The sequence below is a fragment of the Microbacterium sp. BH-3-3-3 genome, from assembly GCF_007679045.1.
GTDB lineage: Bacteria > Actinomycetota > Actinomycetes > Actinomycetales > Microbacteriaceae > Microbacterium > Microbacterium algihabitans.
Window position 1 is genome coordinate 283,395 of record NZ_VEFS01000002.1, and the last position, 57,671, is coordinate 341,065.

The 57,671-nt window shown below is 70.4% G+C and carries 48 protein-coding genes and 1 tRNA gene (2 of these 49 cut by a window edge); 36 read left to right on the forward strand and 13 right to left on the reverse strand.

Annotation, left to right across the window (positions count from 1 at the left end; genetic code table 11):
- The 3 genes in view from FS769_RS09160 to FS769_RS09170 are tightly spaced (each overlapping or abutting the next) and all read left to right on the forward strand, a layout consistent with a single transcriptional unit that may run on beyond the window.
- Positions 1-1,487: the 3' portion of a VWA domain-containing protein gene (locus tag FS769_RS09160; protein WP_144832713.1), read on the forward strand. It extends 331 nt beyond the left edge of the window; only the last 1,487 of its 1,818 coding nucleotides appear in the window; the start codon falls outside the window, past its left edge; its stop codon occupies positions 1,485-1,487.
- The gene (locus FS769_RS09165; RefSeq protein ID WP_144832715.1) at positions 1,480-2,088 is read left to right on the forward strand and encodes a phosphohydrolase; all 609 of its coding nucleotides are present in this window, start codon (positions 1,480-1,482) and stop codon (positions 2,086-2,088) included. Before FS769_RS09160 ends, FS769_RS09165 begins: the two co-directional genes overlap by 8 nt.
- A complete protein-coding gene (locus tag FS769_RS09170; RefSeq protein WP_144832717.1) occupies positions 2,081-3,430 on the forward strand; it encodes an AMP-binding protein in 1,350 nt (449 codons plus the stop codon). The genes FS769_RS09165 and FS769_RS09170 overlap by 8 nt, the downstream gene beginning before the upstream one ends.
- A 56-nt stretch (positions 3,431-3,486) precedes the next feature.
- Here the strand turns inward: FS769_RS09170 and aceB are convergent, their stop codons facing one another.
- On the reverse strand, positions 3,487-5,208 hold the full coding sequence (gene aceB, locus FS769_RS09175; protein ID WP_144832719.1) for a malate synthase A: 1,722 nt from the start codon (positions 5,206-5,208) through the stop codon (positions 3,487-3,489).
- 136 nt (positions 5,209-5,344) lie between these two features.
- Entirely contained in the window at positions 5,345-6,661 is a 1,317-nt protein-coding gene (aceA, locus tag FS769_RS09180) for an isocitrate lyase (RefSeq protein WP_144832720.1), read from the reverse strand.
- A gap of 129 nt (positions 6,662-6,790) precedes the next feature.
- On the opposite strand from aceA, the gene FS769_RS09185 reads away from it, so the two are divergent.
- From FS769_RS09185 to FS769_RS09195, 3 genes are all read left to right on the forward strand, one after another.
- Positions 6,791-8,269 (forward strand): XRE family transcriptional regulator, encoded by a 1,479-nt coding sequence (locus FS769_RS09185; RefSeq protein WP_230705084.1) that lies wholly within the window; start codon positions 6,791-6,793, stop codon positions 8,267-8,269.
- A 252-nt stretch (positions 8,270-8,521) separates the two neighbouring features.
- Complete coding sequence (locus FS769_RS09190; RefSeq protein WP_144832722.1) at positions 8,522-10,189, forward strand: glucoamylase family protein; 1,668 nt, start codon at positions 8,522-8,524, stop codon at positions 10,187-10,189.
- 70 nt (positions 10,190-10,259) lie between these two features.
- Complete coding sequence (locus tag FS769_RS09195; RefSeq protein WP_144832724.1) at positions 10,260-10,865, forward strand: TetR/AcrR family transcriptional regulator; 606 nt, start codon at positions 10,260-10,262, stop codon at positions 10,863-10,865.
- 275 nt (positions 10,866-11,140) lie between these two features.
- Here the strand turns inward: FS769_RS09195 and FS769_RS09200 are convergent, their stop codons facing one another.
- Positions 11,141-11,962, reverse strand: a complete 822-nt coding sequence (locus tag FS769_RS09200; protein WP_144832726.1) for a type IV toxin-antitoxin system AbiEi family antitoxin domain-containing protein — start codon at positions 11,960-11,962, stop codon at positions 11,141-11,143.
- A 626-nt stretch (positions 11,963-12,588) separates the two neighbouring features.
- Here FS769_RS09200 and FS769_RS09205 point away from each other — a divergent pair.
- Genes FS769_RS09205 through FS769_RS09225 form a run of 5 tightly spaced genes read left to right on the forward strand, consistent with a single transcriptional unit; the run spans position 12,589 to position 18,780 of the window.
- Positions 12,589-13,851, forward strand: coding sequence for an extracellular solute-binding protein (locus tag FS769_RS09205; RefSeq protein ID WP_144832728.1), 1,263 nt, complete (start codon positions 12,589-12,591; stop codon positions 13,849-13,851).
- Positions 13,852-13,855: 4 nt separating this feature from the next.
- Positions 13,856-14,803: a carbohydrate ABC transporter permease gene (locus tag FS769_RS09210; RefSeq protein WP_144832730.1), complete on the forward strand. Its 948-nt coding sequence runs from the start codon at positions 13,856-13,858 to the stop codon at positions 14,801-14,803.
- A 14-nt stretch (positions 14,804-14,817) separates the two neighbouring features.
- Positions 14,818-15,717: a carbohydrate ABC transporter permease gene (locus FS769_RS09215; RefSeq protein ID WP_186325492.1), complete on the forward strand. Its 900-nt coding sequence runs from the start codon at positions 14,818-14,820 to the stop codon at positions 15,715-15,717.
- A 49-nt stretch (positions 15,718-15,766) separates the two neighbouring features.
- Positions 15,767-17,644, forward strand: coding sequence for a glycoside hydrolase family 3 protein (locus tag FS769_RS09220; RefSeq protein ID WP_144832732.1), 1,878 nt, complete (start codon positions 15,767-15,769; stop codon positions 17,642-17,644).
- 8 nt (positions 17,645-17,652) lie between these two features.
- The gene (locus FS769_RS09225; RefSeq protein ID WP_144832734.1) at positions 17,653-18,780 is read left to right on the forward strand and encodes a LacI family DNA-binding transcriptional regulator; all 1,128 of its coding nucleotides are present in this window, start codon (positions 17,653-17,655) and stop codon (positions 18,778-18,780) included.
- A gap of 198 nt (positions 18,781-18,978) precedes the next feature.
- On the opposite strand, the gene FS769_RS09230 is transcribed toward FS769_RS09225, so the two are convergent.
- On the reverse strand, positions 18,979-20,514 hold the full coding sequence (locus FS769_RS09230; RefSeq protein WP_144832736.1) for a PucR family transcriptional regulator: 1,536 nt from the start codon (positions 20,512-20,514) through the stop codon (positions 18,979-18,981).
- A gap of 92 nt (positions 20,515-20,606) precedes the next feature.
- Between FS769_RS09230 and gabT the strand changes: the two genes are divergently transcribed.
- The 14 genes from gabT (at position 20,607) to FS769_RS09300 (ending at position 34,090) form a co-directional block, all read left to right on the forward strand.
- The gene (gabT, locus tag FS769_RS09235; protein WP_186325493.1) at positions 20,607-21,956 is read left to right on the forward strand and encodes a 4-aminobutyrate--2-oxoglutarate transaminase; all 1,350 of its coding nucleotides are present in this window, start codon (positions 20,607-20,609) and stop codon (positions 21,954-21,956) included.
- A 91-nt stretch (positions 21,957-22,047) separates the two neighbouring features.
- Positions 22,048-23,508 (forward strand): NAD(P)/FAD-dependent oxidoreductase, encoded by a 1,461-nt coding sequence (locus FS769_RS09240; RefSeq protein ID WP_144832740.1) that lies wholly within the window; start codon positions 22,048-22,050, stop codon positions 23,506-23,508.
- Positions 23,505-24,377, forward strand: a complete 873-nt coding sequence (locus FS769_RS09245) for a universal stress protein (protein ID WP_144832742.1) — start codon at positions 23,505-23,507, stop codon at positions 24,375-24,377. The genes FS769_RS09240 and FS769_RS09245 overlap by 4 nt, the downstream gene beginning before the upstream one ends.
- Positions 24,374-25,933, forward strand: a complete 1,560-nt coding sequence (locus FS769_RS09250) for an APC family permease (RefSeq protein WP_144832743.1) — start codon at positions 24,374-24,376, stop codon at positions 25,931-25,933. The genes FS769_RS09245 and FS769_RS09250 overlap by 4 nt, the downstream gene beginning before the upstream one ends.
- A 22-nt stretch (positions 25,934-25,955) precedes the next feature.
- On the forward strand, positions 25,956-27,317 hold the full coding sequence (locus FS769_RS09255) for an NAD-dependent succinate-semialdehyde dehydrogenase (RefSeq protein WP_144832745.1): 1,362 nt from the start codon (positions 25,956-25,958) through the stop codon (positions 27,315-27,317).
- A gap of 241 nt (positions 27,318-27,558) precedes the next feature.
- Positions 27,559-27,631 (forward strand) — tRNA-Trp (locus FS769_RS09260).
- A 42-nt stretch (positions 27,632-27,673) separates the two neighbouring features.
- The gene (secE, locus tag FS769_RS09265) at positions 27,674-27,949 is read left to right on the forward strand and encodes a preprotein translocase subunit SecE (protein WP_144832746.1); all 276 of its coding nucleotides are present in this window, start codon (positions 27,674-27,676) and stop codon (positions 27,947-27,949) included.
- A gap of 59 nt (positions 27,950-28,008) precedes the next feature.
- The gene (nusG, locus tag FS769_RS09270) at positions 28,009-29,133 is read left to right on the forward strand and encodes a transcription termination/antitermination protein NusG (RefSeq protein ID WP_144832748.1); all 1,125 of its coding nucleotides are present in this window, start codon (positions 28,009-28,011) and stop codon (positions 29,131-29,133) included.
- Positions 29,134-29,362: 229 nt separating this feature from the next.
- On the forward strand, positions 29,363-29,794 hold the full coding sequence (gene rplK / locus FS769_RS09275; RefSeq protein WP_013585556.1) for a 50S ribosomal protein L11: 432 nt from the start codon (positions 29,363-29,365) through the stop codon (positions 29,792-29,794).
- 11 nt (positions 29,795-29,805) lie between these two features.
- Complete coding sequence (gene rplA, locus FS769_RS09280) at positions 29,806-30,498, forward strand: 50S ribosomal protein L1 (protein ID WP_144832750.1); 693 nt, start codon at positions 29,806-29,808, stop codon at positions 30,496-30,498.
- 201 nt (positions 30,499-30,699) lie between these two features.
- On the forward strand, positions 30,700-31,503 hold the full coding sequence (locus FS769_RS09285; RefSeq protein WP_144833120.1) for an amino acid ABC transporter substrate-binding protein: 804 nt from the start codon (positions 30,700-30,702) through the stop codon (positions 31,501-31,503).
- Between the two features lie 112 nt (positions 31,504-31,615).
- On the forward strand, positions 31,616-32,281 hold the full coding sequence (locus FS769_RS09290) for an amino acid ABC transporter permease (RefSeq protein WP_144832752.1): 666 nt from the start codon (positions 31,616-31,618) through the stop codon (positions 32,279-32,281).
- Complete coding sequence (locus FS769_RS09295; RefSeq protein WP_144832754.1) at positions 32,268-33,044, forward strand: amino acid ABC transporter ATP-binding protein; 777 nt, start codon at positions 32,268-32,270, stop codon at positions 33,042-33,044. Before FS769_RS09290 ends, FS769_RS09295 begins: the two co-directional genes overlap by 14 nt.
- Before the next feature lie 2 nt (positions 33,045-33,046).
- A complete protein-coding gene (locus tag FS769_RS09300) occupies positions 33,047-34,090 on the forward strand; it encodes a nitronate monooxygenase family protein (protein ID WP_144832756.1) in 1,044 nt (347 codons plus the stop codon).
- Here the strand turns inward: FS769_RS09300 and FS769_RS09305 are convergent.
- Both FS769_RS09305 and lysE read right to left on the reverse strand, forming a co-directional pair.
- Positions 34,087-34,362, reverse strand: coding sequence for an acylphosphatase (locus FS769_RS09305; RefSeq protein ID WP_144832758.1), 276 nt, complete (start codon positions 34,360-34,362; stop codon positions 34,087-34,089). The two genes, FS769_RS09300 and FS769_RS09305, sit on opposite strands and share 4 nt — an antisense overlap.
- A gap of 57 nt (positions 34,363-34,419) precedes the next feature.
- Positions 34,420-35,133, reverse strand: coding sequence for an L-lysine exporter (gene lysE / locus FS769_RS09310; RefSeq protein ID WP_144832760.1), 714 nt, complete (start codon positions 35,131-35,133; stop codon positions 34,420-34,422).
- Positions 35,134-35,161: 28 nt separating this feature from the next.
- On the opposite strand from lysE, the gene FS769_RS09315 reads away from it, so the two are divergent.
- Positions 35,162-36,049 (forward strand): LysR family transcriptional regulator ArgP, encoded by an 888-nt coding sequence (locus tag FS769_RS09315; protein ID WP_144832762.1) that lies wholly within the window; start codon positions 35,162-35,164, stop codon positions 36,047-36,049.
- Between the two features lie 25 nt (positions 36,050-36,074).
- On the opposite strand, the gene FS769_RS09320 is transcribed toward FS769_RS09315, so the two are convergent.
- From FS769_RS09320 to FS769_RS09335, 4 genes are all read right to left on the reverse strand, one after another.
- Complete coding sequence (locus FS769_RS09320) at positions 36,075-37,094, reverse strand: NADP-dependent oxidoreductase (protein ID WP_144832764.1); 1,020 nt, start codon at positions 37,092-37,094, stop codon at positions 36,075-36,077.
- Between the two features lie 178 nt (positions 37,095-37,272).
- Positions 37,273-37,737: a MarR family winged helix-turn-helix transcriptional regulator gene (locus tag FS769_RS09325; protein ID WP_396652416.1), complete on the reverse strand. Its 465-nt coding sequence runs from the start codon at positions 37,735-37,737 to the stop codon at positions 37,273-37,275.
- A gap of 1 nt (position 37,738) precedes the next feature.
- Entirely contained in the window at positions 37,739-39,433 is a 1,695-nt protein-coding gene (locus FS769_RS09330) for an MDR family MFS transporter (RefSeq protein WP_144832768.1), read from the reverse strand.
- A 100-nt stretch (positions 39,434-39,533) separates the two neighbouring features.
- The gene (locus FS769_RS09335; RefSeq protein ID WP_144832769.1) at positions 39,534-40,214 is read right to left on the reverse strand and encodes a YqaJ viral recombinase family protein; all 681 of its coding nucleotides are present in this window, start codon (positions 40,212-40,214) and stop codon (positions 39,534-39,536) included.
- Positions 40,215-40,316: 102 nt separating this feature from the next.
- Here FS769_RS09335 and FS769_RS09340 point away from each other — a divergent pair, with 102 nt between their 5' ends.
- From FS769_RS09340 to FS769_RS09355, 4 genes are all read left to right on the forward strand, one after another.
- A complete protein-coding gene (locus FS769_RS09340; RefSeq protein ID WP_144832771.1) occupies positions 40,317-40,718 on the forward strand; it encodes a hypothetical protein in 402 nt (133 codons plus the stop codon).
- A 251-nt stretch (positions 40,719-40,969) separates the two neighbouring features.
- Positions 40,970-41,485 carry a 50S ribosomal protein L10 gene (gene rplJ / locus FS769_RS09345; protein WP_094735742.1) on the forward strand — a complete coding sequence of 172 codons (516 nt, stop codon included), beginning with the start codon at positions 40,970-40,972 and terminating at the stop codon, positions 41,483-41,485.
- 39 nt (positions 41,486-41,524) lie between these two features.
- A complete protein-coding gene (rplL, locus tag FS769_RS09350) occupies positions 41,525-41,911 on the forward strand; it encodes a 50S ribosomal protein L7/L12 (protein ID WP_058232706.1) in 387 nt (128 codons plus the stop codon).
- Between the two features lie 216 nt (positions 41,912-42,127).
- Positions 42,128-46,753, forward strand: a complete 4,626-nt coding sequence (locus FS769_RS09355) for an ExeM/NucH family extracellular endonuclease (protein ID WP_144832773.1) — start codon at positions 42,128-42,130, stop codon at positions 46,751-46,753.
- Positions 46,754-46,833: 80 nt separating this feature from the next.
- Here the strand turns inward: FS769_RS09355 and FS769_RS09360 are convergent, their stop codons facing one another.
- Positions 46,834-47,844 (reverse strand): LacI family DNA-binding transcriptional regulator, encoded by a 1,011-nt coding sequence (locus FS769_RS09360; protein WP_144832775.1) that lies wholly within the window; start codon positions 47,842-47,844, stop codon positions 46,834-46,836.
- 237 nt (positions 47,845-48,081) lie between these two features.
- Here FS769_RS09360 and FS769_RS09365 point away from each other — a divergent pair, with 237 nt between their 5' ends.
- From FS769_RS09365 to FS769_RS09375, 3 genes are all read left to right on the forward strand, one after another.
- The gene (locus tag FS769_RS09365; RefSeq protein WP_144832777.1) at positions 48,082-49,416 is read left to right on the forward strand and encodes an ABC transporter substrate-binding protein; all 1,335 of its coding nucleotides are present in this window, start codon (positions 48,082-48,084) and stop codon (positions 49,414-49,416) included.
- A gap of 124 nt (positions 49,417-49,540) precedes the next feature.
- A complete protein-coding gene (locus tag FS769_RS09370) occupies positions 49,541-50,893 on the forward strand; it encodes a carbohydrate ABC transporter permease (RefSeq protein ID WP_373459193.1) in 1,353 nt (450 codons plus the stop codon).
- Entirely contained in the window at positions 50,890-51,867 is a 978-nt protein-coding gene (locus FS769_RS09375; RefSeq protein WP_144832779.1) for a carbohydrate ABC transporter permease, read from the forward strand. Before FS769_RS09370 ends, FS769_RS09375 begins: the two co-directional genes overlap by 4 nt.
- A 300-nt stretch (positions 51,868-52,167) precedes the next feature.
- Here FS769_RS09375 and FS769_RS09380 read toward each other — a convergent pair whose 3' ends face one another.
- On the reverse strand, positions 52,168-52,839 hold the full coding sequence (locus tag FS769_RS09380; protein ID WP_144832781.1) for a DUF305 domain-containing protein: 672 nt from the start codon (positions 52,837-52,839) through the stop codon (positions 52,168-52,170).
- Positions 52,839-53,546: a DUF3105 domain-containing protein gene (locus FS769_RS09385; RefSeq protein ID WP_144832782.1), complete on the reverse strand. Its 708-nt coding sequence runs from the start codon at positions 53,544-53,546 to the stop codon at positions 52,839-52,841. The genes FS769_RS09380 and FS769_RS09385 overlap by 1 nt, the downstream gene beginning before the upstream one ends.
- Before the next feature lie 231 nt (positions 53,547-53,777).
- On the opposite strand from FS769_RS09385, the gene FS769_RS09390 reads away from it, so the two are divergent.
- The 3 genes from FS769_RS09390 to FS769_RS09400 form a co-directional block, all read left to right on the forward strand.
- A complete protein-coding gene (locus FS769_RS09390; protein WP_186325494.1) occupies positions 53,778-55,115 on the forward strand; it encodes a multidrug effflux MFS transporter in 1,338 nt (445 codons plus the stop codon).
- A gap of 103 nt (positions 55,116-55,218) precedes the next feature.
- A complete protein-coding gene (locus FS769_RS09395; RefSeq protein WP_144832784.1) occupies positions 55,219-55,917 on the forward strand; it encodes a phosphatase PAP2 family protein in 699 nt (232 codons plus the stop codon).
- Positions 55,918-55,927: 10 nt separating this feature from the next.
- On the forward strand, positions 55,928-57,671 hold the 5' portion of the coding sequence (locus FS769_RS09400; protein ID WP_144832785.1) for a helicase HerA-like domain-containing protein. It continues 221 nt past the right edge of the window; 1,744 of the gene's 1,965 nt are visible here — the first part of the coding sequence; the start codon lies at positions 55,928-55,930; its stop codon lies off the right edge, out of view.

The window sequence follows — 57,671 nt, forward strand, 5'->3', positions numbered from 1 at the left end:
ATCTCGCGCTGATGTCGAACCTGTGGACCGACCTGCTCGTCAACGCGCGCGTCGCCATCCTGCAGCGACGGCGCGACGGCGCGGGCGAGCCCGGCATCGTGCGGTTGTCGCGGGAGCTGTACCGCGCGTCGCGCTCGTCGCCGAGCCCGCTGTGGTGGGTCTACCTGCGCACCTACGAGCTGCTGTGGAACCTGCCGGGCGGAACCCTCTGCGACCCCGAGCCGCCAGCGCCCGACCGACGCCCGCCGAAGCAGAAGCAGGAACTGCCGTGGACGCGCATCGCCGCGGAGCATCGCGCCGCCGAGAAGGCGCTGCGGCAGGCGCGGAAGGCCGCCGAGCGCGTGTCCGACGAACTGGCCGAGGCGACGGTCACGCGACCCGCGCTCGACGCCGACGTGCTCGCCTCGCTCGTGCGCACCTTCGCGGGCGACGCCGTGGCCGGAGCTCTGCGCTTCGGCGTCGTGGTGGCGCCGTACCTCATCGACCCGCGCACCGACGGCGCGGGCGCGCTCCCCGGCGGCACCTGCGCGGCCGACGCCGCCGCCCCGACCCCCTCGGAGCTCGGTCGGGTGCTGTCGGACCGGCGATTGAGCGGCGCCGTCCCCTCCTCCGCAGGGGCCGCGGCCGCGTCGGTGGCGAAAGGCTCGGCCACGGGGCAGGCCCTCGGGATCGCGCAAACTCTCGAGCTGTACGCCGACGCCGACCAGGCTGCCGTGATCGCGGCCTGGTACCGCGCCGAGGCGACGCGGTGGGTGCGTCCGTTCACCCAACGGTTGCCGCGCGCGGTCTCGGCCGATCTTCCGGGGCCGTTCGAGAGCTGGGAGACCGGTGACGACCTCGCCGACCTCGACTGGCCCGCGACGTTGCAGGCGGGCGGGGTCGTCGTCCCGGGGGTGACGACGCTGCGGCGCTCGTACCTGGTCGATGATCCGCCGCCGGTGTCGTCGAGCATCGATCTCGACCTCTACATCGACAGCTCGGGCTCGATGCCGCAGCCGCAGACGGGCTCGCCCGCCGTGCTCGCGGGCACGATCCTCGCCCTGTCGGTGCTGCGCGGAGGGGGGCGGGTCCGCGTGACCAGCTTCTCGGGGCCCGGCCAGGTCGCCGGCCACGAGGAGTACTCCCGCGACCCCGCCCGCACGATCGCCGACCTCGCCCACTTCTTCGCCGGCGGCACGACGTTCCCCCTCGACCTGCTCGACAAGAGGTACGCCGGACGGGGGACTCCGGATGCCGCGCACCGCCGTCACCTCGTCGTTCTCTCCGACGACGGGCTGACCTCGCTCTTCGGCGACGGCGACCCCGCTCGCGCCGATGTCGCGCCCCGGGTGCGCGAGACGCTCAGCACGGCGACCCTGGTCGTGCTCGATCGACAGCACCGGGTCGCGGAGCCGGCGCTGCGGGCGGGATACGACGTGATCTACATCGAACGGATGGAGGACGCACCCGCGGTGTGCGCCCAACTGGCGGAGGTGCTCGGTGGCTGAGGCGGACGATCTGCTGAGCGCGTGGTCGGCGATCGCGCCGCCCGAGAACACGGCGTGGGCGAGCGCCCGGCCCGGCCCCGGGGTCGACGAAATCGCCGCGCGCCTGTCGAGCGTGCCGCGGCCGTTCCTCGACGACGACGTCTCGCTGCGCGCGCTCGCCGGTGACGTGCTGGGCCGCCCCCTGGCATCCGTCGATCATGCCGACGACGCGCGGGTGCGCACGGGCGCGGCGATCGGTCTGTGGGTGGTGGCGAGCGAAGACCTCGTGCAGCCGTTCGTCCCGTCACCGGCGGGCGGCGATGTGACGCGCGCGATCGACGCCCTGGCGCTGCGCCTCGCGCCCGTGGTGGATCCGCGCGACTGGCTCGCCGACGCCGAGCGGCGGGAAGAGGCGGCGCGCATCTTCCTGCTGTGGGCGGGCTTCCTGCCGGCCGGCGAAGACCGCGAGACCGCACGCGCCCTCCTCGACGCGCGCGACTCGTTGCGCCGGAACGCCGCGCTCGCCGAGGCCTACGCCGCCTACCGACACCGCGAGGAGATCGCCCGCCGCCTGGCCGAGGCGCGGGCTCGGGAGGCCGCCGCGAGGTACTCGAGTGAGTGACCCCGACGACCCGCTCGCGCTCGGCGAGTACCGACCGGGGTCGGCGGCGGTGCTGACGGATGCCGAGCGCTGGCCGACCCTCGACGCCGACGGCGCCGCGCGGCTGCAGCGTTGGCGCACGCACCCCGCGGCCCCCGCGTGGGTGCACGCCACGGGGGATCGCCTCTCGGCCGAAGCCGTCGACCGCGCGCGCACGCCGCTGCCGCTCGACGGGTGGCTCGACGAGCACCTCGCCGGCGCCCGCGCGCTGCCGTTCTACCGTCGGATGACGGGGCTTCGGACCCTCGAGGATTTCCCTCTGATCGGGCGCGCCGATCTCGTCGCCGACATCTCGGCGTTCGTTCCCCTCGACGCCGACCTCGACCGCATGCTGCACGGCACGAGCTCGGGGTCGACGGGGGCGGCCCTCGTCATTCCCGACGACGTCGAGGAGGTGGCGCGCGGCTTCCACCTGCTCGTCCGCCTGGTGCGCGAGGCGGGAGTGGACTGGAAACCGGATGCCGAGCGGCTCGCGCTCATGTGGGTGCTGCAGCAGCGCCAGGCCTTCACGTACGTGTCGATCGTCAGCGGCTTCGCCCAGCGCGCCATGGCGCGGGTCAACCTCGATCGGGGCGCCTGGCGGGCGGCATCCGATCGCTCGACGTTCGTGCGTGACGCTGATCCGCAGGTGATCTCGGGAAACCCCACGAGCCTGTCCGAGTTGCTGACCCCCGAGCTGCGGGCCGTCGTGCGCCCGCTGGCCCTGTTCTCGGGGGCGATGGCGCTGTCGGCGCCGCTGCGCGCGGAGCTTGAGGCCGCGTTCTCGTGCCCCGTGTTCGACGTGTACGGCCTGCACGAGACCCGGCCGATCGCGGTGCGCACCGACGACGGACCGTTCCGCGTGCTCGACCGGCGCGTGCACGTCGAGGTGCTCGACGCAGCGGGCGAGCCGGTCGTCGACGGCGCGATGGGCGAGATCACGGTGACCGCGGGCGAGAACCCCCTGCTGCCTCTCGTGCGGTACCGCACCGGCGACTTCGGCCGGCTCGTCGACCTCCCCGGCGGAGGCGTCGGCATCGCCGACCTCGAGGGGCGCGAGCACACCGACTTCCTCAGCGCCGCGGGGGCGCGCGTGCCGTCGGTCGACCTCACGCAGCAGCTGCAGAGCCACGGCGCGCACGGCTGGACGGTGGAGCAGAGAGCGGACGGCGGGCTCGAGGTGCGGATCGCCGGAGGCGACGGCACGGCGATCGAGGCGGCACTGCGGGCCCTGCTCAATCAGCCCGTCCAGCTCGAGCGCGTCGAGCGTCTCGGCGACCTCGGCGAGGGCAAGCCCCGACGCTTCCGGTCCGCCGCGCGCTGACGTCCGGATGCCGAGGGGCCGGTGCTCGTGGCCCCGGCCCCTCGGCATCCGGTGAGTCAGTCCAGGTACTTCGCGTACGCCGGCAGGGTGAGGAACGCGGGGAACTCCTCGCGCAGCGCCACCTCGCGGAACACCGCGGCGGCGTCGTCGAAGCGGTCGCCCTCGAACCGGGGAGCGTCGGCGAGCACCTCGGTCATCAGCTCCTCGACGAAGCCACGGGTGATGGCGATGCCCTCGGCGGTGGAGTGATCCTGGTGGATCCACTGCCAGATCTGCGAGCGCGAGATCTCCGCGGTCGCGGCGTCTTCCATCAGGTCGTCGATCGCGACAGCGCCCAGGCCCCGCAGCCACGCCTCGATGTAGCGGATCGCCACCGAGACGTTGCCCCGCACCCCCGCCGTGGTCACCGGCAGGCCGATGCGCACGTCGAGCAGGTCGGCGGGGTCGACAGCCACCTCGTCGCGGGTGCGCCCGAGCTGGTTCGGCTCGTCGCCGAGCACCGCGTCGAACTCGGCGCGCGCCACCGGGATGAGGTCGGGGTGGGCCACCCACGTGCCGTCGAAGCCGTCGCCGGCCTCGCGCCGCTTGTCGGCGGCCACCTTCTCGAACGCCGCCTCGGTGACCTCGGGACGACGACGGTTGGGGATGAAGGCGCTCATGCCGCCGATCGCGTAGGCGCCGCGCTTGTGGCACGTCTGCACGAGCAGTTCGGTGTAGGCCCGCATGAACGGCACCGTCATCGTGACCTCGCTGCGGTCGGGGAGCACGAAGCGGGCGCCCCGGCCGCGGTAGGTCTTGATGATCGAGAAGATGTAGTCCCACCGTCCGGCGTTCAGGCCCGCGCAGTGGTCGCGCAGGGCGAAGAGGATCTCCTCCATCTCGAACGCCGCGGGCAGCGTCTCGATCAGCACGGTCGCGCGGATCGTGCCGTGGGCCAGGCCCAGGCGCTCCTCGGTGAACGAGAACACGTCGTCCCAGAGCCGTGCCTCTTCGGCCGACTCGATCTTCGGCAGGTAGAAGTACGGTCCCCGGCCCGCCGCGATCAGGGCGTGCGCGTTGTGGAAGACGTACAGCCCGTAGTCGATGAGCGATCCGGATGCCGGGAGCTCGCGCCCCGCGCGATCGATGAAGCTCACGTGCTTCTCGGGCAGGTGCCAGCCGCGCGGGCGCATCACGATCGTGGGGGTGCGCTCGGCGGTGACCTCGTAGCGCTTGCCCTCGGGGCTCGTGAACGACAGCTGCCCGCGGATGGCGTCGAACAGCGACAGCTGCCCGCCGATGACGTTGCTCCAGGTGGGGCTCGTCGCGTCTTCCTGGTCGGCGAGCCACACCCGCGCGCTGGAGTTGAGCGCGTTGATCGTCATCTTCGGATCGGTGGGACCGGTGATCTCGACGCGGCGGTCTTCGAGCCCCGGGCCGGCTCCGGCCACGCGCCACGACGGGTCGTCGCGGATGTGCGCGGTGTCGGCGCGGAAGTGCGGGTCGTCGCCCGTGCCGATCTCGAACCGGCGGCGCAGGCGAGCGGCGAGGCGGTCGTGCCGACGCCGGGCGAAGCGGTCGTGCAGCTCGGTGACGAAGGCGAGGGCCGCGGGCGTGAGGATCTCGCCGTCGCGCCCGTGCAGGGGCCGGTCGAGACGAAGGTGCGGGGCGGATGTCGAGGTGCTCGGCATCCGGTGCCCTTCGGCGTTCGTGCCGGTGGCGGTCGTCGAGGTCGGCGATGTCGCGGTGGTGGGCGGGGTTGAGGTCGTGGGCGGGGGAGAGGTGTCGATGAGGGTCATGGTCGTGGCTTTCTGTGGCGCGTCCGCTTCTCGGACCATGTCCCGAAAATGGCGGCCTGGGGGTGGCCCAGGCAGCCGAAAGTGGGACATGGTTTGCGAAAAGTGGGACGAGGGGTGGGTGGGAGCGGGCGAGGGCTCAGTGGAACTGCGCGGTCTCGGTGGAGCCGGCCAGGGCGAGCGTGGCGCTGTCGGGGTTGAGCGCTGTCGAGACGACGTCGAAGTAGCCGGTGCCCGCTTCGCGCTGGTGGCGCGTGGCGGTGTAGCCCTTCGCTTCGGCGGCGAACTCGGCTTCCTGCAGCTCGACGTACGCGCTCATGGCGCGCTCGGCGTACCCGCGAGCGAGGTCGAACATCGAGTGGTTCACGGCGTGGAAGCCGGCCAGCGTGATGAACTGGAAGGCGTAGCCGAGAGCGGCCAGGTCGGCCTGGAACGTGGCGATCTGCTCGTCGTCGAGGTGGCGCTTCCAGTTGAAGCTCGGCGAGCAGTTGTAGGCGAGCTTCTTGCCCGGGTAGCGGGCGTGGATCGCCTCGGCGAAGCGGCGTGCGAGCTCGATGTCGGGCTCGCCCGTCTCGACCCAGAGGAGGTCGGCGTAGGGAGCGAAGGCGAGGCCGCGGGCGATGACCGAGTCGAGGCCCGGGCGCACGCGGTAGAAGCCTTCGCTCGTGCGCTCGCCGGTGAGGAACTCCGCGTCGCGCGGGTCGACGTCGCTGGTCAGCAGGTCGGCGGCCAGGGCGTCGGTGCGGGCGATGATGACGGTCGGCACCCCCGCGACGTCGGCGGCCAGGCGCGCGGCGTTGAGGGTGCGGATGTGCTGCTGGATCGGCACGAGCACCTTGCCGCCGAGGTGGCCGCACTTCTTCTCGCTCGCGAGCTGGTCTTCCCAGTGGATGCCGGCGGCTCCGGCCGAAATCAGCGACTGGGCCAGTTCGTAGGCGTTGAGCGAACCGCCGAACCCGGCCTCGGCGTCGGCGACGATCGGGGCGAGCCAGTCCTGCGTGATCTCGCCCTCGGCGCGCTCGATCTGGTCCTGCCGCAGCAGCGCGTTGTTGATGCGACGCACCACCGCGGGCACGCTGTTGGCGGGGTAGAGGCTCTGGTCGGGGTAGGTCTGCCCCGCGAGGTTGCCGTCGGCGGCGACCTGCCACCCGCTCAGGTAGATGGCCTTCAGCCCCGCGCGCACCTGCTGCACGGCCTGCCCGCCGGTGTAGGCGCCGAGGGCGCGGACGTACTCCTCGGTGTGGATGAGGTTCCACAGGTTCTCGGCGCCGCGACGGGCGAGGGTGGACTCCTCGCGGACGCTGCCGCGAAGGCGCACGACGTCTTCCGCCGAGTACGTGCGCTCGATGCCGTCCCAGCGCGGGTCGTTCTCCCACGCGGCGCGGATCTCGTCGGCGGTCTCGGTCTGGTCGCCGGGGCGCAGGGGCTGCTGGGCGGGGGTGGCCTGGATCGTCATGAGCGTTCTCCTTCGGATGCCGGGGCTGCGGTGCCCCGTGGAGACCACTGTCGGCGAAGAACAACCCCCTCGGAGTGCATTTGTCGTGTGAAGATCGCGCGATCTTCTGTTCCGGTGAGAACATGACGTATGGACACCGGCGTCTCTGCTTCTTCGGCATCCCTCCCGTTCGACGATGACGAGGTGGACACCCTCACCATCGGCCGACGCATCCGTCAGCTGCGCACCGCGCGCGGCCTCACGCTCGACGAGCTGGCCGCGGCGGTCGGCCGTGCCCCGAGCCAGATGTCGATGATCGAGAACGGCCGGCGCGAGCCGAAGCTCACCCTGCTGCAGGCGATCGCGCGGGCGCTGGAGTGCAAGCTCGAGCAGATCCTCGACGCCGAGCCCCTCGACGCGCGCGCCGCGCTCGAGATCTCGGTCGAGCGCGCGATGCGCGGGCAGACCTTCCAGGCGCTCGGCATCGAGCCGTTCCGCGTCGGCCGGTCGGTGCCCGACGAGGTGCTCTCGGCGATGCTCGCGCTGCAGGGCGAGATCGAGCGCCTCCGCGAGGAGCGCTCCGCGACACCCGAAGAGGCGCGGCGGGCCAACGTGGCGCTGCGCCGGCTCATGCGCACGCAGGACAACCACTTCCCCGACCTCGAGCGCACGGCATCCGGGATCCTCACCGCGATCGAGCACCCCGGCGGTCCCCTCACCCAGCGCGGGGCGAGCGACATCGCCGCGCACCTCGGCTTCACGCTGCACTACGTGCCCGACCTGCCCTCGTCGACCCGGAGCATCGCCGACGTGAAGAACGGCCGGCTGTACCTGTCGACGAAGGTCGCGAAGGGCGACCCCCGCGCGGCGGTGCTGCAGGCGCTGTCGAGCCGCATGCTCGGCCACGGCGAGCCGACGAGCTACGACGAGTTCCTGCGCCAGCGCGTCGAGACGAACTACCTCACCGGGGCCCTGCTCATGCCCGAGGCGCACGTCGTGCCCGCCCTCCGTGAGGCGAAGGAGCGGCGCACGATCAGCATCGAAGACCTGCGCGACGCCTACTCGGTGTCGTACGAGACGGCCGCGCACCGCTTCACCAATCTGGCGACCGTGCACCTCGGCATCCCGGTGCACTTCTTGAAGGTGCACGAGTCGGGCACCATCACGAAGGCCTACGAGAACGACGACGTGAACTTCCCCACCGACCGCCTCGGGTCGATCGAGGGACAGATGTGCTGCCGGCGCTGGACGAGCCGCGTGGTCTTCGACGAGGACGACCGCTTCAACCCGTACTACCAGTACACCGACACCGGCAACGGAACCTACTGGTGCACCGCCCGCGTGGAGCAGTCCAGCGAGGGCGCGCACTCGGTGAGCGTGGGCGTGCGCTTCGACGACACGAAGTGGTTCCGGGGACGCGACACCCCCAACCGCGGGGTGTCGCGGCACGCCGTCGAGACGTGCTGCCGCCGTGCTCCGGCCTCGTTGGAGAACGCATGGCGCGGGCAGGCCTGGCCCAACGTGCGCACGCCCCGCACCCTGCTGGCGACCCTGCCGACCGGGGCGTTCCCCGGCGTGGACACGACCGAGATGTACGAGTTCCTCGAGGCGCACGCCCCGCGCGGGTGAGGGGACGGGGCCGTCGTGCGGAGGCCGGGTCCGGCGCCGGAGTGCGGACTCGGCGCCGTCGTGCGGGCGCCGACCAGCGCCGTCGTGCGGATGTCGGGTGTGACCTGCCGATTCCGGATGCCGCGAACTCGGCGTGTCGGCTCCCGCATCCGCGGGACGGCGGGCGGGGGTTGATCGAAAACCTGACACGTGTAAGGTATCTCCCACGTGAGCTCCGTCCCCCCGGAGCGCTTTCGATGAGGAGAGCCAGTCATGAAGCACACCCTCGCGGCATCCACCGCGATCGTCGGACTCGTCGTGGGCGGTCTCGCCGCGGCATCCCCCGCCTTCGCCGCCCCGCCCGGACAGCCCGGTCCGCCCCCGCACGCGGGGCCGCCTCCGCACGCGGGACCCCCGCCGCACGCGGGACCCCCGCCGCACGCGGGGCCGCCGGCGCACGCGGGGCCGCCTCCGCACGCCGGTCCCGAAGCCCGCGACCTCCAGCGCTACGCCGCGGACACCTGGGAGTCGATGGCGGCGATGGCCCACGCGAACACCGGCCTGCCCGACGACAACATCGGCGGAGCGCTCGAGGCCGCCACGGCATCCGGATACACCTCGCCGACCAACATCGGAGGCTACCTCTGGTCGACCGTCACCGCGCGCGACCTCGGGATCATCGACGCAGACGAGGCGCGCGAGCGACTGACCGCCACCGTGTCGACGCTCGAGACCATGGACCGCAACGACGGCAGTGGCATGTACTACAACTGGTACGCGCCCGACACCGGCGCGAAGCTCGAGATCTTCCCGACCTCGGGCGAGGTCATCCACCCGTTCCTCAGTACCGTCGACAACGGATGGTTGGCAGCGGCGCTGCGCATCGTGCGCGAGGCCGAGCCCACCCTCGCCGACCGCGCCGATGCGCTGTACCACTCGATGGACTTCTCGGCCTTCTTCGACTCCGCCGGGGCCGCAAACCTCCCCGCGGGCACCAACCGCGGCGGCTTCTGGGAGGCCCCTCCCGGAGACGGCTGCGCCGTCGAGGCCCTCATGTACAACGGCAGCGGCGAGCAGGCGTTCTACACCTGCCACCACTACGACACGACCGTCAGCGAGAGCCGCATCGCGACCTACCTCGGCATCTCCGAGGGCTCGATCCCGGCATCCGGTCTCTACGGCACGCACCGCACGATGCCCGCGGGCTGCGACTGGGCCTGGCAGGAGCAACTGCCCACCGGCGAGACGCGCACCTACGACGGCGTCGACGTCTACGAGGGCGTCTACTCGTACGACGGCATGTCGTTCGTGCCGAGCTGGGGCGGCAGCATGTTCGAGGCCCTCATGCCCGACCTGCTCATTCCCGAGACCGAATGGGGTCCGACGTCGTGGGCGGTGAACCACCCGATCACGGTCGAGATCCAGAAGCGTCACGGTCTCGATGAGGCCGGCTACGGCTCGTGGGGCTTCTCGCCGGCGAGCAACCCGTTCGGAGGGTACGCCGAGTACGGCGTCGACATCGCCGGCATGCGCTCCGACGGATACACCTCGGATGCCGAGACCGACGTCGACGTCGATCGCCCCGGCTGCAGCGAGGGCACCAACCCCGACCCGACGTTCGGCGACGGCGTCGTCACCCCGCACGCGTCGTTCCTGGCGCTGCCCTACGACCGCCAGGGCGTGCTGAAGAACCTGCGCGGCCTCGAGAAGATGGGCGCCTATGGGCCCGGTGGCTTCTACGACGCCGTCGCGGTCGGCAGTGGAACGATCGCCGAACGCTACCTGTCGCTCGACCAGTCGATGATCATGGCCGCGATCGGAAATGCCCTCACCGGCGACAGCCTGAAGGACTACATGGTCGATGACAGGATGGAGCAGAACCTCCGGCCCGCCATCGAACAGCAGGTCTTCGGATCGTCGTGGGGCACTTCGCGCCGCTGACGTCTCGATCGCTCGATGCCCGGTTCCCGTGGGGTGCCGGGCATCGTCGCGCCCGGGGGAGAGGATGCCGATGACCGACGCCACCGCACCGCGCGCTCGCCGCGGGAGCTACTCCAAGGGTCAGCAGACCCGGCAGCGGATCGTCGACGAGGCGGTCGTCGTCTTCGGGCGGTCGGGTGTGACGGCGGGGTCGCTGCGCGAGGTCGCGACGCGGGTCGGGCTGACCCCGGCCGGCGTGATGCACCACTTCTCGTCGAAGGAGGAACTGTTCGCCGAGGTGTTGCGGCAGCGCGACGAGCGCGTGCGAGCAGCGGCGGGAGACCCCCGCGAGCACACGCTCGTCGAGCAGATGCGCAAGGTCGTCGCCCACAACGCCACGACCCGCGGCCTGACCTCGCTGTACACGCTGGTGGTCGCCGAGGCGAGCGACCCGGGGCACCCCTCGCACGCGGCGTTCGCCGAGCGCTACCGCCGCAGCGCCGAGACCGCGGCCGACCTGCTGCGCGCCGGCCAGGCAGCGGGCGAGGTGCGCGCCGACGTCGATCCCGAGCGCGCGGCGCGCCTGTTGAGCGCGGTCATGGACGGCCTGCAGCAGCAGTGGCTCCTCGACGAATCGGTCGACATGTCCGCCCTGTTCTTCGAGTTCGTGCGGGGCTACCTCGAGCCGCGCGGCTGACGCCCTCGGGCCGCCGCGCTCGCGGCATCCGCCCCGATTCGGTCCGCCGTCGTGCGGATCCGAGACGTGACACGCCGTGTGGGCGGGGCGGTCGGACGGCGTGTCGGGGGTGTGGTCCGCAGGACGGCGGGTGTGGGTGTGCCGGGGGTGGTTCGCCGTCGTGCGGATTGGAGACGTGACACGCCGTGGGGGCGGGGTGGCCGGACGGCGTGTCGGGGGTGTGGTCCGCAGGACGGCGGAAGGAATGACAGCGAAACCCGGGTGGGGCGGAGGCCTCAGCGCCGGTGGAGGCCTCTCGTCAGGAGGCCGAGGATGGCGGCCTCGACGGTCGGCCAGTCGTGAACCACGAGGGCGTAGTCGAAACGGAGGGTGACGAACCCCCACGCGGCGGCTCGAGCGTCGCGACGCAGATCCTTGTGGCGGTGGTCGGCTCCGCCGTGATTCTCGACCCCGTCCACCTCGATGATGAGGGCGTCTCCGACGAGGAGATCGACTCTGCCCACCGAGTAGACCGACACCTGTGTGCGCACGTCGAGGTTCAGATGGCGGAGCCGCCAACGCAGAAGCGACTCGAGTCCGCTCTCCGCGTCGTCACGGGCGAACTGCAGTGCACGCCGCGCGTCAGCCGACAGGCCTGAGGCGAGCCGGGGGATATCGGTTGCCGCAATCGCTCGCAGGTGCAACGCGGATTCGACGGCGACGAAGAACTCCTCGACACCGCGGCACAGCAGGATCTGGCGCAGGATGCGGATGACGCCGGGTGTCGCGAACCGGTCGGTTCGGTCCTGATCCCAGTGCTCGACGCACGCGCACGCCGCGTGGGCGAGTCCGTGACCGTCGTGGGTCAGTCCGACGTGCTGGTCGCCGGAGGGGGTGAGCACCCAGAGACCGAGGTGCCGCGCCGCTGTCACGCAGGCGAGTGCCCCTCCGTGCTGCGCCGCGGTCCGACGGGGCGTGCAGATGTCGGCATCCGCGTAGATCCCACGCCGGAGGCGCACCAGAGTTCCGGACGCCACCGCGCGGTCCACTCGGGCGCGCGACCATCCATCGCGGTAGAGGTCGAGACGGCGACGGATGCGGCTGCCAGCGGAACACATGCGGCCACTGTGTCGCGAGGCGGCGAGAGCGCGCGGGGTGGATGCCGCTGTCTGTGGACGAACTCCGAGGATCTTGTCCTGTGGATCAGCCGCACCTACGCGGCTCGTCCGGTGTCGATGTGGTCAGGGGATGTGGTCAGGGGATGCCGTCGTGCGGACCGCGGCGGAGACACGCCGTCCGAGGATCGCGCGATCCGGCGTGTCGGGGTTCTCGTCCGCAGGACGGCGCGCCCGCGACGTGCGAGTCGCCGGCGGGCGATGCCGCGGTCGGGCCCGACGGATGCCGCGGTCGGGCCTACCGGCTGACGCGGGCCGGATTGTCCGGGCGCCGCGGGCGCCTCGCCGTCCTGCGGATGCCGCGAGAGACACGCCGGGCGGGAGGGGCGGGCGCACGGCGCGTCGAGGCTCGCATCCGCAGGACGGCACGCGCGGAGGGATCCGCGCACCCGCGGCGCGTCGAGGCTCGCATCCGCAGGACGGCACGCCCGGAGTGACCTCCGCACGCACAGCCGGGCGTCCACAGCCGCGGGACTCGCGCCTTGCGGTTATCCAGGTTATGCGCATAAACTGACCACGACGTGCAGAAGGCGACCGACGACGGTCGCCCAGGTTCGAGGAGGAACACGATGAAGATCACCCGATGGAGCGCCGTGGCCGTCGTCGCGGTCGCCGCGATCGCCTTGACGGGCTGCGGACGCGCCTCCGACACCGGTTCCGGTGCCGCTGAGGCCTCGACGATCGGCGACGCGAAGGCCGAGGGCACGCTCACGATGTGGGCGATGGGTGCTGAGGGCGAGGCCCTGCCCGAGTTCGTGAAGCAGTTCGAAGAAGCCAACCCCGGTGTGACCGTCGACGTCACCCCCGTGCCGTGGGATGCCGCGTACAGCAAGTTCCAGACGGCGATCGCGGGCGGCAACACCCCCGACCTCGCGATGGTCGGCTCGACGTGGATGGCCGACTTCGGCGACGCGCTCCAGACCGTTCCGACCGACCTGTCGACCGACGGCATCTTCCCCGGTGCGCTCGACTCGACCATGATCGACGACCGCGCGACCGGTGTTCCCTGGTACGTCGACACCCGCGTGTTGTACTACCGCACCGACATCGCCGCCCAGGCCGGCTGGAACCAGGCCCCCACCACGTGGGACGAGCTGAAGCAGATGGCCGCCGACATGCAGTCCAAGGGCGGCGCGCAATACGGCATGCGGCTCCCGGCCGGCAACGACTCGTTCCAGGGCAATCTCTGGATGCCGTGGTCGAACGGCGTCGCGCTCGAGAACGGGTCGGAGTGGACCTTGGACACCCCGGAGGCCGTCGAGGCCTACGAGTACTACCAGTCGTTCTACACCGACGGCGTCGCGAACCCCGCCGCCGATCGCTCGGCCGGCGCGCAGGAGGCGGACTTCGTGGCGGGCTCGACCCCGATGCTCATCGACGGACCGTTCCTGATCGGACAGCTCGAAGAACTGGGCGGCGAGGGCTTCAGCGACAAGTTCACCACTGCGGTCCTGCCCACGAAGGAGTCGTCGACCTCGTTCAGCGGCGGCGCGAACCTCGCGGTCTTCGACGATTCCGACAATGCGGCCACTGCGTGGAAGCTCGTGCAGTGGCTGACCGAGCCCGAGACGCAGGCGTCGTGGTACGCCGCGACCGGAGACCTGCCCGCCGTGCAGGACGCGTGGAAGGACGATGCGCTGGCGTCGTCGTCGACCCTCGCCGCCTTCGGCACGCAGCTCGAGACGGCCAAGTCGGTGCCCGCGACGACGACCTGGGTGCAGGTGGCCGCCGCCGGTGACGCCATGCTCGAGAAGATCCGTCTCGGTCAGCAGTCCCCGGCCGATGGTCTGAAGGAACTCCAGGCCACCGCCGACCAGCTGGGTCTGGGCTGAGATCATGACGCAGGCAGTCGTGGGTGCGACCGGGCGGGCTCCGGCCCCCGGTCGCGTCCGCGCCGGCGGGGTGTCGAACCGCCGCCGGCGCCAGGGATGGGTCGCGTGGGGCTTCGCCCTGCCGTTCGTCGCGGTCTTCGCGGTGTTCATGGTGGTGCCGATCGTCGGGTCCTTCGCCATGTCGTTCACCGACTTCCGTTCGCGGGACATCCGTTCGCCCTTCGCGGTGAACTTCGTCGGGCTCGAGCAGTACGCCGGCGTCCTCTCCGACCCCGTCTTCCTCACCTCCCTCGGGGTGACGGCGACGTTCGTGATCGTCGGCATCCCGGTCACGATGGCGCTCGCCCTGGCTCTTGCGCTCGCCCTGAACGCCAGCAAGGGCCGGATCGTCTCGGTGCTCCGCGTGGGCTTCTACGCCCCCGTCGTGACGAGCATCGTGGCCGTGGCCGTCGTCTGGCGCTACATTCTGCAGCCCGAGGGGCTTCTCAATTCAGCTCTGGCGATCATCGGCATCCAGGGGCCCGATTGGCTCAACGACACCTCGACGGCCTTGCCGTCGCTCATCGCGATGGCGGTGTGGCGAAACGTCGGCACGCTGATGGTGATCTTCCTCGCCGGACTCCAGGCGATCCCCACCGACGTCAAGGAGGCCGCCCTGATGGACGGCGCCTCGTCGTGGCGGCGACTGACCTCGGTCACCCTCCCGCTGCTGCGTCCCACGCTGCTGCTGGGCGCGGTGCTCATCTCGGTCGGCTTCCTGCAGTTCTTCGAGGAGGCCTTTGTGATGACCCAGGGCGGTCCGCTCAATTCCACCCTCTCGGTGGCCTATTACACGTTCAAGCAGTTCGGCTTCGGGCAGTACGGCACGGCCTCCGCGGCCAGCTACCTGCTGTTCCTGGCCATCGCGCTGCTCAGCCTCGTGCAGTTCCGCCTGCTGCGCTCGCAGGACTGACGTCAGGAGCCGTCATGACCCTCACCACTCCCGCGGCTCCGGCCGCCGTCGTCGAGACGACCGAGGCGCCCCGTCGTCGACGTCGTCCGGCCGACCGGATGACCCCCGGTCGTCTGCTCACCTCCGTCGTCTTGGTGGTCGGCCTGCTCGTCTGGGTGCTGCCGTTCGCGTGGATGCTGCTGGGCTCGGTGAAGACCCAGCGCGAGATCCTGCAGCGCCCGCCGACCTGGTGGCCCCAGCAGTTCACCTGGGAGAACTTCGCCGCCTGGTTCGGGCAACTGAACTTCGGGCAGTTCTTCGGCAACAGCTTCCTCGTCGCGGTGCTGACGGTGGCGGGCAATCTCGTCTTCTGCTCGATGGTCGGCTACGCGCTCGCGAAGATGGACTTCCCGGGCAAGAAGGCGCTGTTCATCGTCGTGATGGTGACGCTGATGGTGCCCGGCGTGGTCACCTTCGTGCCGCTGTTCGTGATGGTGTCGTCGCTCGGTCTCGTCGACAGCTACGCGGCGCTGATCCTGCCGTTCGTGACGACGCCGCTGGGTGTCTTCCTCATGCGGCAGTTCATGCTCGGCATCCCCGACCCGCTGCTCGAGGCCGCGCGCATCGACGGGGCGGGGGAGCTGCGCATCTTCGCCCGCATCGTGATGCCCCTCTGCGGCCCGCCGCTGGCGACCCTCGGCATCCTGACCTTCCTCGCTTCGTGGAACAACTTCCTCTGGCCGTTGGTGGCGGCCCAGACCGAGGCGAAGTACACCCTGCCCGTGGCGCTGTCGTTGTATTCGACGGGCCAGAACGCGACGGACTACGGCCTGCTGCTGGCGGGGTCGGTGCTGGTGATCGCGCCCATCATCCTGCTGTTCGTCTTCCTGCAGCGCTACTTCATCCAGGGCATCGCCTCGACCGGTCTCAAGTGACGCGAAGGCCACGCGCCCCGCACGAGACCCGAGCCCTCGAAAGGACCCCATGACCTCCCCCCGCTTCTCCACCGCCCCCGACGGGACGCGTTTCCGCGACCTGAACGGCAACGGCGTGATGGACCCCTATGAAGACCCGCGCCGGAGCGCCGACGAACGCACCGAAGATCTCGTGGGGCGTCTGAGCCTCGAAGAGAAGGTCGGTCTGATGTTCCAGACCGTCATCGAGGTCGGCGACGACGGCGAGGTGCTCGAGGCGCCGGGCGCGATCTCGAAGTCGCCCACGACCACGGTGGTCGTGCACAAGAACATGAACCACTTCAACGTGCACGCGATCCGCACGGCCCGTCAGGCGGCGACCTGGAACAACAACCTGCAGGCGCTGGCCGAGTCGACGCCGCACGGCATCCCGGTCACCATCAGCACCGACCCGCGGCACGCCTTCGTCGAGAACACGGGTGTCGCGTTCTCGGCGGGTCCCTTCTCGCAGTGGCCGGAGGGGCTGGGACTCGCCGCCCTCGACGACGTCGAGACGGTGCGCCGGTTCGCCGAGGTGGCGCGCCGGGAGTACGTCGCCGTGGGGATCCGGGCAGCCTTGCACCCGCAGATCGATCTGGCCACCGAGCCCCGGTGGGGGCGGCAGGCGCAGACCCTGGGGCAGGATGCCGCGCGCGTGACGGAGTTCACCGCGGCGTACCTGCGGGGGTTCCAGGGCGAGAAGCTGGGGCCCGACAGCGTCGCCTGCACGACCAAGCACTTCCCCGGCGGAGGGCCGCAGCAGGATGGTGAGGACGCGCACTTCCCCTACGGCCGCGAGCAGGTGTACCCGGGCGGGATGTTCGACTACCACCTCGAGCCGTTCCGCGAGGCGATCCGCCGCGGCACCGCCGCGATGATGCCGTACTACGGCATGCCGATCGGCCTCGAGGTCGACGGCGAAGCGATCGAGGAGGTCGGCTTCGGCTACAACCGGCAGATCGTGACGGGCCTGCTGCGCGAGCAGCTCGGCTACGACGGTGTCGTCGTCACCGACTGGGAGCTCGTCAACGACAACCACGTGGGCGATCAGGTGCTGCCTGCCCGCGCCTGGGGTGTCGAGCACCTCACCGCCGTCGAGCGTATGGAGAAGATCCTCGATGCCGGCTCCGACCAGTTCGGAGGGGAGGAGTGCGTCGAGATGCTCCTCGAGCTCGTCCGCGCGGGCCGGGTGTCCGAGCAGCGCATCGACGAATCGGTGCGCCGCCTGCTGCGCGTGAAGTTCGAGCTCGGCCTCTTCGACGACCCCTACGTCGACGTCGATGCCGCCGAGCGCATCGTCGGCAACCCGGAGTTCCGCGCTCTCGGCGAGGAGGCGCAGGCGCGCTCGCTGACGGTGCTCGTCAACGAGGAGCGCGACGGCCGCCCCGTTCTTCCGCTGCGCTCGGTCGGTGCCGTGTACGCCGAGGGGTTCCGGGCCGACGACGTGGCGGAACTGGGCGAGGTCGTCGCCGACCCGTTGCAGGCCGATCTGGCGATCGTGCGCATCGGGGCGCCGTTCGACCCGCGCGACGACCTGTTCCTCGAGGCGTGGTTCCACCAGGGCTCGCTCGAGTTCGCGCCCGGCCTGGTCTACCGCCTGAATCAGATCGCGGCATCCTGCCCGCTGGTCATCGTCGTGAACCTCGACCGCCCGGCGATCCTCACCCCGTTCGTGGGCCACGCGGCGGCGATCGTGGCCGACTACGGCAGCTCGGCGCGCGCCGTGCTCGATGCGCTGACCGGGCGCGTGCTGCCGCGCGGTCGCCTGCCTATCGAGATCCCCCGATCGATGGATGCCGTGCGTTCCTCCCGCGAGGATGTACCGTCGGACACCGGCGATCCCGTCTTCCCCGTGCACCATGGGCTGGAGCTCACGGACGCGCTGGTGACTGCGGGGCAGAGGGGGTAAAGCGGCCGATGGCGGAGGGACAGGCGACGCGTCGACCGACCGTGTACGACGTCGCGCAAGAGGCGAACGTCTCGATCGCGTCGGTGTCGTTCGCGTTCCGCCGACCCGACAAGCTCAGCGACGCGACGCGCGAACGCGTGCTCGATGCCGCGCGACGTCTCGGGTACGCCCCCAGTGCGGCCGCCCGCGGCCTCGCGCGCGGTCGCACGGGGACTCTCGGCCTGCACGCGTTCGACCTGTTGCTGGAGCGCCCTGATCCGCTCGCACGGCCGCTCAGCGGCTTGAAGTCGCCGCGGCTCGACACCGGGTCGCCCATCGGCTGGGACGACACCGACGACGAGGTGCTGAGCGACCCTCGAGCCTTCCCCCTGTACGTCGACGAGGTGCAGCGCGGCTTCGAGCTCGAGTGCTGGGCGCTCGGGCGGCCCGTGATGCTCAGCAGCGGGTCCGACACCGACGTGTCGGTCGCCGACACCGTGGGGCGCGTCGACGGGCTCGCCATCTTCCCGTCGCCGCAGACCGCACCGACGCTCGCCCGGCACTCGCCGTCGATCCCCATCGTGCTGTTCAGCACGGCTCCCGCCGATGACGCGCATCACCGTGTGCGCGTCGACAATGCCGGCGGCATGCGCGCCCTCGTGTCGCATCTCATCGACGAGCATGCCGCGACCGATCTCGCGTTCGTGGGGCGGCCGGAGGCGGCCGACGTGGTCGAGCGTCACGACGCGATGCTCGCGGAACTGCAGGATCGCGGCATCCGGTCTCGCCCGGGCGTCGTGGATGCCACCGTCCGGGGCGCCGACGACCTCGTGCCGCAGGTGCGCGCGCTGATCGCGGCGGGGCGGATGCCGCAGGCCTTCGTCTGCGCGTCGGATCAGCACGCGTTCGCCTTGCTCGACGCCCTCGAGGCCGAGGGCTTGCGCGTGCCCGACGACGTGGTGGTCACCGGCTTCGACGGCACCCTCGGCTCGCGCCTGACGACTCCGGCCCTGACCACCGTGCGTCAGCCGATGGAGGCGATGGGGCGCGCGGCGGCCCGCATCCTCGCCGGAACCGCGGGTGCCGCTCCGTCCGGTGGCGCGTTCGACGTCGTCTTCGAGGCCAGGGTCGTGGTGCGCCGCAGCTGCGGGTGCTGAGCGGGCGCGGGGGCTGCGCCGTCGTGCGGATCCGGCGGGCGACGCGCCGGGCCAGGGGCACCGGCATCCGGCGTGTCGGGCGTCCCGTCCGCACGACGGCGCCCGCGGCAGCGCGTGTCGGGCGTCACCTCCGCACGACGGCGCCCGCGGCAGCGCGTGTCGGGCGTCCCGTCCGCACGACGGCGCCCGCGGCCCGGCCTATTTCGCCAGCCGCAGTGCCGCCCACAGCTCGGCGCGCGCGCCGAACGACGACAGGTCGCGGTCGAGCACGCGCTCGGCCTGGGCGACGCGGGCGCGCACGGTGTGACGGTGGATGCCGAGGGCCTGAGCGGTCGCCTCGTGCGAGCAGTCGTGGGCGAGCCAGGCATCCAGGGTCTCGAGCAGCGCCGAGCCCTGCGCCTCGTCGTAGGTCCGCAGCGGAACCAGTGCGCCGGCGGCGACGGTGCGCGCGGCCTCGGAGCCGAGGGCGGCGAGAAGACCCGCCCGCGCGGTGTCGGCGAAGTCGGCGACGCCGGGCGTGGCCAGCCGGTCGCGCGCGGTGCGCGCCTGGGTCAGGGCGGCCGAGAACGCGTCGTAGCCGGTGGGTGCCGAGCACCCGACGACGATCTCGAACCGCTCGGCGACCTCGGCCAGCGTGTCGCGCGCGCCGGCGGGTACGACGATGACAAGGCCGTCGTCGCCGCGGCCGAAGAACACTTCGCCGCGGCGCTCCTGTGCGCGCAGCTCGAGCCACTCGGCGAGGGCGGTGGAGCGGGCGGATGCCGCGGGCGTCAGCGCCACCACGACCGGCGCGGTCGGCAGCGGGCCGAACAGGTCGCGGCCCGCGCGCCGGGCCAGCGCGGGATCGTCGGTCGCGAGCGACTGCACGAGCCCGGCCCGGAAGGTGCCGATGGCCCGGCCGAGGCCGTCCTGCTGCTCGAGGGCGAGGGCGGCCATCGCGACAACGGCGGTCACGACGCTGCGCGCCTCGTGGTCGAGGTCGTCGGCCGCGAGCGCGAGCACTCCGCGCAGGTGCCCGCCGCGGCCGAGGGTCTGCAGACTCACCGAGGTGTCGTCCGGGCGCACGGTCGACGCGGCGCGCGTTCCCCGGCGGAGCATCGTGGTGACCTCGGCTCCGACGGCGTCGAGGGCGGGGGAGGAGAGTCGCGCCGGAGGGTGCTCGGTGCTGAGCGTGCCGGCCGCGTCGAACAGGCCGACCCAGCAGTCCAGCTGCCGCGACAGTTCGGCGAGGGTCGCCGACAGGCCGTCGGGGCGGAGGGCCGCGAGCGAGACGGCGCGCTGGGCCGACAGCGACCAGCTGCGCCGCGCGTACGACTCGGCGGCGATGGCCTCGGCGCCGGCGCGGGCCACCGCGATGAAGGGGGTGCGGTAGGGCACCTCGAACAGCGGCATCCCGCCGGCCAGGCACGCCGCCGACAGTCCCGCCGGGATGCCCTCGCGCACGACCTCGGTGCCGAAGCCCAGTCCGCGCACCCCGCGCGCCAGGAGGCGTCCGATGTAGGAGTCGTAGTCGGCCGGGGCGGCGTCGGCGAACTGCGTGCCCGTGGTCAGCAGCACGAGCCCCTCGCTGAGGAACGGCGTCGGATCGGCGAGGTCGCTGGAGTGCACCCACCGCACGGCCCGGTCGATGCTGCCGTCTGGCAGCTCGGCTTCGTCGACGACCAGGCGCAGGTGCAAGTCGGTGCGGGCGAGCAGGGCGCGCAGGCTCGGCGGGGCGACGGCGTTGTCGGCCATGGATTCTCCTGTACGAGACGTATATGAGGGCGCTTGCGACTGTACAGGCAGGAGAGTGCGGGCTCCGTGGCGGCGTCCGTAGCATCGCCGCCATGAGCCTCGACACCCTTCCCCTCGTCGGCGGTCCGACCCTTCCGCAGGAGCGCCGCCTCGTCACCGCCATCCCCGGCCCGCGCTCGCAGGAGCTCCTCGAGCGCAAGGCCGCCGCCGTGGCATCCGGAGTCGGCCACACCGTGCCCATCCAGGCCGTCGCGGCCGGCGGGGGAGTCGTCGTCGACGCCGACGGCAACTCGCTCATCGACCTCGGCTCGGGCATCGCCGTCACCAGCGTCGGCAACGCCCACCCCGCGGTCGTGAAGGCCGTGCAGGAGCAGGTGGCCGCCTTCACGCACACGTGCTTCATGATCTCGCCCTACGACTCGTACGTGTCCGTCGCCGAGGCGCTGAACCGCCTCACCCCCGGCGACCACGCGAAGAAGAGCGCGCTGTTCAACTCGGGCGCCGAGGCGGTCGAGAACGCCGTCAAGATCGCCCGCAAGTTCACCGGTCGTCAGGCGGTCGTCGCCTTCGACCACGCGTACCACGGCCGCACCAACCTCACGATGGCGCTGACGGCGAAGAACATGCCGTACAAGAGCGGCTTCGGCCCCTTCGCCGCCGAGGTCTACCGCGCTCCGCTGTCGTACCCGTTCCGTGACGGGCTCTCGGGACCGGATGCCGCGGCCAAGGCCATCTCGCTCATCGAGAAGCAGGTCGGCGCCGAGAACCTCGCCGCGGTCATCATCGAGCCCATCCAGGGCGAGGGCGGGTTCATCGTCCCCGCCGACGGCTTCCTCAACGCGATCGTCGACTGGTGCCGCGACAACGGCGTGGTCTTCATCGCCGACGAGGTGCAGTCGGGCTTCGCCCGCACCGGCGCAATGTTCGCCAGCGAGCACTTCGGCATCGTCCCCGACCTCGTCACCACGGCCAAGGGCATCGCCGGCGGTCTGCCGCTGGCGGCGGTCACGGGCCGCGCCGAGATCATGGACGCCACGCACACCGGCGGCCTCGGCGGCACCTACGGCGGAAACCCCATCGCCTGCGCCGCCGCCCTGGCCTCGATCGACGCCTTCGAGAACGAAGGGTTCGTCGGGCGCGCCCGCGAGATCGGCGAGCTGCTGCTCGGTCGCCTCCGCGAGATGCAGCAGAGCGATCCGCGCATCGGCGACGTGCGCGGCCACGGCGCGATGATCGCCGCCGAGTTCGTCGACCCCGCCACCGGCGCCCCCGACGCCGCGCTCACCTCAGCCGTGGCCAAGGCCGCGATCGCCGAAGGCGTGATCGTGCTCACCTGCGGCACCTACGGCAACGTCATCCGGTTCCTGCCCCCGCTGTCGATCGGCGACGACCTGCTCGCCGAGGGCCTCGACGTCGTCGCCGCGGCCCTCGCGCGCAGCTGACAGGCGTCCCGACGGCGGCGGAAGACCCGAGAGCCCGCCGCCGTCGGGGCCACACTTTCCGACTTCGAACGACAAACCTAAGGACGCTTCCATGGACGAGATCACCCGAGACGTGGTCGTCATCGGAGCCGGCGCCGCCGGCCTGACCGCCGCCAACGACCTGCGCACGGCCGGACTGTCGGTCGTCGTGCTCGAGGCGCGCGACCGCGTCGGCGGGCGCCTGTGGACCGACGTGGTCGACGGCGCGATGCTCGAGCTCGGCGGCCAGTGGGTCTCGCCCGACCAGACGGCGCTCATCGACACCGTCGCCGACCTCGGGCTCGAGACCTACAGCCGCTACCGCGAGGGCGACAGCGTCTACGTCGGCCCCGGCGGCGACGCCAAGCGCTTCACGGGCGAGATGTTCCCCGTCGCGCCCGAGACCGAGAAGGCGATCGACGACATCACCGCGCGTCTCGATCAGATGGTCGCCGAGATCGACCCCGACAAGCCGTGGGAGCACCCGAACGCCGCCGAGTGGGACAAGATCTCGTGGGACGCCTGGCTGCGCGAGCAGACCGACGACGACGAGGCCGTGCGCAACCTCGCCTTCGCGACCGGCTCGGCGATGCTCACCAAGCCCACGCACACCTTCTCGCTGCTGCAGTCGCTGCTCATGGCGGCATCCGCCGGCTCGTACTCGAACCTCGTCGACGCCGACTTCATCCTCGACAAGCGTGTCGCCGGCGGCCTCCAGCAGGTTCCCGAACTGCTCGCCGAGCGCCTCGGCGACGACGTGATCCTCAACCAGCCCGTGCGCCGCATCGTCTGGGGTGCCGCATCGGCGACCCCCGCGAGCCCCGCCGACGCGGCCACGGGGCAGCGCGTCGCCGACCTGCGTGCGCTGACCGCCCGCGTCGATGCGGCGAAGTCCTCGTCCGACGGGGTCACGGTGATCGCCGACGGCGTCACGGTGCGCGCCCGCTTCGCCGTGCTGGCGCTCGCGCCCGTGCTCTACTCGCGCATCTCGTTCGAGCCCCCGCTGCCGCGCGTGCAGCACCAGATGCACCAGCACATCTCGATGGGCTTCGTCATCAAGGTGCACGCCGTCTACGAGACGCCGTTCTGGCGTGACAAGGGCCTGTCGGGCACCGCCTTCAGCCCGTACGAGCTCGTCCACGAGGCCTACGACAACACCAACCACGGCGACGAGCGCGGCACCCTGGTCGGCTTCGTGTCCGACCAGAACGCCGACGACGTCTTCCGTCTCAGCGCCGAGGAGCGCCGCGAGCGCATCCTCGAGTCGCTGTCGCACTACTACGGCCCCGAGGCGAAGAACCCCGTCGTCTACTACGAGAGCGACTGGGGCACCGAGGAGTGGACGCGCGGCGCGTACGCCGCGAGCTTCGACATGGGCGGTCTGCACCGTTACGGCGCCGACCTGCGCGAGCCCGTCGGCGCGATCCACCTCGCCTGCAGCGACATGGCCGGCGCGGGGTACCAGCACGTCGACGGAGCGATCCGTCAGGGCCACCGCGCCGCCGACGAGATCCTCGAGCGGACGCGCGGATGAGCGGCGACCGCGTCGTCGTCGGCTACACGGCGACCGACGCGGGCGCCGACGCCCTCGCCCTCGGGGCGCGACTGGGTGCCGTGCTCGACACGTCCGTCCACGTCGTGGTCGTGCTGCCCTCGGCCGAGAACAACGTCTCGATCCCGACGGATGCCGGCTACGAGCGTCTCGTGCAGGACACCGCCCGCGGCTGGCTGCGCGAGGCGCTGGCGCCGTATCCCGGCATCCGGGGGCACGTGCGTTTCGCGTCGTCCGTCTCCGACGGCCTGGTCTCGGCGGCGGAGGAGTTCGGGGCGGCCGTCATCGTCGTCGGCACCGGCGGGGGAGGGCCGCGCGGCCGGCACCGCCTCGGCACGACCGCCGAAGAGCTCGTGCACTCCGCTCCCGTCCCCGTCGCCCTCGCTCCCGAGGGTGCACGCGACGTCGATCCCGTTGTGGGGCTCCCGCGCATCACCGCCGCGATCGGCACCCGCCCCGGAGCCGACGTGCTGCTCGACACCGCGGCATCCGTCTCCCGCCGGGCGAACGCTCCGCTGCGACTCCTCTCGCTCGCGGGGGTCGACCTGCCGGGGCGCGTCGACGCGTCGCTGACCCGGTTGACCGGTCAGGCGCACGCCGAGAGCGTGCTCGAGTCGGTCCGCACGGCCCTCCCCGCCGAGATCGAGGCCGAGGCCGTCGTCGGCGCAGGCTCCGACATCGAAGACGCGGTGTCGCGCATCGACTGGATGCCGGGCGAGATCGCCCTCGTGGGCTCCAGCCGGCTGGCCCAGCCGCGCCGGCTGTTCCTCGGCTCCACCGCAGGGCGGATCCTCCGCGCCCTGCCCGTTCCCATGATCGTGGTGCCCCGCACCTCGGAGACCTCCTCATGACCACTTCTCGCAACGAGGCGAGCCCCGCACCCGACAGCGCCGTCACCACCGGCATCTCCAACAAGGGACTCCGGGTCGGCTCGATCGGCATGGTCGGCGCCGTCGTCATCGGCATCTCGACCATCGCCCCCGCCTACACCCTCACCGGGGCCCTCGGTCCGACGGTCTCGGCCGTCGGGTTCCAGGTGCCCGCGATCATCCTCGTCGGGTTCATCCCGATGCTGCTGGTGGCCCTCGGCTATCGCGAATTGAATTCCCGGATGCCGGATGCCGGCACCTCGTTCACCTGGGCGGCCCGCGCCTTCGGGCCCTGGGTCGGCTGGATGGCCGGGTGGGGTCTGATCGCTGCGACCGTGATCGTGCTGTCGAACCTCGCCGGCATCGCGGTGGACTTCCTGTTCCTTCTGATCGCGCAGATCAGCGGCAACGCAGAGATCGCCGAGCTCACGCGGGTCGTGCCGATCAACATCGCGGTGTGCCTGCTGTTCATGCTGCTGGCCACGATCGTGTCGTACCGCGACCTGCAGACCACCCAGCGTCTGCAGTACGGCCTCGTCGGCTTCCAGATCCTCGTGCTGCTGGTGTTCGCCGGGGCGGCGGTCGTCGAGATGACGAACGGCAACGCCTTCGACGCGAGCCCCGTGCAGCTGTCGTGGTTCAACCCGTTCGAGGTCGACTCGTTCAGCGCGTTCGCCGCCGGGCTCTCGCTGTCGATCTTCATCTTCTGGGGGTGGGACGTCATCCTCACGATGAACGAGGAGACGAAGGATCCCGACAAGACCCCCGGTCGCGCGGCCACCGTCACGGTGTTCCTGATCGTGGCGCTGTACCTCTTCATCGCCGTCGCGCTGCTGATGTTCGCCGGCAACGGCACGGGCGAACTGGGACTGGGTAACGAAGACATCCAGGAGAACGTCTTCTTCCACCTCTCGGGACCGATCCTCGGCCCCCTCGCCTTCCTCGTCTCGCTCGCGGTGCTCACCAGCTCCGCGTCGTCGCTGCAGGCGACCTTCGTCGGACCCGCCCGCACGCTGCTCGCGATGGCGCACTACGACGCCCTGCCGGCGAAGTTCGCGAAGGTCAGCCCGCGCTTCTTCACGCCCGGCTACGCCACCATCGTGTCGGCCATCGTGGCATCCGTGTTCTACGCCGTCATGCGCGTGCTCAGCGAGAACGTGCTCACCGACACCATCACGGCCCTCGGCGCGATGATCTGCTTCTACTACGGCCTCACGGCCTTCGCGTGCGTCTGGTACTTCCGCAAGCAGTGGTTCGACTCGGTGCGCAACGTGCTGCTGACGCTGCTCGCCCCGCTCGTGGGCGGAGTGATCCTCGCGGTGCTCTTCGTCACCACGCTGATCGACAGCGCGAGCCCCGATTACGGCTCGGGCTCCGAGATCGGGGGAGTGGGCCTGGTCTTCGTCATCACGGTGGTCATCATCGTGGTGGGGATCGTCCTCATGATCGCCCAGCGCGTGAAGAGCCCCGGCTTCTTCCGCGGTGAGACCCTGGGACGCGAGGCGCCCGCCAGCGCCCGCCGTCGCCGCACGACCTGACAACGAAACGAAAAGGAGCACCATGAGCGACTACGCCGTCGTCAATCCCGCCACCGGCGAGACCCTCGCCGAGTACGACACGCTGAGCGACTCCGGGGTCGAAGAGGCCATCGCCTCCGCCCACGAGGGCTACCGCGTGTGGGCGGCGACCGCCCCGGCCGAGCGCGCCACGGCCATCCGCCGCGTCGCCGAGCTGCACCGCGAGCGCCGCGACGAGCTCGCGGCCATCATCGTGCGCGAGATGGGCAAGCCCCTCGAGGCCGCCCTGGGCGAGGTCGACTTCGCGGCCGACATCACCGAGTACTACGCCGACAACATCGACAAGATCACCGGCGACACCCCGCTCGACATCCCGGCCGAGGGCACCGCCGTGATCCGCCGCTCCCCGCTGGGCGTGCTGCTGGGCATCATGCCGTGGAACTTCCCGTACTACCAGGTCGCCCGTTTCGCGGCGCCGAACCTGGCGGTGGGCAACACGATCCTCCTCAAGCACGCGCCGCAGTGCCCCGAGTCGGCCGAGGCGCTTGAGGCGATCTACCGCGACGCCGGGCTCCCCGAGGGTGCCTACGTCAACATCCGCGCCACCAACGACCAGGCGGCGACCATCATCGCCGATCGTCGCGTGCAGGGCGTCTCGGTCACCGGCTCGGAGCGCGCGGGTGCCGCGGTCGCCGAGATCGCCGGCCGCAACCTCAAGAAGGTCGCGCTCGAGCTCGGCGGGTCCGACCCGTTCATCCTGCTGTCCACCGACGACCTCGACGCCGCGGTGCAGGCGGCCGTCGACGCGCGCCTCGACAACAACGGACAGTCGTGCAACGCGGCCAAGCGCTTCATCGTCGCCGACGACCTGTACGAGGGCTTCCTGTCGAAGTTCACCGCCGCCCTCGGCGAGGCCAAGGTGGGCGACCCGTTCGCCGACGACACGGTGCTCGGGCCCCTCTCGTCGCTGACCGCGGCCGAGCGGCTCGACGAGCAGGTGCAGCGCGCGCAGGCGCAGGGCGCCACCGTCGAGGTCGGCGGAAAGCGCGACGGGGCGTTCTACCCCGGCACCGTCCTCACCGGGGTGACCAAGGACATGGACGCCTACGGCGAGGAGTTCTTCGGCCCCGTGGGCGTGGTCTACCGGGTCTCGGGTGAAGACGAGGCAGTGGCCCTGGCCAACGACACGGGCTACGGCCTGGGCTCGTACGTGTTCACCACGGATGCCGAGCAGGCCCAGCGCATCGCCGACAAGATCGAGGCCGGCATGGTCTACGTCAACCTCGTGCTCGCCGACTCGCCGGAGCTGCCCTTCGGCGGCGTCAAGCGCAGCGGCACCTCGCGAGAGATGGGCCTGCTGGCGGCCGACGAGTTCGTCAACAAGAAGCTCATCCGCTCGGCGTGACCCCCCACCGCACCCCTCGGTCCGCGCGCTCTCATGCGCTCCGACCGAGGGGTGCGGCGCGCTCCGCGACATGCCCGGTGGGGCCGGCTCGGTTCGCCAGGTCCGACCTCATGACATAGACTGGGGAGTGCAGTCGAAATCTGCATTCTTTCGCCGTGCCCCCGGGCACGCGGCATCCCTCCCCGAGAGATTCCAGGCGGAACGCATGTCGGTTTCGAATCCTGGATCCCGTCGGGATCTTAGGGCGGTAGCTCAATTGGCAGAGCAGCGGTCTCCAAAACCGCAGGTTGCAGGTTCGATTCCTGTCCGCCCTGCGCACAGCGCACGCTGGCACACAGACAGACCTAGGTGGTTCGATGACGCAGGAAGAGGCGAAGGGCGAGATCGTCGCAGACCGCGGCGCGCCCCGCGAGAAGAAGCTGAACTTCTTCGCGCGGATCGCTCTCTTCATTCGTCAGGTCTTCGCAGAACTGCGCAAGGTCGTCACGCCGACGCGGCAGGAGCTCCTGAAGTTCACCGCCGTCGTCCTCGGGTTCGTCGTCGTCATGATGGCGATCGTCTACGGCCTCGACGTGCTGTTCGTGTGGATCACCACCGCCGTCTTCGGCGTCCCCGGTACCGCCGGCGCCTGACCGCGTCTGGACGGACGCGCGGCGCCTGGAGCGGCCGCCTCTGAACGGAAGAGATCACAGTGTCTGAAAGATATGTCGACGACGCCGACTGGGCGACGGCAGCCGAGCAGTCCAGCGAGGACGACGAGGCCCAAGAAGGCAACGTGCTCGAGTCGCAGGAGCGCGCCTCCGACTCGGCCGAGCACTCCGCCGTGCACGTCGTCGACGACGAGACCGACACCGACGACGCCGACCTCGGCGACATCGACATCACCGACCCGGAGGCGGACGCGATCGTGAACGACGCTCTCGAGATCGACGAGACCAGCGAGGCCGAGGCCGCCGCCGAGGTGCTCACCGACGCCCTCGCCGAGGAGCAGGCCGAAGAGGCCGCCGAGGCCGCCGACGAGGTCACCCCCTACGACGGTCCCGACATCAACGGCGAGCCCGACGCGCCCGTGCTCGACGAGGACTTCGTCGACGAGGTCTCCGCCGCGGCATCCGTCGTCGACGAGGCCGAGGCGTCCGAGTCGCCGGCCGACGCCGCGACCGATGTCGACGCCGAAGAGACCGACGAAGACGCCGACCCGTACGAGGCGTTCCGCGCCGAGCTGCGGTCGCTCCCCGGCAAGTGGTTCGTCATCCACTCCTACGCCGGTTTCGAGCGCAAGGTGAAGGCCAACATCGAGCAGCGCAAGTCGACGCTCGAGGTCGAGGACGACATCTACCAGGTCGAGGTCCCCATGGAGGACGTCGTCGAGATCAAGAACGGCCAGCGCAAGATGGTCAACCGCGTGCGCATCCCCGGCTACGTGCTGGTGCGCATGGACCTCAATGAAGACACCTGGTCGGTCGTGCGTCACACCCCCGGTGTCACGGGCTTCGTGGGCAACGCCCACAACCCCACGCCGCTGCGCTTCGAAGAGGCCTTCAACATGCTGAAGAGCCTCGTCGAGGTCAAAGAGTCCGCTCCCGCGAAGGGCGGCGCCGTCAAGGGTGCTCCGACCGCGCAGCGCGTCATCCCCGCCGAGGTCGACTTCGAGACCGGCGAGACGATCACGATCAAGGAGGGCTCGTTCGCGGGTCTTCCCGGCACGATCAGCGAGATCAAGCCCGAGAGCGGCAAGCTCACGGTGCTGGTGTCGCTCTTCGAGCGCGAGACCCCGGTCGAGCTGTCGTTCGACCAGGTCACCAAGATGGTCTGACGCCCACCCGCGTCTTCGCGAACGCCCCGCCCGGCTCGTCCGGCGGGGCGTTCGCCGTTCCCGGCGGGCGCCGCTCTCCTTGCGTCGGGAGGGTGGGATGCCGACGGGCGTCACGTCGCGTATGATGGGCAGGTTGCGTGCGTCAGCGCGCGACGACCGCTGCCCGGAATCCGCCGGGTGTGCGGGAGAGAGGGAGCCGCCACGGCCCCGCTCGAGAGAGGAAAAGGATATGGCACCCAAGAAGAAGGTGACCGGCCTGATCAAGCTCCAGATCAAGGCGGGTGCGGCCAACCCCGCGCCCCCCATCGGTCCGGCGCTCGGTCAGCACGGCGTCAACATCATGGAGTTCTGCAAGGCGTACAACGCGGCGACCGAGGCCCAGCGCGGCAACGTCATCCCCGTCGAGATCACCGTCTACGAGGACCGCAGCTTCACGTTCATCCTGAAGACGCCCCCCGCCGCAGAGCTCATCAAGAAGGCCGCCGGTCTCGCCAAGGGCTCGTCGACGCCCCACACGGTCAAGGTGGGCAAGCTCACCAAGGACCAGGTCCGCGAGATCGCCACCACGAAGCAGCCCGACCTGAACGCGAACGACATCGAGGCCGCCTCGAAGATCATCGCCGGCACCGCCCGTTCCATGGGCATCACGGTCGAGGACTGAGGGAGATAACAATGGCTACCAAGTCCAAGGCATTCCGCGCCGCTGCTGAGAAGATCGCGGCCGACACGTTCTACACCCCGACCGAGGCCGTCGCCCTCGCGAAGGAGACCGGCTCGAAGAAGTTCGACTCGACCGTCGAGGTCGCGCTGAAGCTCGCGGTCGACCCCCGTAAGGCCGACCAGATGGTTCGCGGCACGGTCATCCTGCCCCACGGCACGGGTAAGACCGCGCGCGTCATCGTCTTCGCCAACGGCCCCGCGGCCGAGGCGGCTCTCGCCGCCGGCGCCGACGAGGTCGGTGGCACCGAGCTCATCGAGAAGGTCGCCGGCGGTTACACCGCGTTCGACGCGGCCGTCGCCACGCCCGAGCTCATGGGCCAGGTCGGTCGCCTCGGTAAGGTCCTCGGACCCCGCGGCCTCATGCCGAACCCCAAGACCGGCACCGTGACCCCCAACCCGGCCAAGGCCGTCGAGGAGATCAAGGGCGGAAAGATCGAGTTCCGCGTCGACAAGCACGCCAACGTGCACTTCGTCGTGGGCAAGGCATCGTTCACCGCTGAGCAGCTCGACGAGAACCTCGCCGCCGCTCTCGAGGAGATCGTCCGCCTCAAGCCGTCGAGCTCGAAGGGCCGTTACATCCAGAAGGGCGCCGTGTCGACCACGTTCGGCCCCGGCATCCCGCTGGACGTCAACTCCATCATGTGACATCCGTCACTTCGGAAGCCCCGTCGCGCCTTGCGCGGCGGGGCTTCTGCGTTGCCGGCGCGTGCACGATCGTGCAATACAGCGTCATCCGGGAAGACTCCGCTGCCGCGGCGTGTTCTGCTGGAGGGTGCGCTCGCGCACCGACCACGTCCGGCGCCGCACCGCGCCACCCCCCCCACATCACACATGTCTGGAACAGCTATGCCCCGTCGCCGTCTGACCGTCCTCGCCGCCACCCTGGGCCTGAGCGCCCTCGCGCTGACCGCCTGCAGCGGCGGCTCCTCCACGACCGATCCCGCCGCGGGCGCCGACCTCGGTCTGGTCTCGGGCGGCACGCTGACCGTCGCCACCGAGGGCACCTACCGCCCGTTCTCGTACCACGAGGGCGCCGGCGAGCTCACGGGCTTCGACGTCGAGATCGCCAAGGCCGTCGCCGACAAGCTCGGCCTGCAGGTGAAGTTCCAGGAGACCCAGTGGGACGCGATCTTCGCGGGCCTCGATGCGGGTCGCTTCGACGTCATCGCCAACCAGGTCTCGATCAACCCCGACCGTCAGGCGAAGTACGACTTCAGCTCGCCGTACACGGTGTCGCGTGGCGTGATCGTCACCACCGAAGACGAGAACGGCATCTCGAGCTTCGCCGACCTGTCGGGCAAGACCACCGCGCAGTCGCTCACCAGCAACTGGTACGAGCTCGCGACCTCGAGCGGTGCCCAGGTCGAAGCCGTCGAGGGCTGGGCGCAGGCCGTCGCGCTGCTCAAGCAGGGCCGGGTCGACGCCACGGTCAACGACCAGCTCACCTACCTCGACTACGAGAAGACGAACAGCCCCACGGGCCTGAAGATCGCCGCGCAGACCGACGACACCTCCGAGAGCGCGTTCGCGTTCAAGAAGGGTCAGGACAAGCTGGCGGATGCCGTGGACGGCGCCCTCGACGAGCTTCGTACCGACGGCACTCTCGCGCAGATCAGCGAGAAGTACTTCGGCGCAGACGTCACCCAGTAAGCCCGATGTAAAGCCCCGCGGATCATCCGCCACCCACCCGTAGCGTGGACGGCGGATGATCCGCTGCGGCGTCCGCCGCGGGTGATCCGCGCCCGCGCGAGGAAGGAAGCCCATGAACGACGTCTGGTCGCTCCTGGTCGAATCGTTCTGGCCCATGCTGCTGGCCGGGTTCACCGGCACCATTCCGCTGTCGCTGGCCTCGTTCGCGATCGGTCTCGTGCTCGCCCTGCTGATGGCGCTCATGCGCCTCTCGCGCAACCTCGTGCTGTCGGGCATCGCCCGGTTCTACATCTCGGTCATCCGCGGGACGCCGTTGCTCGTGCAGCTGTTCGTGATCTTCTTCGGCCTGCCGTCGCTGGGGCTCACGATCGATCCGTTCCCGGCGGCGGTCATCGCCTTCTCGCTGAACGTCGGCGGCTACGCGGCCGAGATCATCCGCGCCGCGATCCTCTCCGTCCCCCGCGGGCAGTGGGAGGCCGCGCACACCGTCGGCCTGTCGCCGACCAAGACGCTGACCCGCATCATCCTCCCGCAGGCGGCCCGGGTGTCGGTGCCGCCGCTGTCGAACACCTTCATCTCGCTGGTGAAGGACAGTTCGCTCGCGTCGCTGATCCTCGTCACGGAGCTCTTCCGCCAGGCGCAGAACATCGCGGCGTTCTCGTACGAATTCATGGCCGTCTACCTCGAGGCGGCGTTGATCTACTGGCTGTTCTGCCTGGTGCTGTCGTTCGGGCAGAACGCCCTCGAGAAGAGGCTGGACCGCCATGTCGCTCACTGAACCGTCCGCCCCGCTGCTCGCAGCGACCGAGCTGCAGAAGAGTTTCGGAACGAACCGCGTGCTCGACGGCGTCGATCTCGAGGTGCGCCGCGGTGACGTGCTCGTGCTGATCGGTCCGTCGGGGTCGGGCAAGACGACGGTGCTGCGCTGCCTGAACGGACTCGAGACCCCGGATGCCGGCGTCGTGGCGTTCGATCAGGGTCCGGTGGTCGAGTTCGGTGGCAAGGTGTCGAAGGCCGACCGCACGGCGCTGCGCGACAAGTCGGCGATGGTCTTCCAGCACCACAACCTGTTCCCGCACCTGACGGTGCTGCAGAACGTCATCGAGGGGCCGACGCAGGCGCACGGCGTCGCGAAGGCCGAGGCCATCGCCCGCGCCGACACTCTGCTGACCCGCTTCGGCCTCGCCGAGAAGCGCGACGCGTATCCCTCCGAGCTTTCCGGCGGACAGCAGCAGCGCGTCGGCATCGTGCGCGCCCTCGCGCTGCAGCCGCAGCTGCTGCTCTTCGACGAGCCCACCAGTGCCCTCGACCCCGAACTCGTGGGCGAGGTGCTGACGGTACTCCGCGAACTCGCGGCCGAGGGCTGGACGATGGTCATCGTGACGCACGAGCTCGGTTTCGCCCGTGAAGTCGCCGACGAGGTGCTCTTCTTCGACGGGGGAGTGATCGTCGAGCGCGGCACTCCGTCCGAGATCCTGCGTCAGCCCAAGATGGAGCGCACCAAGCGCTTCCTCGACCGACTCCTGCGACCGATGGACTGATCATGTCGCGTCTGCGGGAGGTGCTCGGCGTCGAGGTGCCGATCGTACTCGGCCCGTTCGGCGGCCTGTCGTCGGTGGGGCTGACGGCCGCGGTCAGCGAGGCGGGCGGGCTCGGATCGTTCGGCCTCTACGGCTACGCGGCCGAGCGCATCCGCGACACCGTCCCTGCTCTGCGCGCGGCGACCGACAAGACGATCGCCGTCAACCTGTGGATGCCGCGGGGCGACGAGGTCACCCCCGACGACGTCGACCTGCAGCGCTACGTCGACGCCGCGGGCGACCTCTTCGCGCGCGCAGGCATCTCCCGCCCCGAGGCGCCGCGCGCCTTCATCCCGCCCGTGGCCGAGCAGCTCGAGGCCGTCTTCGACGCGCGCCCCGACGTGCTGAGCGTCGTGTTCGGCGTTCCGGATGCCGCGACCCTCGCGACCGCACGAGAGCTCGGCATCCGCGTGATCGGAACGGCCACGTCGGTGGACGAGGCCCGCGCGCTCGATGCCGCGGGTGTCGACGCGATCGTGGCGACCGGAATGGAGGCGGGTGGTCACCGGGTCTCGTTCCTGCGCGACGCCTCGGCTTCGCTCGTCGGCACGTTCGCCCTCGTGCCCCAGGTCGTCGACGCCGTGGGGGTGCCGGTGATCGCGGCGGGGGGCATCGCCGATCGTCGGGGTGTCGCCGCGGCCTTCGCCCTGGGGGCCGAGGGCGTGCAGGTCGGCACCGCGTTCCTGCGCACGAGGCAGTCGGCGGCGACGCGGGCGCATCGTGAGGCGATCGCCTCGGCATCCGACACCACCACCGTTCTGACGACGGCGATGAGCGGTCGGCTCGCGCGCGGAGTGCCCAACGACGCGGTGCGGGCGATCGAGGAGTCCGGCGAGATCGCGCCCTTCCCGGCGCAGAACTGGCTCACGGGAGTGTTCCGTCAGGCCGCCGCGGCGAGCGGCGACGCCGAGTTGCTGTCGCTGTGGCTGGGCCAGGCTGCGGGCCTCGCGCGTCTGGATGATGCCGCCGACGTTCTCGCCGAGCTGCGGGCGGGTCTTCCGCTCTAGGCGGTCGCGCGGATCTCGAACCCGTCGCCGGGATCGGTGGTGCCCTCGATCACATCGACGTCGTCGACGCGGGCCGTCGACGGACCCTCGTGCGCCCAGGCGATGAGGGCTTCGACGGCGTCGGGATCGCCCGCCACCTGCGCCTCGACCGAGCCGTCGCGGCGGTTGCGCACCCATCCGCGCAGCCCGAGCCGTTGCGCCTCGTCGTGCAGTGCGTAGCGGAACCCCACACCCTGCACGCGTCCGTTCACCGTGATCGTCGCCGTGCGCATGGGTCCATTCTCGTCGTCCCGTGGGCCGCGGATGCCCCGCGGCCGGCGAATCGCCGCTCAGTGCGGCAGGACGAGCGAGATCGCGATCGCGAACATCACCACGGCGATCACCGCGTCGAGGATGCGCCACGCGCGCGGGGTGTCGAGCCACCGCCCGAGCCAGCGGGCGCCGAAGCCGAGCGAGGTGAACCACAGCACGCTCGCCACACAGGCGCCCAGAGCGAAGGCCCATCGATCGTCGCCGTGGGTCGAGGCGACCGAGCCCAGCAGGAACACCGTGTCGAGGTACACGTGCGGGTTCAGCCACGTCAGGGCGAGGCACGTCGCGAGGGCGGCGGCCAGCGTGGTCCGGGCCGGGCGCGTGCGCACGGCGGTACCGCCGGCGTCTCCGGCGCGGGGGGAGGGGGCGGATGCCGCGCCCCCGTCGACCCGCAGGGTCTCGCCGCTCGGCCGTAGGGCGCGCCGCGCGGCCAGCACGCCGTACCCCACGAGGAACGCCGCCCCCGCCCAGCGCACGACAATGAGCAGCCACGGCACGGCCTGCAGCACGAGCCCGACGCCCGAGACGCCGAGCACGATGAGGATCGCATCGGACAGAGCGCACACCGCGACCACGGCGAGCAGGTGCTCGCGCCGGATGCCCTGGCGCAGCACGAAGAGGTTCTGGGCGCCGATGGCGACGATGAGCGACAGGCCGAGGCCGAGACCGGCGAAGACGGAGGGGAGCACGACGACGACGCTACGGTCGCCCAGAAGAAAAGAACAGCTCATTATTCTGATGAACCATTAGCATCGCTTCATGCCGGTCCCGCTCGATCTCGCTCGCACCCTCGCCGCCGTCGTCGACGAGGGCACCCTTGACGCCGCCGCCCGACGCCTGCACATCACCCCGTCGGCGGTGAGCCAGCGGCTGCGCGCGCTTGAGGACCAACTCGGACGCGTCGTGCTCGTGCGGTCCAAGCCCGTACGCACGACCGAGGCCGGCGACGCCGTGGTGCGCCTCGCCCGCCAGCTCGCCCTGCTCGAACACGACGCCCTGGCCGCCCTGGGCGCGGAGGAGGGCTCGGTGGCATCCGTCGCCCTCGCCGTCAACGCGGACTCGCTCGCGACGTGGTTCCTGCCCCCGCTGGCGCGCGTGGCGGCGCGCCGCGCGGTGGTGTTCGACCTGCACCGCGACGACCAGGACTTCACGGCCGGGCTTCTCGAGAGCGGCACGGTCATGGCCGCCGTCACCTCGCGCGAGACCCCGGTGGCCGGGTGCCGGGTGCGCTCACTCGGGGTGCTGCGCTACGAAGCGGTGGCGACCGTGGGGTTCGCCGAGCGGTGGTTCGCTCGGGGGGTCGACGCCGACGCGCTCGCGGTGGCGCCGATCGTCGACTTCGACCGACGAGACGACCTGCAGACGCAGTGGCTCCTGCGGCGCGGGGTCTCGCCGGCGGATCCTCCGCGGCACCGCGTGCCCGCCTCGCAGGACTTCGCCGCAGCGGTCGGGCTCGGGCTCGGGTGGGGGCTTCTCCCCGGATTCCAGTCCGCCGAGGGGCTCGCCCAGGGTCGCCTGGTGCGGCTCGGTGCCGATCCGGTCGACGTGCCACTGTTCTGGCAGCAGTGGAACCTCACCTCTCCCTTGCTCGACGAGGTGGCCGACGAGATCGTCGGCGAGGGGCGGCGGATGCTCGCAGCCGGGTGACCCCCGGCTCCGCGGCATCCGCCGGTCAGTCGTCGCTGACGCAGAGGACGATCTTGCCGCGCGTGTGCCCGCGCTCGAGTTCGACGTGCGCGTCGGCGGCATCGGCGAGGTCGAACACGTGCTCGACGTAGACCCGCACCGCACCCGAATCGAGCAGGCGGGCGATGGTCGCCAGGGCGCCGCCGTCGGGGATCGTCTTGTAGTCCGTCGAACGGATGCCGCGGGCCGCGGCCGCCTCGCGGAAGCCCGGCCATGCGCCGGTCGGCACCTCGATGAGCAGGCCCCCGGGGCGCAGCACCTCGAGGGAGCGCGTGCCGGTGTCGTCGGAGACGTCGCCGATGAGGTCGATGACCACGTCGACGTCGTGGACGACGTCTTCGAAGCGCGTCGCGGTGTAGTCGACGACCTCGGCGGCTCCGAGCTCGCGGAGCCATTCGAGGTTGCGCGTCGAGCCGGTCGCGATGACGTGCGCGCCGAAGTAGGCGGCGAACTGCACGGCGAAGTGCCCCACCCCGCCACTGCCGGCGTGGATGAGGATGCGCTGCCACTGGTGCGCGAGGGCCGTCTCGACGACGAGTCCCCAGGCGGTCAGCGCGGCCAGGGGGACGGCGGCGGCCTCGACGTGCGAGAGCGAGGCGGGCTTGCGGGCGAGCGAAAGCGTGGGAACGACGGCGTACTCGGCCGAGGTCCCGGGGGTGCGGGGGAAGGCGGCCATGCCGTACACCTCGGTGCCGACGGGGAACGGGTGCGCGTCGAAGGGGGTGCGCACCACCACGCCGCTCACGTCGAACCCCGGCACGGCCGGCCACGCGTCGATGGCAGCCGACATGCCGCGTCCCGCGCGGGTCTTCGCGTCGATCGGGTTGACGCCGGCGGCGATCACCCGCACGAGGACCTCGCTGAGCACCGGAGTGGGGACCGCGACGTCGGCGACCCGGAGCACCTCGGCGGAACCGGGGGCATCGAACACCACCGCTCGCATCGTCTCGGGCAGCGCGGGGGCGGGCTGGAGGGCGGCCTCGGGACGCGTCGATCGGAATCTCATCGGGCGCTCTCTCTCGTGACGTCGCTACGCAGCGACTTCGCTGCGGTCCGCCCAGTCAATCGCGCCATTGTCTCGCCGGTGTTACGCGTCGGTCACCGTGTCGCGAAGCCCGTCGAGGGCCGGGATCCACGGCATCCGGGATCGCCCGATGCCCTCCGCGGTCGGCCCCCGCTGCCGGTCAGTCGCGCGAGGGGACTTCGCCGACGGCGAGGGCGTGCAGCAGCGTCGAGAGGTGACGGATGTCGCCGATGGTCCAATCGGCGATGGCGTCGTAGAGGCGGCTCTCGTGCGGGGCGCGGGCATCGGCCAAGCGGGTGTGCCCGAGCTCGGTGACGGCGATCAGGCGCGAACGACGATCGTTCGGGTCGGGCGTGCGGGTGACGAGTCCGAGATCCTCGAGCTCGCTGATCCCGCGACTGAGGAATCCCTTGTCGGCGGCGAGGCGCTCGGCCAGGGCCGAGAGGGTGAGCGGTCCGAAGCGGCTGACGACCGAGAGGGCCTTGAACGTCGCCGGCAGCATCCCCGGGCTCACGCGTTCCGCCGCTTCGGAGACGAAGCGGCGGAACACGGTCATGAGCTCCGAGAACGACGATTCCAGGGCCTGTACGGCCTCGCGGCGCTCGTCGTCCGTTTCGCTCTTCACGTCAGACATCCTCTCCCATCCCGGCGTCACGACGTGCGCGGCGCGGGGAGGCGGCATCCTGAGTCGGGATCGTTCCCGTGGCCGAGAGCGTCGCCATCGCCTCGGGGACCGAGACCGTGGCGAGGTCGGCTTCGCTCGCGGCGACGCGCTCCGTCGTCGTCATGCGGGTGAGGGGACGGTTCGGCAGGAACACGATCGCGATGAGGCTCACGATCGCCACGGGCACCGCGATGAGGAACGAGTGGGCGATCGACTGGGCGTAGATGTCCTCGACGATCACGCGCACGCTCTCGGGCAGGGTCGACACCTGGGGGATGGCTCCCGACTGCAGCGTCTGGGCGACGGCGGCGCCCTTCTCGCCCAGGCCCATGATCGCGGCCTGCAGGTCGGCCGCGCGGTCGGTGAACAGGCTCGTCGCCATGCTCGCCAGGGCCGCACCCATGACCGAGACGCCGATCGTGCCGCCGAGGCTGCGGAAGAACGTGACTCCCGAGCTGGCCGCACCCATCTGGCTGGGGTTGGCGGTGTTCTGCACGACGAGCACGAGGTTCTGCATCGTCATGCCGACACCGGCACCGAGCAGGGCCATGTACAGCGACACGAGCGCGAAGTTGGTGTCGTAGTGGATCGTCGACAGCAGGAACGTCCCCGCGATCAGCAGCACGCCGCCGGTGATGAGGAACGGCTTCCAGTGACCGAAGCGCGAGATGAGCGCACCGACGACGATCGACGAGACCAGCAGGCCGCCGATCATCGGGATGGTCATGACGCCGGCCTCGGTGGGCGTGGCGCCACGGGCCATCTGCATGTACTGGCTGAGGAACACCGAGGTGCCGAACATCGCCAGGCCGGTCGCGATCGAGGCGATCGTGGCGAGGGTGAAGGTGGCGTCGCGGAACAGCGTCAGCGGCACGAGGGGCTCCGACGAGCGCAGCTCGACGACGACGAACAGGATCGCCGCGAGCACCGCGCCGCCGACCATCAGGAAAGTCTCGGTGCTGGCCCACTCGAAGGTGCTGCCGGCGTTGGTCACCCAGACGAGCAGCAGCGAGACGGCGGCCGAGAGCAGCACGATGCCGAGGTAGTCGATCTTGACCTTGCGCGTCGGGCGGGCGGGGAGGTGCAGCGTGCGCTGCTGGATCAGCAGGGCGGCGACGGCGAAGGGGAGGGCGACGAAGAAGTTCCAGCGCCATCCGAAGGCGTCGGTGATGACACCGCCGAGCAGGGGGCCGCCGACGGTGGCGACGGCCATCACGGCGCCGAAGAGGCCCATGTACCGGCCGCGCTCGCGCGGGCTGATGATGTCGGCCATGATCACCTGGCTGAGGGCGGCGAGACCGCCGGCACCGAGGCCCTGCACCGCGCGGAAGCCGATCAGCATGTCGGTGTTCTGCGAGAACCCGGCGGCCGCGGTGGCGAGCACGAAGATCGCGATCGCGATCTGTATGAGCACCTTGCGGTTGAACAGGTCGGCGAGCTTGCCCCAGATCGGGGTCGAGATCGCGGTGGTGAGCAGGGTCGCGGTGATGACCCAGGTGTAGGCGTTCTGGTCGCCCGACAGGTCGTGGACGATGACCGGCAGCGACGTCGAGACGACGGTCGAGGCGAGCATCGACACGAACGTGCCGAGCAGCAGGCCGATGAGGGCCGGGAGGACGCGCCGCTGTGCGGGCGCCTCGGGGAAAGAGGTTGTCATGCGGGAGCTCCACGAAAGGGGGGACGGATGCCGCGACGACGATGGCGCGATTAGTTGACTGATGTCAACGATACGCCTATTGCTTGACTTCCGTCAACTATTAATCGAGGAGCGCGAGAGCGCGGTACCTCTCCGTGGGCTCGGGGCGGACCGGCTCGGGACGCGGCTGACGCGCCTCCATCGTGCGGCGGTAGAGCTCGTCGATGAGGGAGGTGGCGAGACCCACCAGTTTGGAGATCTCGCGCTCGTCGCGGTCGATCCACTGGCACCGCGGTTCGTCGTGCAGGGGGACGAAGCCGTCATGCTGCTCCCAGGCGACGAGGGTGCGCTCGGCGCCGAGCACGTGCTGCTGCCACCAGATCTGACGCATGTAGGTCTTGGGGATCGAGCGCCACGCCTTGTTGGTCGTCTTGATCTCGGCGAGCACGATGCGGCCCTCGCCGTCGACGACCACGCCGTCGGGGGTGGCGAGGTGACGCTTCTCGACGACCGCGTGGTAGAGCGCGGAGGAGGGGCGGATGCCGTGGGTCGCCGCCACCCACGCGGCGATCTCGGGCTCGCGACGACGACCGTGCGCCGTGAAGGCGTTGCCCGAGAAGTTCGAGCCCATGAGCTTGGCATCCGCCGCTCGCGCGATGGCGTTGTGGCTCGTCAGCGTCGCGACGTCGGTCGCGGTGATGCCCCGGCTGCGCGCGCGGATCCAGGCGACGCGATCACGCGAGTCCGCGACGATCCGGGCGTCGAGGTCGGCGCTGCGCGATGCGACGAGCTCGGGGGACATGCGTTCGACCCTAACCCCGCTCGCCCGTGGAGCGCATGCGAGGCGCGGCGCGTCGGCATCCGGGGTCTTGTGCCGCAGGTAAGGGTGCCCTAAGTTGTCTGCATGCCCGCCGAAGATCACGCCGCGAAGCGCCCCGACGGCGGGCGCTGGTGCGACATCGAGGGCGCCGTGCTGCTCGGGGGAGACGCGCAGAACGTCGCCGAGATGCGTCGGATCGCGGCCGCGCTCTCGCCCGCCGTGCACCTGACCGTCGTCGTCGAGGTGTGCGGCGCCGCCGAGGTCGGCGTCGTCGACGCGGGGGACGGGCGTGTCAGCTGGCTCGACCGCACGATCGACGGCGAACTGCGTCCGCGCGGCGAGCGGCTCGCGCAGGCGATCCACGCGTGGTGCGCGGAGTGGGCGTGCGGCGACGCGCCGATGTGCACCGTGTGGCTCGGTGCGCGCACTCCGTCGCGCATCGTGCGCATGACCCGCGCTCTGCTGCCCGAACCCCGCGTCTCCTGACGCGGGCGGATTGGCGCAGGCCCGGGGGATCGGGTACAGTGGGGGCAAGCCAAAGACCGTCGGTTATCGGAGTGCTCGCATTCCGATCGAAGCGTCTGCTGAAAAGCAGGGGACCAACGCAGGTGTACGAACTCTCCTTCGGGAATCGAGCTCCGTGCCTTGCGCCGGAGCTCTTCTTTTTTGTCCGGACCCCGGTGTCTTCGGCCGGCGCCCCGCCATCGCGGAGCGCCTCGTTCACACAAGGAGTGGCCATGGCGCAGAAGGATGCATCGGTCGCCGAGCTCACGAAGAACTTCGAGAGCTCGACCGCCGTTCTGCTGACCGAGTACCGCGGTCTGACGGTTGCCCAGCTCAAGCAGCTGCGCAACGACATCCGTCAGGACGCGGATTACGCCGTGGTGAAGAACACGCTGACCAAGATCGCCGCGGCTAACGCGGGGGTCACGGGACTGGACGACGAGCTCAAGGGCCCGTCTGCCATCGCGTTCGTGCACGGTGACCCTGTCGCCGTCGCGAAGAGCCTGCGTGCCTTCGCCAAGGCTAACCCTCAGCTCGTGGTGAAGGGCGGCTACTTCGATGGCGCCGCTCTGACCGCGGATGAGGTCAACAAGCTCGCCGATCTCGAAAGCCGTGAAGTCCTGCTGGCGAAGCTCGCCGGCGCGATGAAGGCGACGATGACCAAGGCGGCATACGTCTTCCAGGCGCTTCCGTCGAAGGCCGTTCGCACGGTCGACGCGCTGCGCGAGAAGCAGGACACCGCGGCCTGACCCGGCCCCGGATGATTAACCCGATCAAGGAGATACAACATGGCTAAGCTCAGCACCGAAGAGCTGCTCGACGCGTTCAAGGAGCTCACCCTCATCGAGCTCTCCGAGTTCGTCAAGGCGTTCGAGGAGACCTTCGACGTCACCGCTGCCGCCCCCGTGGCCGTTGCCGGCCCCGCCGCCGGTGGCGCTGCCCCCGCCGAAGAGGTCGAGGAGAAGGACTCGTTCGACGTCGTCCTCGAGGCCGCCGGTGACAAGAAGATCCAGGTCATCAAGGTCGTCCGCGAGCTCACCTCGCTCGGCCTCGGCGAGGCCAAGGCCGTCGTCGATGGTGCTCCCAAGGCCGTGCTCGAGGGCGCGAACAAGGAGACCGCCGACAAGGCCAAGGAGGCCCTCGAGGCCGCCGGCGCCACGGTGACCCTGAAGTAATAACGCTTCACGGTCGCGGTAACGCGATGCACACGAAGCCCCGGATGCCACGGCATCCGGGGCTTCGTCGTTCCCGGTCGGAGCCTCGGACGGAGTTCACGCAAACGAAACCTGTGAGTCTGGGAAAAGGGTATGCGGATCGTTTACGGTCGTTGAGAACCCCCGTCGATCCCCCCACGCGACGTCGTTCCCACGTTCGTCGTTATCTGGAGACCCATGCTTTCCGATGTGTCGCGCGTGCCCGCACGCCGTTTCACGACCGTCCTGAGCGCCGCCCTCGGCGCGGCTCTGCTCGGTTCCGCCCTCGTCCCGCTCCCCGCCTTCGCGGCCGACGGCCCCCGGGTGGTGATCAACGAGGCCTACCTGAAGGGCGGGAGCGCGAACGCTCCGTTCTCGCAGAAGTTCGTCGAGCTCTACAACGCCGGTGACACCGCGCAAGACCTGAGCGGGTGGTCGCTGCAGTACCGCTCGGCCTCCAGCGAGAGCGCCCCGACCGGTGCGAACACGCAGAGCCTGACCGGCTCGATCGCCGCTGGCGGCTACTACCTCATCGCCCTCCCCGGCAACGGCGCCACTGGCGCGGCCCTGCCCGCCGCCGACCTCACGAGCACGGGCCTGAACCCCTCGGGGACGAACGGCCAGCTGTTCCTCGCCGATGTGGCGGAGTCACTCGCCCTTCCCGCCGGCTCGGTCGACGACGACCGCGTGGTCGACTTCGTCGGCTACGGCTCGGCGGTCGGCTTCGAGACGGCGGCGGCGACGGTCGACGGGGGCAACTCCGTGCCCAACTCGCTCGTGCGTTCGGGTTTCGTCGACACCGACGACAACTCCGCCGACTTCACCAACGCCACGACGGTCACGCCCCAGGGTTCCGCCGGCGGAACCCCCGCCCCCGAACCCGAGCCTGACCCCGAGCCGACCGAAGAGCCCTCGGCTCCGGCTCCCGACGTCGTCACGCCCATCCGCGAGATCCAGGGCACGGGCGCCACGACCCCACTCGACGGCACGACCGTCACGACCCGCGGCATCGTCACCGCCGCATACCCCACGGGCGGGTACAACGGTTTCTTCCTGCAGACCCCGGGGACCGGCGGAGCGGTCGACGCCGCGACCCACACGGCATCCGACGCGATCTTCGTCTACGGCTCGGCCGCGACGGCGCTCGTCGCGCAGGGCGACTACGTCGAGGTGACCGGGACGGCGGGCGAGTTCTCCGGCCAGACCCAGATCACCGCGGATGCCGCTGCGGTCAGCATCCTGACCGAGGACGCCGACGCCGTGTCGCCGGCCGAGATCGGCTGGCCCCAGACCGACGAGGAGCGCGAGCGCTTCGAGGGGATGCTGCTGGCGCCTCAGGGCGACTTCACCGTCACCAACTCGTACAGCACCAACCAGTACGCCGAGGTCGGTCTCGCCGCCGGGACCACGCCGCTGCGCACCCCCACCGACGTCGCTCGTCCCGCGACCCCCGAGTACGTGGCGGCGGTCGCTGACAACAACGCTCGGGCCGTGGTGCTCGACGACGGGGCGTCGATCAACTTCCTGAACGATGCGAACAAGGGCATTCCGCTGCCCTACGTCTCGCTCACCGACCCGGTGCGCGTGGGTGCTCCGGTGACGTTCACGCAGCCGGTCATCCTCGATTACCGCAACAACGCGTGGAAGTTCCAGCCGACCCAGCAGCTCACGGTCGACAACGCCTCGACGGTGCAGCCCGCGACCTTCGCGAACACCCGCACCTCGGCTCCCGAGCCGGTCGGCGGCAGCGTGAAGATCTCGAGCTTCAACGTGCTGAACTACTTCACCACCACCGCCGAGAGCGTCGGGTGCACCTCGACCTACGACGACCGCGACGGCAACCCCGTCACGGCCGACACGTGCCCCGCCCCCGGTCCTCGCGGTGCCGCGAACGCCGAGAACCTCGAGCGTCAGCAGGCGAAGATCGTCGCTGCGATCAACGGTCTGGGCGCCGACGTCGTCTCGCTCGAGGAGATCGAGAACTCGGCCCAGTTCGGCAAGGACCGCGACGACGCACTGTCGACGCTGGTCGACGCCCTCAACGACGCCCTCGGAGCCGAGGAGTGGGCCTTCGTGCCCTCGCCCGCCGCCGTGCCTGCGTCGGAGGACGTCATCCGCACGGCCTTCATCTACAAGAAGGCCGTCGTGACCACGGTGGGCGACAGCGTCATCCTCGACGACCCGGCGTTCGCCAACGCCCGCCAGCCGCTCGCCCAGGCCTTCGCGCCGGTCGACGACGAGGGCGCGAAGATGCTCGCGATCGTCAACCACTTCAAGTCGAAGGGCGACAGCCGACCCGCCGCCACCGGCGACAACGCCAACGGCGTGCAGGGCGCGTTCAACGGCGACCGCGTGCGTCAGGCCGAAGCGCTCGGCGCCTTCGCGCAGGAGCGCTCCGCGCAGGTCGGCACCGACGAGGTGTTCCTGCTCGGAGACTTCAACTCCTACACGCAGGAGGACCCGATCGAGACGCTGCGCTCGTTCGGCTACGAGCCGCTGGAGGCGGGCACGGGCAAGTACTCGTACTCGTTCAGCGGGCAGTCCGGGTCGCTCGACCACGTGCTCGCGTCGCCCTCGGCGCGCGACCTCGTGACCGGCGTCGACGTGTGGAACATCAACGCCGTCGAGGCCCTCGCCCTGGAGTACAGCCGCTACAACTACAACGCGCTGAACTTCTACGACGCCTCGCCCTACCGCTCCAGCGACCACGACCCCGTCGTCGTGGGGGTCGACCTGTCGTCGACCACCGAGCTCAACCTGCTCAACATCAACGACTTCCACGGGCGCATCGACGCCAACACCGTGAAGTTCGCGGGCACGATCGAGCAGCTGCGCGCGGAGGGCGGCGACGACAAGACGCTGTTCCTCTCCAACGGTGACAACATCGGCGCCTCGCTGTTCGCGTCGTCGAACGCCGGTGACAAGCCGACGATCGACGTGCTGAACGCGCTCGATCTCGCGGCATCCGGAGTCGGAAACCACGAGTTCGACAAGGGCGCCGACGACCTGCTCGGGCGCGTCTCCGACCTCGCCGACTTCGAGTACCTCGGCGCGAACGTCTACCGCGACGGTCAGCCGATGCTCCCCGGCTACGAGATCCTCGAGGTCGACGGTCTGCGCGTCGGCGTGATCGGCGCCGTCACCGAGGAGACGGCGTCGCTCGTCACCCCGAGCGGCATCGAAGGCGTCGAGTTCCGCGAACCGGTGGCCGAGGTCAACCGCGTGGTCGGCGAGATCCGCGACCAGGTCGACGTCATCGTCGCCGAGTACCACGAGGGTGCCAGCGCGAGCGCGTCGGCGGGCGAGACCCTCGAGAAGGCCGTCGCCGAGGGCGGCGCCTTCGCGCGGATCGTGACGGAGACGGATGCCGATGTGGATGCGATCTTCACCGGTCACACCCACGAGGAGTACGTGTGGGAGGCACCGATCCCCGGTGGTGAGGGCACGCGTCCGATCCTCCAGACCGGCAGCTACGGCGCGAACATCGGCCAGGTGGTCCTGGACGTCGACCGCGAGAGCGGCGAGGTCGTCGGTCACACCGCCCGCAACGTCCCCCGTCTGGCGGCCGAGGCCGTCGAGGACGACCCCGAGAAGACCGCCGAGAACAGCGCGGCGCTGGACGCCGAGCTGATCGCGACCTACCCGCGGGTCGCCGAGGTCGACGCCATCGTCGACGCCGCCCTGGCCGAGGCCGACCGCGTCGGTTCGCAGCCGGTCGGTTCGGTGACGGCCGACATCACCACCGCGTTCACCGGCGGCGCCTACGTCGACGGCGTCTACACCGGTGGCACGCGCGACGACCGCTCGAGCGCCTCGGCGTTGGGCGGCCTGGTCGCCGATGCGCTGCGCACGACGCTGGCCGACCCCGACCGCGGCGGCGCCGACATCGCCCTGGTGAACCCGGGTGGGCTGCGCGCCGAGCTGCTGCGGGGCGACGACGGAGTGATCACGTTCGCCGAGGCCAACGCGGTCCTGCCGTTCGTGAACAACCTCGGCACGACGACGCTGACCGGCGACCAGTTGCGCCGCCTGCTCGAGCAGCAGTGGGGCGACGAGGCCGGCCGCGCCGCGACGCTCGCGCTCGGGGTGTCCGAGAACGTCCGCTACACCTACGATGCGTCGCTCCCCGCGGGCGAGCGCATCACGGGCATCTGGATCGACGGGGCAGCCGTCACTCCCGAGGCCGAGTACCGGGTGGGCACGTTCAGCTTCCTGCTGCAGGGCGGTGACGCCTTCTCGGTCTTCACCGAGGGTGCCGACACGCGCGACTCGGGTCTCATCGACCGCGATGGCTGGATCGCCTACCTGCAGGCCAACCCGGGGCTCACGCCCGACTTCGCCGCTCGCGCGGTGCAGGTGACGGGGGCTCCGGCCGAGGTGCAGCGCGGGGGCCAGATCAGCTTCGGCGTCTCGAAGCTCGACCTGACCTCGCTGGGCAGCCCCCTCACCACCGAGCTCACGGTGACCGTCGGCTCCGCGGCCCCGGTCACGGTGCCCGTGGTCGACGGCGCGGCTCAGGTGTCGGTGACCGTGCCGGCCGACGCCGGTGAGTCCCTCGAGGTGGTCCTCACCACCGCGACGGGCACGACGGCGACGGTGCCCGTGCGGGTGACGGACGCCGCGGTCGACCCGGGCACTCCGGTACAGCCCGGCACACCCGGCGAGCCGGGGCAGCCCGCCGGTCCGGGAACCCCGGGACAGCCCGGCGCGCTGCCACTCACCGGTACCGACACCGCCTGGATGGGTGCCGGCGTGCTCGCCGCGCTCGCTCTGCTGGGTCTCGGCCTCGTCGTCCGCCGACGCGCGACGCGCAACGCCGACTGACCTCGAGTCGCACGAAGACCCCGGATGCCGCGGCATCCGGGGTCTTCGTCGTTCCCGGCCGGTCGCGCGGCCGGGGTGGCTCAGGCCGGTCGCGGGGGAGCGGTGGAGGCGCGCACCACGAGACGGGTCTCGGCGGGCGTGCGCCACGGCGGCTGGCTGGTGCCCTCGATCATCGACAGCAGCAGGCGGGTGGCCTCGACGCCCTGGGCCTCGGGGAACTGCTCAACGGTGGTCAGCGAGAACATCTCGGCGTAGTCGTGACCGTCGATGCCGACCACGCTCAATTCGGTCGGTACCGAGATGCCCATCCTGCGCGCGGCGATGATGACGCCGATCGCGACCTCGTCGCACGCGGCGACCACCCCGGTGGGACGCGTCGCCGTGTCGGCGAGGAACGACACCGCCGCCGCGTACGCGTCGGTGATGGTGAGCGTCGCCGGCACGCTGCGGATGCGCACGGCCAGGCCGTGATCATTCATGGTGTTGCGGTAGCCGATCGAGCGTTCGTCGACGTCTTTCGCGGGTGCGTCGGTCGAGGGGGTGCTGCCGACGAAGGCGATGTCGGTGTGGCCGAGCGCGATCAGGTGCTCGGTGATGTTGCGCGTGATCGCGACGTTGTCGAGGCCGAGGGTGGGGACGCCCGTCAGCGGGTTGCCGATGCTGACGACGGGTTTGCCGATGTTGGCGAGCCGCTCGAGATCGGCGTCGTCGGGCTCGAGGGCCGCGGCGATGATGCCGTCGAAGCGCTTTCTCGCGAGATAGGTCGAGTACAGCGTCTCGCGGTCGTCCGACCCGGGCTCCGCGACGTACAGGGTCACGTCGTATCCGAGGGGGATGAGGGTGCGTTCGACGCCCTCGACGATGGATCCGAAGTACCAGCGGTTGACCTTCGGCACGATCAGGGCGATGGTGCGCGTGCGTCCGGTGGCTAGGCTCACCGCGCTCGTCGAGGGCACGTAGCCGAGGGATTCCGCGGCGTCCGCGACGCGTCGGCGCGTGCTGTCGGAGACGTAGCCGCCGCCCGTGAGAGCACGGCTCGCGGTCGATTTCGACACCCCGGCGAGGCGTGCCACATCGGCGATTCCGCTCATGCGTGATCTTTCTTCCCGTGGTCGACGTCCGTGTCGACGTCGAAGTAGCGTATCCGAGATCGACCCGAACTGGAACCGGTTTCGCGTCGGATCCAGGCCGAGATCCCGCGTGATTCCGGGAGTTATCGGTTCGTGATGTGGGACCGGTTGCAACTCTTCGGGATTGCATCTACGGTTGCCTGGAATCGGTTCCTGACAGGTTCCGATGCACCACTGAACTCAAAGAGGAGAGATCACATGGGTATGTCACAGCGGTATCGCCTGCTGGCTCCCGTCGGGCTGCTGGCGGTCGGAGCGATCGCCCTCGCAGGCTGCGCCGAAGGTGACAGCAGCGGCGGCACCGGCAGCGGCTCGGGAGGCGACACGACCGTCCGCATCTCCGGCGGCATCACCGGTACCGAGGCCGACGCGCTGAACCAGAGCTTCGAGCAGTTCACCAAGGACACCGGCATCAAGGTCGTCTACACCGGCGACAAGAGCTTCGAGGGCAACATCGTCACGAAGGTGTCCGGTGGCGACGCCCCCGACATCGCGATCGTCCCGCAGCCCGGTCTGCTCAAGACCCTCATCGGCACCGGAGACGTCCAGAAGGCGTCCGACACCGTGTCGAAGAACGTCGACGAGTACTGGGGCGAGGACTGGAAGTCCTACGGCACCCAGGACGGCGAGTTCTACGCCGCCCCGATGCTCGCCAACCTCAAGGGCTACGTCTGGTACTCGCCGGCGAAGTTCAAGGAGTGGGGCGTCGAGGTTCCCAAGACGTTCGACGAGCTCATGACCCTGACGCAGACCATTCAGCAGAAGACCGGCGCCGCCCCGTGGTGCGCCGGCTTCGCCTCCGACGCCGCGTCGGGCTGGCCGGGCACCGACTGGATCGAGGACATGGTCCTGCGCCAGTCCGGCCCCGACGTCTACGACCAGTGGGTCGCCAACGAGGTCAAGTTCACCGACCCCCAGATCAAGGAAGCCTTCGACGCGGTCGGCAACATCCTGCTCAACCCGTCGTACGTCAACGCCGGTTTCGGTGACGTCAAGAGCATCAACTCGACGGCGTTCGCCGACGTGGCCGCGAAGGTCGCCGACGGCAGCTGCCCGATGACGCACCAGGCGTCGTTCCTCTCGGCCAACTTCCTCACGGTGAAGACCGCGGCCGGCGCGACCCCGACGATCGCCCCCGACGGCGACGTCTACGCGTTCCTGCTCCCGGGCGTCAAGGAGGGCGAGCTGGCCGTCGAGGGTGGCGGCGAGTTCGTCGCGACGTTCTCCGACAACGAGGCCGTCCAGAAGGTCGCCGAGTTCATGTCGACCCCCGACTTCGCCAACGCTCGCGTGAAGCTCGGCGGCGTCATCTCCGCGAACAAGGGCGCCGACCCGTCGCTCGCCTCCAGCGAGTTCCTCACCGAGGCGATGAAGACGCTGCAGGACCCGAACACCACGCTCCGCTTCGACGCGTCCGACCTCATGCCGGCCACCGTCGGCTCGGGCTCGTTCTGGAAGGGCATGGTCAGCTGGATCGACGGCACGCCCACCGACCAGGTGCTGAGCGACATCCAGGCCGGTTACGACAACTGACCCTGGAAGATCAACCGGTGGGCCGTCCGCGACGCGGGCGGCCCACCGGGTCCATACTTCTCATCCGCCCTGTTGCTAACGGGCACTCATCGATGAGCACGAAGGCGTGTTCGGGAGGGACGTCATGACCGACATCAAGAACGCGGAGACGACGCCGGCGGCGTCGCCACCGCCGCGTGGCAGAGAGGCCCGTGCATCGCGCGGCACCGCCGCCACGAGACGGACCACGACGATCGTGGTCCTCGTGGGCCTCATCCTCGCGGTGGCGCTCTTCCTGTTCATGGTGACGCGCGCTCCCGCCGACACCAAGCCGACCACCCTCGGCTTCTCCCTCAACAGCTTCTTCATCTGGCTGGGCGGCCTGAGCCCCCTCGTGCAGATCCCGCTCGTCATCGTCGTGTTCGGCGTGGTGGTCGCCCTCCTGCTGCTGCTCATCGAGTACGCGCCGCGCGCGGGCAAGGGATACTTCTGGCTCCGCCTCATCGCGTGCTTCGCGATCCCGGTGCTGGCCTTCATGCTGCTGCGGCCCTACCAGAACGCCGTCGTCTACGTGCTCGGCATCGCTGTCATCCTGGGCGCGATCCTCTTCTACGCCGACTACCGCTCACGCCAGGGCGCCGGCTACCTGTTCCAGCTCATCCTCTTCGCCGCACCCGCGGCGATCCTCCTGCTGATCGGCCTGGTCTACCCGGCCATCACCACGTTCTTCCAGTCGTTCTTCGACAAGACGGGCGACAACTTCGTCGGCTTCGAGAACTACATCTGGACCTTCACGAACCCCGAGGGCTTCTGGTCGGTCATCAACACCCTCATCTGGGTGCTGCTGGCCCCGACCATCGCCACCGCGATCGGTCTCGCGTACGCCGTCTTCATCGACCGGGCCGCGGGCGAGAAATACCTCAAGGTCCTCATCTTCATGCCGTTCGCGATCTCGTTCGTCGGCGCCGGAATCATCTGGAAGTTCGTCTACGACTTCCGCCAAGGCGACCAGCTCGGCGTCTTGAACGCGATCGTCACGGCCTTCGGCGGTCAGCCGATCTCGTGGCTGTCGGCGGCGCCGCTGGTGAACACCCTTCTGCTGGTCGTGGTCTTCATCTGGAGCCAGACGGGTCTGGCCATGGTGATCCTGTCCGCGGCCATCAAGGCCGTTCCGCCGGAGCAGAACGAGGCCGCCGAGCTCGACGGCGCGAGCGCCTGGGAGCGCTTCATCAACGTCACCGTCCCCGGCATCCGCTCGTCGCTCATCGTCGTGCTGACCACCATCGCGATCGGTGCGCTGAAGATCTACGACATCGTCGCCGTCATGACCGGTGGACGTAACGACTCGACCGTCCTCGCCTTCGAGATGGTCAACCAGCAGCAGCGATTCCAGAGCTACGGGCACTCCGCTGCGCTGGCCGTGGTGCTGTTCATCTTCGTGCTGCCGCTGATCATCTTCAACGTGCGCCAGATCCGGAAGCAGAGGGAAGTGCGATGACCACCTCCACCGTGGTGATCGAGCCCACCACCGACAACCGCTCGGCCCGCCAGGTCGCCCGCGACACGCGCAAGCACGAGGCGATGGCGCGCAAGCGCCTCACCTCGAAGGGCGCGACGATCGCGGCGATCGTGATCGCCTTCTTCTGGACGATCCCGACGTTCGGCCTGTTCATCACGTCGTTCCGTCCGGGTTCCGACACGCAGTCCACCGGTTGGTGGACCGTGTTCGTCGACCCGGCGTTCACGCTGGACAACTATCGGCTCGCGCTGACCTCGGGCGGAACCGCCCTGACGCTGGCGCAGTCGTTCCTGAACTCGCTGGCGATCACGATCCCGGTCGTGCTCTTCGCCCTCGCGGTCGCCTCGCTCATCGCGTACGCCTTCGCCTGGATCGACTTCAAGGGCCGCAACTTCTTCTTCATCTTCATCTTCGCGCTGCAGATCGTGCCGCTGCAGATGGCCCTCGTGCCGCTGCTGAGCCTGTTCTCGCGCGGGCTGACGATCAACGAGGTCACGATCTTCCCGGGCTTCGACCTGCGCGGGGTGGAGCACAGCTTCGCCACCGTGTGGATCGCGCACGTGATCTTCGCGATGCCGCTGGCGATCTTCCTGCTGCACAACTTCATCGCCGAGATCCCGGCCGAGGTCATCGAGGCCGCGCGCGTCGACGGGGCCGGTCACGGGCAGATCTTCTTCCGCCTGATCCTCCCGCTCGCGGCCCCCGCGCTCGCGTCGTTCGCAGTGCTGGAGTTCATCTGGGTGTGGAACGACCTGCTGGTGGCGACGATCTTCGCGCCATCGTCGTCTCTGCCGTTGACGCAATCGCTCAACTCGCTGTCGGGCACCTGGGGCGACCAGTGGTTCCTGCAGTCCGCGGGCACGTTCATCTCGATCCTCGTGCCGCTGATCGTGTTCTTCCTGCTGCAGCGCTTCTTCGTGCGCGGCCTGCTGGCCGGAGCGACGAAGGGCTGAGCCCGTCACGACCGAAGGGGCGCGGCATCCGCACGGGTGTCGCGCCCCTTCGTCGTTCCCGGCGGTCGGTGGGTGGCGAGGTGCGCCGGGTGGCGGGGTGCGCCGGCTGGCGAGGTGCGCCGGGTGGCGAGGTGCCCGGGTGGCGGGGGATATCGGCCGGGGGCGCGTGCATGAACGGCATCCGCCCGCAAAGACGCGAGGAGAGACCGTCGACGCGAGCGGATCGCGTTCACGGGTGGGGTGGGGCGGATGCCGCGGGGCGCGGGCGGTCCGGATCGCGGCGCGCGTCGCGCCGGGCGGTCAGGCGCTGCAGCCCAGGCGCGACTGGATGTCGCGCATCGCGTCGAGCTCGGCCGACTGGCCGGTGACGATCGCGCCGGCGACCTCTTTGACGCGGGGATCGCTGCCGAGCTCGATGACGGCCTGCGCCATGGGGATCGCGCCCTCGTGGTGGCGGATCATGAGCTGCAGGAACAGGCAGTCGGCGGGCTGACCTTCGGCGCTGCGGAGCTCGTCGAGCTGCGCGTCGGTCGCCATGCCCATCTCATCGAGCAGCTGCTGCTCGGTGAGCGTGGCGGTGTCGCCGTGGCTGTGCTCGCCCGACTTCTCCATCCACGTCATGAGCGGCTGCGACGACGACTGGGGGAGCCCCCATTCGACGAGCCACCCGTACATCTCGCCGCGCTGGCCCGACTGGGCGGTGGCGATGTCGTACGAGAGGCTGCGCAGCTCGTCGTCGGAGGTCTTAGGGTAGATCTCCATCGCCATGAGCACCGCCTGCGTGTGGTGCACCTGCATGTCGCGTGCGAAGCCGGCATCCGCCGACGTGTCGGAGGGATGCGCGGGCGCGGCGGTCGCGCCGAACGCGGTGAAGCGTCCGATCGCGAACGCCACGGCCACGATCGCCACGACGACCAGTGCGACGACGGCCCACCGGACGGCGGGGCGCGCGACCGGGGTGTCGTCGGTCATCAGGCCCGGCCCGGGCCGTTCACTCCACCGGAGCACGCGGCGTTCGGCTCGGGGGCGTTCTGGCTGCGCCAGAACTCCGTGAAGAATTCCGAGATGCGCGGGTCGGACGGGTCGTCGACCTTCAGCTGGTGGTTCCACGCGCTGACCGCGACGGGGGTGTCCATGCCGGGGTAGGGCGAGAGCAGGGCGTAGCTCGAGGGCATGACGGCCTTGAGGGCGTCGATGCCGGCTGCGTCGACCCGCTCGGGGTCGTAGGTGATCCAGACGGCGCCGTGCTCCATGGAGTGCACCGCGTTCTCGTTCTGCTGGGGCTCGGTGTAGACACCGCAGTTCAGCCAGATCGGGTTGTGGGGGCCACCCGCGGGCGGGGTCTGCTCGTAGGTGACGGTGCCCTGCACGTGATCGGAGCGGTTCTCGAACGTCTGCACGCCGTCGATCTCGCGGCCGGTGCTGTTGCCCGCCTGGTAGCTGGTGGGGGGAGCGGGGGCGAACGCGAACGAGGCGACGACAAGGCCGATCACCACGAGGGCCGCGGTCGAACCGACGACCCACCACACGAGCTTCCCGCGCTTCCGCTTCGCGACCTGCTTCTGGTACTCCGCGAGCTTCTCCTGGCGCTTCTGCTCGCGCTGCTGCTTCACGGTGAGGTCGATCTGCGCCTGTTTGGCCGGGTTTCCGCTGGCACGTTTGTCGGAGGAAGAGGTCATGCGCTGTGTTCGTCTCTCTGGTGGGCGGGACGCATCGGCAGCCGCCGACGGGTCCATTTTATTCGGGTGAATGAGCTGACGGCCTGGGAGGAACCCGCGAGCCCGGATGGTGGCGCAGGGGGTCTGCGCGCTAGTATGAACGAAGTCGAATCGATTCGAGGTTCGATATTCCCCCCAAAACTTTCTCAGCCCGACCCGTTCGGGCTGTCCGTGCTGCGAAACGAAACCCCCGTGCTCGATACTGCTTCCGTTCCCGTCGTCTCCTCCGACTCCCGCTCCGCGCAGACGCACACCGGCGCCATCCGCGCGCTCGGCAAGAACCCCGCCACCGCGCCGATCGTGCTGCACCCGGGAGACGCGATCCCGTCGTCGCGCCGCCTGCTCTACATCATCGTTCTCGGTGCGCTGACGGCCCTCGGGCCCTTCACGATCGACCTGTACCTGCCGGCGTTCCCCACCCTCGAGGCCGACTTCCAGACCACCGCGGCCGCGATCCAGCTCACGCTGACCGGCACGATGATCGGCTTCGCGCTCGGTCAGCTGATCGTCGGGCCCCTCAGCGACAAGGTCGGCCGCCGCGTGCCGCTGCTGTCGGTGACCGCCCTGCACGTCGTCGCGAGCGTGTTCGCCGCTCTCGCCCCGACGCTCGAGACCCTCTCGATCGCGCGCGTGCTCATGGGTGCCGGAGCCGCTGCGGGCGGCGTCGTCGCCGCGGCGATCATCCGCGACCTGTTCGGCGGCAAGCGCCTCGTCGTGATGCTCTCGCGTATGGCGATGGTGTCGGGCGTCGCCCCGGTGCTCGCCCCGCTCGCCGGCTCCGCTCTGCTGCTGGTCATGCCGTGGCGCGGCATCTTCGTGGTGCTCGCCGTCTACGGTGCGGTCATGCTGGTCTCGGCCATCCTGTTCATCCCCGAGACGCTTCCGGCCGCCCGTCGTGGGGGCCCCGGCTCGACCACCGTGTGGCAGCGCTACGGCAGCGTCTTCCGCGACCGCGTCTTCATCGGCGTGCTCGTCATCGGCGCGATGACCTTCTCGGGCCTGTTCTCGTACCTGTCGGCGTCGTCGTTCCTGTTCCAGGTGTCGTACGGCTTCAACGCCCAGCAGTACGGCGTGCTGTTCGCGGCCAACTCGATCGGCGTCGTCGTGGGCGTGCAGATCGCCTCGCGTCTGGCGGCGCGCTTCGGGCCGCAGTGGGTGCTGGCCGTCTCGACGGCGGTGCTCGTGGTCGCCGGTGGGGCTATCGTGCTGACCGACCAGCTCGGGCTCGGACTCTGGGGCACGATCATCCCGCTGTTCTTCTTCATGACCGCGTGCGGGTTCACCTTCCCCTGCGCCCAGGTGCTGGCCCTCGATCGTCACGGCAAGGCCGCCGGCACGGCGCAGTCGATCATCGGTGCGGCGAACTTCGGCATCGCCGGCGTCATCTCGCCGCTGGTCGGACTGCTGTCGGTCGGCTCGGGCATCACCGCCACGACCATGGCCTCGGTCATGCTGGGCTGCGCGGTCATCGGCGTGCTCTCGCTGTGGCTGCTGGTGCGCCCGCGCACCGTCGAGCGTCTCGCGCCGTGACCCTCGCACCCGTGGGAGCGCACACAGTAGCAGAACGGCCCCTGCACGCCCCGCGCTGACGGGGGCCATTCCCTCGGTGGCGCCGACCCGGCATCATGAGGCGATGGATGCCACAGCGACTCAGGACGTGCTCGACACGCGCCCGCAGCGCTTCCGCGCCACCGTCGGCATCGTGCTCGTCGCTCTGGCGTGCGGTCTGGGCGCGTGGGTGTTCTTCCGCGGCCCCAGCCCCTTCGCGATCGACACGTGGTGGAACCAGCTCTTCGCCTCGGCTCCGTCGCAGCCGGTGTACGTCTTCGCGATCTTCATGGACACCGTCGGCGGCCACCTCACCGCGGTGCTGATCGTGCCGGTGCTGGGCGCGGCCGCGCTGTTCTTCTCGCGACGACGATGGTCGGCGCTGTACTTCTTGAGCGCCTCGGTCGGCAGTGCGCTGCTCGTGCAGGCGCTCAAGCACACGTTCGGGCGCGCGCGCCCGGAAGACATCCTCATCCTCAGCGACTTCGGCTCGTTCCCCTCGGGGCACGCGGCCAACGCCGCGACGATCGCCGTGGTGGCGGCGGTGCTCTTCCCGAAGGTCTGGGTGCGCATCGTCGGCGTCGCGTGGGTCGTGCTCATGGCGTTCAGCCGCACGTACCTGCACGCGCACTGGCTCTCCGACACCGTGGGCGGCGCCCTGGTCGGCGCCGGGGCCGCGCTGATCCTGGCCGCGGCGTTCTCCCGCCTGCGTGCCCGCGACGAGGACCGACTGGCCATCAGACGCGCGCGCAAGGCGGATGCCGAGGCCGCGACCTCGTCGTAGGCTGACGCGCATGAGCGAGCCCGGTGCCGTGCCCTCCGATCCGACCTCAGCCGATGCCGAGCTGGCGCGTCTTCGCGCCGAGGCGGAGGCCGCCGAAGCAGAAGTGAGGCTGGCGCGGGCGCGGGCGGAACTCGCCGCGGCCGAAGCCGCCGCCGCACGGGCCCGATCCGCGTCGGGGACGCCGTCGCCGGATGCCGCGACCCCGGCCGCCGAACAGACGCCGGCGCCCGGCGGTGAGGTCGAATCCGCGACCCCCGCAGCCCCCGCCGCTCCCGCAACCCCCGCCGCTCCCGCAACCCCCGCCGCTCCCGCACACCCCGCGGCATCGGGAACCCCCGCCCCCGACGCGCCTCTCACCGAAGCGCAGGTCGCGGGCATCGCCGCCGGGTACGCCGGAACCGGCGCAGCGCTCGATCTCGGCGTGCTCGTGAACGGGGGACCGGTGCCCGCCGTGCCCGTGCGCATTCCGTTGGCCATGACGAACCGCCACGGCCTCGTCGCCGGCGCCACCGGCACGGGCAAGACGCGCACCCTGCAGCTGCTCGCCGAACAGCTCTCGGAGAACGGCGTTCCGGTGTTCGCCGCCGACATCAAGGGTGACCTGTCGGGCCTGGCCGCCGCGGGGACGCCCAGCGAGAAGCTCTCCGCACGCACCGCCGCCCTGGGCCAGAACTGGTCGGCGCGGGCGTTCCCCGTGGAGTTCTTCGCGCTCGGTGACGATGTGGGTTCGGGCATCCCCGTGCGCGCCACGGTGTCGGGCTTCGGTCCGCTGCTGCTCAGCCGCGTGCTCGGACTCAACGCGACGCAGGAGTCGAGCCTGGGCCTCGTGTTCCACTACGCCGATCAGAAGGGGCTCGCCCTCGTCGACCTGTCCGACCTGCGGGCGGTGCTCACCTTCCTCACCGGAGACGAGGGCAAGGCCGAGCTGAAGGGCATCGGCGGCTTGTCGGCGGCGACCGCGGGCGTGATCCTGCGCGAGCTCGTCGCGTTCTCGGCCGCCGGCGCCGAGACCTTCTTCGGCGAGCCCGAGCTCGACGTCTCGATCTTCCTGCGCACCGACGCCTCGGGGGCGGGCATCGTGAGCCTGCTCGAGGTGCCGAACGTCGCCGCCCGCCCCGAGCTGTACTCGACGTTCCTCATGTACCTGCTGGCGGAGCTCTACGAGGTGCTGCCCGAGGTGGGCGATGTCGACAAACCGAAGCTCGTGTTCTTCTTCGACGAGGCGCACCTGCTGTTCCGTGACGCGTCGAAGGCGTTCCTCGAGGCGATCACGCAGACCGTGCGGCTCATCCGCTCGAAGGGCGTGGGCGTCTTCTTCGTCACGCAGACCCCGAAGGACGTGCCGGGAGACGTGCTCGCCCAGCTCGGCTCGCGGGTGCAGCACGCGCTCCGCGCCTTCACCCCCGACGACGCCACGGCGCTGCGCGCCTCCGTGCGCACCTACCCCGATTCGGGTTACGACCTCGAGCGGGTGCTGCAGGAGCTCGGTACGGGTGAGGCCATCATCACGGTGATGAGCGAGCGGGGGGCACCCACCCCTGTCGCGTGGACGCGCATCTTCGCGCCCCGCGCCTCGATGTCGCCGATCGCCGCCGAGACGATGGCCGCGACCGTGACGGCATCCGCCCTCTTCTCGACCTACGGCACGCCCATCGACCGCGAGTCGGCGCGCGAGATCCTCGGTGCGCGCATGCAGGCGGCGACCGAGGCGCGCGAAGCGGACGAGCGGGCGAAGAAGGAGGCCGCCGACGCCG

Bases quoted from the DNA above. Each gene is read 5' to 3' on its own strand.
- FS769_RS09240 (WP_144832740.1), top strand. From the start codon at position 22,048: ATGGACGAGATCACCCGAGACGTGGTCGTCATCGGAGCCGGCGCCGCC.
- FS769_RS09330 (WP_144832768.1), bottom strand. From the start codon at position 39,433: ATGACAACCTCTTTCCCCGAGGCGCCCGCACAGCGGCGCGTCCTCCCG.
- FS769_RS09210 (WP_144832730.1), top strand. From the start codon at position 13,856: ATGACGCAGGCAGTCGTGGGTGCGACCGGGCGGGCTCCGGCCCCCGGT.
- lysE (WP_144832760.1), bottom strand. From the start codon at position 35,133: ATGAGCTGTTCTTTTCTTCTGGGCGACCGTAGCGTCGTCGTCGTGCTC.
- FS769_RS09215 (WP_186325492.1), top strand. From the start codon at position 14,818: ATGACCCTCACCACTCCCGCGGCTCCGGCCGCCGTCGTCGAGACGACC.
- FS769_RS09285 (WP_144833120.1), top strand. From the start codon at position 30,700: ATGCCCCGTCGCCGTCTGACCGTCCTCGCCGCCACCCTGGGCCTGAGC.
- FS769_RS09290 (WP_144832752.1), top strand. From the start codon at position 31,616: ATGAACGACGTCTGGTCGCTCCTGGTCGAATCGTTCTGGCCCATGCTG.
- FS769_RS09395 (WP_144832784.1), top strand. From the start codon at position 55,219: ATGGATGCCACAGCGACTCAGGACGTGCTCGACACGCGCCCGCAGCGC.
- FS769_RS09185 (WP_230705084.1), top strand. From the start codon at position 6,791: ATGGACACCGGCGTCTCTGCTTCTTCGGCATCCCTCCCGTTCGACGAT.
- FS769_RS09375 (WP_144832779.1), top strand. From the start codon at position 50,890: ATGACCACCTCCACCGTGGTGATCGAGCCCACCACCGACAACCGCTCG.
- FS769_RS09295 (WP_144832754.1), top strand. From the start codon at position 32,268: ATGTCGCTCACTGAACCGTCCGCCCCGCTGCTCGCAGCGACCGAGCTG.
- FS769_RS09200 (WP_144832726.1), bottom strand. From the start codon at position 11,962: ATGTGTTCCGCTGGCAGCCGCATCCGTCGCCGTCTCGACCTCTACCGC.
- FS769_RS09300 (WP_144832756.1), top strand. From the start codon at position 33,047: ATGTCGCGTCTGCGGGAGGTGCTCGGCGTCGAGGTGCCGATCGTACTC.
- FS769_RS09340 (WP_144832771.1), top strand. From the start codon at position 40,317: ATGCCCGCCGAAGATCACGCCGCGAAGCGCCCCGACGGCGGGCGCTGG.
- aceB (WP_144832719.1), bottom strand. From the start codon at position 5,208: ATGACCCTCATCGACACCTCTCCCCCGCCCACGACCTCAACCCCGCCC.
- FS769_RS09315 (WP_144832762.1), top strand. From the start codon at position 35,162: ATGCCGGTCCCGCTCGATCTCGCTCGCACCCTCGCCGCCGTCGTCGAC.
- FS769_RS09190 (WP_144832722.1), top strand. From the start codon at position 8,522: ATGAAGCACACCCTCGCGGCATCCACCGCGATCGTCGGACTCGTCGTG.
- FS769_RS09355 (WP_144832773.1), top strand. From the start codon at position 42,128: ATGCTTTCCGATGTGTCGCGCGTGCCCGCACGCCGTTTCACGACCGTC.
- FS769_RS09370 (WP_373459193.1), top strand. From the start codon at position 49,541: ATGACCGACATCAAGAACGCGGAGACGACGCCGGCGGCGTCGCCACCG.
- aceA (WP_144832720.1), bottom strand. From the start codon at position 6,661: ATGACGATCCAGGCCACCCCCGCCCAGCAGCCCCTGCGCCCCGGCGAC.
- FS769_RS09360 (WP_144832775.1), bottom strand. From the start codon at position 47,844: ATGAGCGGAATCGCCGATGTGGCACGCCTCGCCGGGGTGTCGAAATCG.
- FS769_RS09230 (WP_144832736.1), bottom strand. From the start codon at position 20,514: ATGGCCGACAACGCCGTCGCCCCGCCGAGCCTGCGCGCCCTGCTCGCC.
- FS769_RS09255 (WP_144832745.1), top strand. From the start codon at position 25,956: ATGAGCGACTACGCCGTCGTCAATCCCGCCACCGGCGAGACCCTCGCC.
- rplK (WP_013585556.1), top strand. From the start codon at position 29,363: ATGGCACCCAAGAAGAAGGTGACCGGCCTGATCAAGCTCCAGATCAAG.
- FS769_RS09225 (WP_144832734.1), top strand. From the start codon at position 17,653: ATGGCGGAGGGACAGGCGACGCGTCGACCGACCGTGTACGACGTCGCG.
- gabT (WP_186325493.1), top strand. From the start codon at position 20,607: ATGAGCCTCGACACCCTTCCCCTCGTCGGCGGTCCGACCCTTCCGCAG.
- FS769_RS09305 (WP_144832758.1), bottom strand. From the start codon at position 34,362: ATGCGCACGGCGACGATCACGGTGAACGGACGCGTGCAGGGTGTGGGG.
- FS769_RS09245 (WP_144832742.1), top strand. From the start codon at position 23,505: ATGAGCGGCGACCGCGTCGTCGTCGGCTACACGGCGACCGACGCGGGC.
- FS769_RS09250 (WP_144832743.1), top strand. From the start codon at position 24,374: ATGACCACTTCTCGCAACGAGGCGAGCCCCGCACCCGACAGCGCCGTC.
- FS769_RS09385 (WP_144832782.1), bottom strand. From the start codon at position 53,546: ATGACCTCTTCCTCCGACAAACGTGCCAGCGGAAACCCGGCCAAACAG.
- FS769_RS09365 (WP_144832777.1), top strand. From the start codon at position 48,082: ATGGGTATGTCACAGCGGTATCGCCTGCTGGCTCCCGTCGGGCTGCTG.
- rplL (WP_058232706.1), top strand. From the start codon at position 41,525: ATGGCTAAGCTCAGCACCGAAGAGCTGCTCGACGCGTTCAAGGAGCTC.
- FS769_RS09380 (WP_144832781.1), bottom strand. From the start codon at position 52,839: ATGACCGACGACACCCCGGTCGCGCGCCCCGCCGTCCGGTGGGCCGTC.
- rplA (WP_144832750.1), top strand. From the start codon at position 29,806: ATGGCTACCAAGTCCAAGGCATTCCGCGCCGCTGCTGAGAAGATCGCG.
- FS769_RS09195 (WP_144832724.1), top strand. From the start codon at position 10,260: ATGACCGACGCCACCGCACCGCGCGCTCGCCGCGGGAGCTACTCCAAG.
- FS769_RS09335 (WP_144832769.1), bottom strand. From the start codon at position 40,214: ATGTCCCCCGAGCTCGTCGCATCGCGCAGCGCCGACCTCGACGCCCGG.
- FS769_RS09320 (WP_144832764.1), bottom strand. From the start codon at position 37,094: ATGAGATTCCGATCGACGCGTCCCGAGGCCGCCCTCCAGCCCGCCCCC.
- rplJ (WP_094735742.1), top strand. From the start codon at position 40,970: ATGGCGCAGAAGGATGCATCGGTCGCCGAGCTCACGAAGAACTTCGAG.
- secE (WP_144832746.1), top strand. From the start codon at position 27,674: ATGACGCAGGAAGAGGCGAAGGGCGAGATCGTCGCAGACCGCGGCGCG.
- FS769_RS09205 (WP_144832728.1), top strand. From the start codon at position 12,589: ATGAAGATCACCCGATGGAGCGCCGTGGCCGTCGTCGCGGTCGCCGCG.
- FS769_RS09220 (WP_144832732.1), top strand. From the start codon at position 15,767: ATGACCTCCCCCCGCTTCTCCACCGCCCCCGACGGGACGCGTTTCCGC.